The sequence below is a fragment of the Bacillus sp. Brlt_9 genome (assembly GCF_051948935.1).
In the GTDB taxonomy this organism is placed as follows: Bacteria; Bacillota; Bacilli; order Bacillales; family Bacillaceae_G; genus Bacillus_A.
The window spans coordinates 115,343-161,761 of sequence record NZ_JAYJLO010000011.1 but is presented as its reverse complement, the minus strand read 5'-3'; the positions used below and the strand labels follow the sequence as shown (position 1 = coordinate 161,761).

General features: G+C 38.2%; 49 protein-coding genes and 1 pseudogene (1 of these 50 running past the window's edge). 7 read left to right on the top strand and 43 right to left on the bottom strand.

The window, feature by feature from the left end; translation table 11 throughout:
• Positions 1 to 66: 66 nt before the first annotated feature.
• The 17 genes from atpC to VF726_RS27775 all read right to left on the bottom strand — a co-directional run bounded on the left by atpC (position 67) and on the right by VF726_RS27775 (position 12,833).
• Positions 67 to 468, bottom strand: coding sequence for a F0F1 ATP synthase subunit epsilon (atpC, locus tag VF726_RS27855; RefSeq protein WP_000847215.1), 402 nt, complete (start codon positions 466 to 468; stop codon positions 67 to 69).
• A gap of 20 nt (positions 469 to 488) precedes the next feature.
• Entirely contained in the window at positions 489 to 1,895 is a 1,407-nt protein-coding gene (gene atpD, locus VF726_RS27850; RefSeq protein WP_440173440.1) for a F0F1 ATP synthase subunit beta, read from the bottom strand.
• 239 nt (positions 1,896 to 2,134) lie between these two features.
• Complete coding sequence (gene atpG, locus VF726_RS27845) at positions 2,135 to 2,995, bottom strand: F0F1 ATP synthase subunit gamma (RefSeq protein ID WP_063222513.1); 861 nt, start codon at positions 2,993 to 2,995, stop codon at positions 2,135 to 2,137.
• 287 nt (positions 2,996 to 3,282) lie between these two features.
• Positions 3,283 to 4,791 (bottom strand): F0F1 ATP synthase subunit alpha, encoded by a 1,509-nt coding sequence (atpA, locus tag VF726_RS27840; RefSeq protein ID WP_000027521.1) that lies wholly within the window; start codon positions 4,789 to 4,791, stop codon positions 3,283 to 3,285.
• A gap of 11 nt (positions 4,792 to 4,802) precedes the next feature.
• The gene (gene atpH / locus VF726_RS27835) at positions 4,803 to 5,345 is read right to left on the bottom strand and encodes a F0F1 ATP synthase subunit delta (RefSeq protein ID WP_427229865.1); all 543 of its coding nucleotides are present in this window, start codon (positions 5,343 to 5,345) and stop codon (positions 4,803 to 4,805) included.
• Entirely contained in the window at positions 5,342 to 5,848 is a 507-nt protein-coding gene (gene atpF, locus VF726_RS27830; protein ID WP_001142621.1) for a F0F1 ATP synthase subunit B, read from the bottom strand. Before atpF ends, atpH begins: the two co-directional genes overlap by 4 nt.
• A 129-nt stretch (positions 5,849 to 5,977) precedes the next feature.
• Positions 5,978 to 6,196: a F0F1 ATP synthase subunit C gene (gene atpE / locus VF726_RS27825; protein WP_000052064.1), complete on the bottom strand. Its 219-nt coding sequence runs from the start codon at positions 6,194 to 6,196 to the stop codon at positions 5,978 to 5,980.
• A gap of 56 nt (positions 6,197 to 6,252) precedes the next feature.
• Positions 6,253 to 6,972: a F0F1 ATP synthase subunit A gene (atpB, locus tag VF726_RS27820; protein ID WP_016085476.1), complete on the bottom strand. Its 720-nt coding sequence runs from the start codon at positions 6,970 to 6,972 to the stop codon at positions 6,253 to 6,255.
• Between the two features lie 7 nt (positions 6,973 to 6,979).
• Positions 6,980 to 7,372: an ATP synthase subunit I gene (locus VF726_RS27815; protein WP_000567600.1), complete on the bottom strand. Its 393-nt coding sequence runs from the start codon at positions 7,370 to 7,372 to the stop codon at positions 6,980 to 6,982.
• Positions 7,372 to 7,596, bottom strand: a complete 225-nt coding sequence (locus tag VF726_RS27810; protein WP_001171223.1) for an AtpZ/AtpI family protein — start codon at positions 7,594 to 7,596, stop codon at positions 7,372 to 7,374. Before VF726_RS27810 ends, VF726_RS27815 begins: the two co-directional genes overlap by 1 nt.
• 26 nt (positions 7,597 to 7,622) lie before the next feature.
• Positions 7,623 to 7,736 (bottom strand): DUF4024 domain-containing protein, encoded by a 114-nt coding sequence (locus VF726_RS27805; protein ID WP_000232962.1) that lies wholly within the window; start codon positions 7,734 to 7,736, stop codon positions 7,623 to 7,625.
• Between the two features lie 373 nt (positions 7,737 to 8,109).
• Positions 8,110 to 8,739 carry a uracil phosphoribosyltransferase gene (gene upp / locus VF726_RS27800; RefSeq protein ID WP_000517539.1) on the bottom strand — a complete coding sequence of 210 codons (630 nt, stop codon included), beginning with the start codon at positions 8,737 to 8,739 and terminating at the stop codon, positions 8,110 to 8,112.
• A 272-nt stretch (positions 8,740 to 9,011) separates the two neighbouring features.
• Positions 9,012 to 10,253 carry a serine hydroxymethyltransferase gene (glyA, locus tag VF726_RS27795; protein WP_048528047.1) on the bottom strand — a complete coding sequence of 414 codons (1,242 nt, stop codon included), beginning with the start codon at positions 10,251 to 10,253 and terminating at the stop codon, positions 9,012 to 9,014.
• A gap of 216 nt (positions 10,254 to 10,469) precedes the next feature.
• The gene (locus tag VF726_RS27790) at positions 10,470 to 11,060 is read right to left on the bottom strand and encodes a TIGR01440 family protein (RefSeq protein ID WP_440173437.1); all 591 of its coding nucleotides are present in this window, start codon (positions 11,058 to 11,060) and stop codon (positions 10,470 to 10,472) included.
• Positions 11,061 to 11,108: 48 nt separating this feature from the next.
• The gene (gene rpiB, locus VF726_RS27785; RefSeq protein ID WP_440173435.1) at positions 11,109 to 11,552 is read right to left on the bottom strand and encodes a ribose 5-phosphate isomerase B; all 444 of its coding nucleotides are present in this window, start codon (positions 11,550 to 11,552) and stop codon (positions 11,109 to 11,111) included.
• A 96-nt stretch (positions 11,553 to 11,648) separates the two neighbouring features.
• Positions 11,649 to 12,089 carry a low molecular weight protein arginine phosphatase gene (locus VF726_RS27780; RefSeq protein ID WP_440173433.1) on the bottom strand — a complete coding sequence of 147 codons (441 nt, stop codon included), beginning with the start codon at positions 12,087 to 12,089 and terminating at the stop codon, positions 11,649 to 11,651.
• A gap of 246 nt (positions 12,090 to 12,335) precedes the next feature.
• A complete protein-coding gene (locus VF726_RS27775; protein WP_000473666.1) occupies positions 12,336 to 12,833 on the bottom strand; it encodes a PTS sugar transporter subunit IIA in 498 nt (165 codons plus the stop codon).
• 387 nt (positions 12,834 to 13,220) lie between these two features.
• Here VF726_RS27775 and VF726_RS27770 point away from each other — a divergent pair, with 387 nt between their 5' ends.
• The gene (locus VF726_RS27770) at positions 13,221 to 13,607 is read left to right on the top strand and encodes a DoxX family protein (protein WP_000968618.1); all 387 of its coding nucleotides are present in this window, start codon (positions 13,221 to 13,223) and stop codon (positions 13,605 to 13,607) included.
• Between the two features lie 159 nt (positions 13,608 to 13,766).
• Entirely contained in the window at positions 13,767 to 14,378 is a 612-nt protein-coding gene (locus VF726_RS27765) for a flavin reductase family protein (protein WP_144614929.1), read from the top strand.
• Between the two features lie 312 nt (positions 14,379 to 14,690).
• Here VF726_RS27765 and VF726_RS27760 read toward each other — a convergent pair whose 3' ends face one another.
• The 15 genes from VF726_RS27760 to spo0F form a co-directional block, all read right to left on the bottom strand.
• A complete protein-coding gene (locus tag VF726_RS27760; RefSeq protein ID WP_429607210.1) occupies positions 14,691 to 14,966 on the bottom strand; it encodes a DUF3935 domain-containing protein in 276 nt (91 codons plus the stop codon).
• Positions 14,967 to 15,050: 84 nt separating this feature from the next.
• Complete coding sequence (locus VF726_RS27755; RefSeq protein ID WP_342716437.1) at positions 15,051 to 15,179, bottom strand: hypothetical protein; 129 nt, start codon at positions 15,177 to 15,179, stop codon at positions 15,051 to 15,053.
• Positions 15,180 to 15,198: 19 nt separating this feature from the next.
• Entirely contained in the window at positions 15,199 to 15,747 is a 549-nt protein-coding gene (locus tag VF726_RS27750; RefSeq protein WP_440173430.1) for a manganese efflux pump MntP, read from the bottom strand.
• Positions 15,748 to 15,824: 77 nt separating this feature from the next.
• Complete coding sequence (locus VF726_RS27745; RefSeq protein WP_440173429.1) at positions 15,825 to 16,865, bottom strand: L-threonylcarbamoyladenylate synthase; 1,041 nt, start codon at positions 16,863 to 16,865, stop codon at positions 15,825 to 15,827.
• Between the two features lie 108 nt (positions 16,866 to 16,973).
• Positions 16,974 to 17,432: a mechanosensitive ion channel protein gene (locus VF726_RS27740; protein ID WP_000758435.1), complete on the bottom strand. Its 459-nt coding sequence runs from the start codon at positions 17,430 to 17,432 to the stop codon at positions 16,974 to 16,976.
• Positions 17,433 to 17,481: 49 nt separating this feature from the next.
• The gene (gene spoIIR, locus VF726_RS27735; protein WP_440173428.1) at positions 17,482 to 18,345 is read right to left on the bottom strand and encodes a stage II sporulation protein R; all 864 of its coding nucleotides are present in this window, start codon (positions 18,343 to 18,345) and stop codon (positions 17,482 to 17,484) included.
• Between the two features lie 112 nt (positions 18,346 to 18,457).
• A complete protein-coding gene (gene prmC / locus VF726_RS27730; protein WP_440173426.1) occupies positions 18,458 to 19,309 on the bottom strand; it encodes a peptide chain release factor N(5)-glutamine methyltransferase in 852 nt (283 codons plus the stop codon).
• Positions 19,309 to 20,376: a peptide chain release factor 1 gene (gene prfA, locus VF726_RS27725; RefSeq protein WP_166702851.1), complete on the bottom strand. Its 1,068-nt coding sequence runs from the start codon at positions 20,374 to 20,376 to the stop codon at positions 19,309 to 19,311. Before prfA ends, prmC begins: the two co-directional genes overlap by 1 nt.
• 391 nt (positions 20,377 to 20,767) lie before the next feature.
• Positions 20,768 to 21,355: a thymidine kinase gene (locus VF726_RS27720; protein ID WP_000280862.1), complete on the bottom strand. Its 588-nt coding sequence runs from the start codon at positions 21,353 to 21,355 to the stop codon at positions 20,768 to 20,770.
• Positions 21,356 to 21,463: 108 nt separating this feature from the next.
• Entirely contained in the window at positions 21,464 to 21,709 is a 246-nt protein-coding gene (locus tag VF726_RS27715; RefSeq protein ID WP_000643433.1) for a type B 50S ribosomal protein L31, read from the bottom strand.
• Between the two features lie 388 nt (positions 21,710 to 22,097).
• Positions 22,098 to 23,369, bottom strand: coding sequence for a transcription termination factor Rho (gene rho / locus VF726_RS27710; RefSeq protein ID WP_001053898.1), 1,272 nt, complete (start codon positions 23,367 to 23,369; stop codon positions 22,098 to 22,100).
• A 549-nt stretch (positions 23,370 to 23,918) separates the two neighbouring features.
• The gene (gene glpX, locus VF726_RS27705) at positions 23,919 to 24,884 is read right to left on the bottom strand and encodes a class II fructose-bisphosphatase (RefSeq protein ID WP_000442336.1); all 966 of its coding nucleotides are present in this window, start codon (positions 24,882 to 24,884) and stop codon (positions 23,919 to 23,921) included.
• Between the two features lie 116 nt (positions 24,885 to 25,000).
• Positions 25,001 to 26,290: a UDP-N-acetylglucosamine 1-carboxyvinyltransferase gene (gene murA / locus VF726_RS27700; RefSeq protein ID WP_440173425.1), complete on the bottom strand. Its 1,290-nt coding sequence runs from the start codon at positions 26,288 to 26,290 to the stop codon at positions 25,001 to 25,003.
• A gap of 331 nt (positions 26,291 to 26,621) precedes the next feature.
• Complete coding sequence (locus VF726_RS27695; RefSeq protein WP_001131852.1) at positions 26,622 to 27,479, bottom strand: class II fructose-bisphosphate aldolase; 858 nt, start codon at positions 27,477 to 27,479, stop codon at positions 26,622 to 26,624.
• Between the two features lie 210 nt (positions 27,480 to 27,689).
• Positions 27,690 to 28,058, bottom strand: a complete 369-nt coding sequence (spo0F, locus tag VF726_RS27690) for a sporulation initiation phosphotransferase Spo0F (RefSeq protein WP_000398594.1) — start codon at positions 28,056 to 28,058, stop codon at positions 27,690 to 27,692.
• A 200-nt stretch (positions 28,059 to 28,258) separates the two neighbouring features.
• Between spo0F and VF726_RS27685 the strand changes: the two genes are divergently transcribed.
• A complete protein-coding gene (locus VF726_RS27685; protein ID WP_440173421.1) occupies positions 28,259 to 28,783 on the top strand; it encodes a DUF2529 domain-containing protein in 525 nt (174 codons plus the stop codon).
• Between the two features lie 32 nt (positions 28,784 to 28,815).
• Here the strand turns inward: VF726_RS27685 and pyrG are convergent, their stop codons facing one another.
• From pyrG to VF726_RS27645, 8 genes are all read right to left on the bottom strand, one after another.
• Positions 28,816 to 30,423 (bottom strand): CTP synthase, encoded by a 1,608-nt coding sequence (gene pyrG, locus VF726_RS27680; RefSeq protein ID WP_429607203.1) that lies wholly within the window; start codon positions 30,421 to 30,423, stop codon positions 28,816 to 28,818.
• 257 nt (positions 30,424 to 30,680) lie between these two features.
• Positions 30,681 to 31,214: a DNA-directed RNA polymerase subunit delta gene (rpoE, locus tag VF726_RS27675; RefSeq protein ID WP_440173420.1), complete on the bottom strand. Its 534-nt coding sequence runs from the start codon at positions 31,212 to 31,214 to the stop codon at positions 30,681 to 30,683.
• A 153-nt stretch (positions 31,215 to 31,367) separates the two neighbouring features.
• Positions 31,368 to 31,997, bottom strand: coding sequence for a TetR/AcrR family transcriptional regulator (locus VF726_RS27670; RefSeq protein WP_088231957.1), 630 nt, complete (start codon positions 31,995 to 31,997; stop codon positions 31,368 to 31,370).
• Positions 31,998 to 32,063: 66 nt separating this feature from the next.
• Positions 32,064 to 33,203 carry an acyl-CoA dehydrogenase AcdA gene (gene acdA / locus VF726_RS27665; protein ID WP_440173419.1) on the bottom strand — a complete coding sequence of 380 codons (1,140 nt, stop codon included), beginning with the start codon at positions 33,201 to 33,203 and terminating at the stop codon, positions 32,064 to 32,066.
• Positions 33,204 to 33,224: 21 nt separating this feature from the next.
• A complete protein-coding gene (locus tag VF726_RS27660; RefSeq protein ID WP_048528031.1) occupies positions 33,225 to 34,355 on the bottom strand; it encodes an acyl-CoA dehydrogenase in 1,131 nt (376 codons plus the stop codon).
• A 72-nt stretch (positions 34,356 to 34,427) separates the two neighbouring features.
• The gene (locus tag VF726_RS27655; RefSeq protein ID WP_440173418.1) at positions 34,428 to 35,279 is read right to left on the bottom strand and encodes a 3-hydroxybutyryl-CoA dehydrogenase; all 852 of its coding nucleotides are present in this window, start codon (positions 35,277 to 35,279) and stop codon (positions 34,428 to 34,430) included.
• 52 nt (positions 35,280 to 35,331) lie between these two features.
• On the bottom strand, positions 35,332 to 36,615 hold the full coding sequence (locus VF726_RS27650; protein ID WP_440173417.1) for an acetyl-CoA C-acetyltransferase: 1,284 nt from the start codon (positions 36,613 to 36,615) through the stop codon (positions 35,332 to 35,334).
• A gap of 9 nt (positions 36,616 to 36,624) precedes the next feature.
• A complete protein-coding gene (locus tag VF726_RS27645; RefSeq protein WP_440173416.1) occupies positions 36,625 to 38,736 on the bottom strand; it encodes a heterodisulfide reductase-related iron-sulfur binding cluster in 2,112 nt (703 codons plus the stop codon).
• A 308-nt stretch (positions 38,737 to 39,044) separates the two neighbouring features.
• Between VF726_RS27645 and cls the strand changes: the two genes are divergently transcribed.
• The 3 genes from cls (at position 39,045) to VF726_RS27630 (ending at position 44,031) form a co-directional block, all read left to right on the top strand.
• A complete protein-coding gene (gene cls / locus VF726_RS27640) occupies positions 39,045 to 40,238 on the top strand; it encodes a cardiolipin synthase (protein WP_440173415.1) in 1,194 nt (397 codons plus the stop codon).
• A gap of 32 nt (positions 40,239 to 40,270) precedes the next feature.
• Positions 40,271 to 41,224 carry a UV DNA damage repair endonuclease UvsE gene (uvsE, locus tag VF726_RS27635; RefSeq protein ID WP_440173443.1) on the top strand — a complete coding sequence of 318 codons (954 nt, stop codon included), beginning with the start codon at positions 40,271 to 40,273 and terminating at the stop codon, positions 41,222 to 41,224.
• 128 nt (positions 41,225 to 41,352) lie between these two features.
• Positions 41,353 to 44,031, top strand: coding sequence for a DUF4084 domain-containing protein (locus VF726_RS27630; RefSeq protein WP_440173414.1), 2,679 nt, complete (start codon positions 41,353 to 41,355; stop codon positions 44,029 to 44,031).
• A gap of 17 nt (positions 44,032 to 44,048) precedes the next feature.
• Here the strand turns inward: VF726_RS27630 and papR are convergent, their stop codons facing one another.
• Positions 44,049 to 44,195 (bottom strand): quorum-sensing peptide PapR, encoded by a 147-nt coding sequence (papR, locus tag VF726_RS27625; RefSeq protein ID WP_000734740.1) that lies wholly within the window; start codon positions 44,193 to 44,195, stop codon positions 44,049 to 44,051.
• Positions 44,196 to 44,342: 147 nt separating this feature from the next.
• Positions 44,343 to 45,206, bottom strand: coding sequence for a helix-turn-helix domain-containing protein (locus tag VF726_RS27620; protein ID WP_440173413.1), 864 nt, complete (start codon positions 45,204 to 45,206; stop codon positions 44,343 to 44,345).
• A gap of 168 nt (positions 45,207 to 45,374) precedes the next feature.
• Here VF726_RS27620 and VF726_RS27615 point away from each other — a divergent pair.
• Positions 45,375 to 45,934 (top strand): annotated as a pseudogene (locus tag VF726_RS27615) (M4 family metallopeptidase); the annotation flags it as partial.
• A 15-nt stretch (positions 45,935 to 45,949) separates the two neighbouring features.
• Here the strand turns inward: VF726_RS27615 and VF726_RS27610 are convergent.
• Positions 45,950 to 46,419: the 3' portion of a response regulator gene (locus tag VF726_RS27610; RefSeq protein WP_440173411.1), read on the bottom strand. 67 nt of this gene lie beyond the right edge of the window; only the last 470 of its 537 coding nucleotides appear in the window; the start codon falls outside the window, past its right edge; it ends in the stop codon at positions 45,950 to 45,952.

Below are 46,419 nucleotides of genomic sequence, written 5' to 3'. Positions count from 1 at the left end.
AAAAAAAAAAAAAAAAAAAAAAAAAAAAAAAAAAATCCGTAAAGGCCAAAGCCTTTACGGATTTTTTTATTTCATATCAGAAACATTTAAACGGTTCACAGCACGTTGTAATGCCATTTCTGCACGTCTAAAGTCAACATGTGCTTGTTTGTCTTGCATACGTTGCTCAGCACGACGCTTCGCTTCATTTGCACGATGGATATCGATATGGTTTGCTTCTTCAGCAGATGATGATAATACAGTTACTTTATCTGGACGAACTTCGATAAAGCCACCGCTTACTGCTACATAATCAGTGTGTCCACCATTTTTCAGACGAACTGCACTAATTTTTAATGGTGCAACAGTTGGAATGTGACCTGGTAAGATCCCCATTTCCCCACTCTCTGCTTTTACACTTACCATTTCTACTTCTTTTTCGTAAACCGGTCCATCAGGAGTTACAATACTGACTGGAAATGTCTTCATACTTCGTCCCTCCTAAGGCCTTACGCCATCATTTTCTTCGCGTTCTCAATAACTTCTTCAATGCCACCAACTAAGCGGAATGCATCTTCTGGAAGGTCATCATATTTTCCTTCTAGAATTTCTTTGAAGCCACTAACTGTATTTTTTACAGGTACGTAAGAACCTTTTTGACCCGTAAACTGCTCAGCTACGTGGAAGTTTTGAGATAAGAAGAATTGAATACGACGAGCACGATGTACAACTAACTTATCTTCTTCAGATAACTCATCCATACCTAAGATAGCGATGATATCTTGAAGCTCTTTGTAACGTTGTAAAGTTTGCTGCACTTGACGTGCTACTTCATAATGCTCTTCTCCTACGATTTCTGGAGAAAGTGCACGAGATGTAGATGCTAATGGATCTACGGCTGGGTAAATACCCATTTGCGTTAAACGACGCTCTAAGTTTGTTGTTGCATCTAAGTGAGCGAACGTTGTAGCTGGTGCTGGGTCAGTATAGTCATCGGCTGGTACATATACCGCTTGGATAGACGTGATAGACCCTTTATTTGTAGATGTAATACGCTCTTGTAATTGACCCATTTCTGTTGCAAGTGTTGGTTGGTAACCTACCGCAGATGGCATACGACCAAGAAGGGCAGATACTTCAGAACCTGCTTGCGTGAAACGGAAGATGTTATCGATGAACAGAAGTACGTCTTGTCCTTGCTCATCACGGAAATGCTCAGCCATTGTTAAACCTGTTAACGCAACACGTTGACGTGCTCCAGGTGGCTCGTTCATTTGTCCGAATACCATCGCAGTTTTCTTAATTACGCCAGAATCGCTCATTTCGTGGTATAAGTCATTACCCTCACGAGTACGCTCACCTACACCAGCGAATACAGAGATACCACCGTGCTCTTGTGCGATGTTATTGATTAACTCCTGAATTAATACTGTTTTACCTACACCGGCACCACCGAATAGACCGATTTTACCACCCTTAATGTAAGGAGCAAGTAAGTCTACTACTTTAATACCAGTTTCAAGAATTTCTACTTTAGTAGATAATTCTTCAAATGCAGGTGCTTGACGGTGAATTGGATCACGACGTACATCCGCAGAAACATCACCATCTAAGTCAATTGCATCACCTAATACGTTAAATACACGACCAAGTGTTGCATCACCAACTGGTACAGAGATTGCTTTACCAGTATCTTCTACTTCTGTGCCACGAACAAGTCCATCTGTGGAAGACATCGCAACTGTACGAACTGTATCATCACCTAAATGAAGTGCAACTTCAAATGTTAGGTTCATGCTTCCGTTTTCATTGCTTTGTTTTACCGTAAGGGCGTTGTAGATTTCTGGTAGCTTTCCGCCATCAAACTTAACGTCTACAACCGGACCCATGATTTGCGTAACGCGCCCTTTATTCATCGGGTTCCCTCCTAGCTTTCTTTTAATTAGCCAGCTTTCTAAGAGAAGTCGGCTTTTAATTTTTTATTAGTTTAGCTTATGCGACTCTTTTGACAGAGCCGCTTCCACTTTTTATTGAATCTAGTTCCAGCGGCTAGAACAGTCGGTCATTTCGCGCCTTCCTACGAGGCCAAAAGCGCCTCTTCGTCAGGAGCTCCAATGCCCTCCTGTTCTGGACGAGCCGCTTCCACTTTTTATTACTATTCTAACGCTGCCGCTCCACCAACGATTTCCGTAATTTCTTGCGTAATCGCTGCTTGACGTGCACGGTTGAATGAAAGTGTAAGTGAATCGATAACTTCCATTGCGTTGTCTGTAGCACTCTTCATTGCTGTCATACGCGCCGCGTGCTCACTTGCTTTACCGTCTAGTAATGCACCGTACACTAAGCTTTCTGCGTATTGTGGCAATAGTACTTTTAAAATTTCTTCTTCAGAAGGTTCGAATTCATAAGCTGTCGTCGGTTTGTCAGACGCCACATCAGTAAGCGGTAAAATTTTATTTTCCGTTACTTCTTGTGAAATTTTACTTACGTAATGGTTGTAGTAAATGTACAGCTCATCATAAGCACCATCTGCGAACATCGCAATTGCTCGAGAAGCAAGATCTTTAATATCAGTAAATGATGGGTGGTCAGATAATCCAACTACTTCATCAATGATGTTAAAGCCGCGACGTTTTAAATAATCACGTCCTAGTCGTCCAAGCACAATAATTGAATATTGGTTTGAATCCATATTATGACGTTCACGAACTACGTTACTTACCGTACGTAATACGTTACTGTTATAACCACCTGCTAGTCCGCGATCAGATGTAATAACGATGTATCCTGTACGCTTTACAGGACGCGCATTTAGCATTGGATGATTAATTCCTTTACTTCCTTGCGCAATGCTCGCTACTACTTCTTGAATCTTTTCCATATACGGAACGAAAGATTTAGCATTTTGCTCTGCACGGTTTAACTTAGATGCAGATACCATCTCCATCGCTTTCGTAATTTGACTCGTTTTCTTTGTCGAGGTAATCTTCGCTTTTATATCGCGTAAAGATGCCACAGGTTTTCACCACCTTTTTTCCGGAAGTTGGCACGATTAGTAAGAATCCTCTTCCTAATCTACGTTGCAAGATATTCTTGCTCATGATTGAAGGAAAAGAATAGGTGCACCTACTCTTTTCCTTTACATAACCGTCAGCAATCTCAGAGCCCGAGATGCTTTTATATATTATCTAGCTCCAGCGGCTTGAATGCTCGGTGGCTTCACTTCTTCCTGCGAGGCAAAGACCGCCTCTTCGTCAGAAGCTCCATCCCCCTCACATTCAGGACGAGCCGCTTACGCTTTTATTATTCAGAAGCTACGAATACTTTTTTAAATCCGTTGATTGCTGCTGCAAATTTGTCGTCATCCGCAAGTTTCTTAGTTGTGCGGATTTCTTCTAATAAGTCAGTTGCATTTGAATCTAACCAAGCATGGAATTCTTCTTCGAAACGAGTGATATCTACTACTGGGATATCATCTAGGAATCCACGTGTTAAAGCGTAAAGAATGATAACTTGTTTCTCTACACGTAACGGTTTGTGTAATCCTTGTTTTAATACCTCAACTGTACGAGCACCACGGTTTAGTTTCGCTTGAGTTGCTTTATCAAGGTCAGAACCGAACTGAGCGAACGCTTCTAACTCACGGTAAGATGCAAGGTCAAGACGAAGTGTACCTGATACTTTACTCATTGCTTTAATCTGAGCAGATCCACCTACACGAGATACAGAAGTACCCGCATCGATCGCTGGACGTACGCCAGAGAAGAATAGGTCAGATTGTAAGAAGATTTGTCCATCCGTAATCGAGATTACGTTTGTTGGGATGTATGCTGATACGTCCCCTGCTTGTGTTTCGATGAAAGGTAGTGCAGTTAAAGAACCGCCGCCTCTTGCATCACTTAATTTTGCTGCACGCTCTAATAAGCGAGAATGTAAGTAGAATACATCCCCTGGATAAGCTTCACGACCTGGAGGACGACGTAATAGTAATGACAGCTCACGGTAAGCTGCTGCTTGTTTTGATAAGTCATCATATACTACTAATACGTGTTTACCATTGTACATGAACTCTTCACCCATTGTTACACCAGCGTAAGGAGCTAAGTATAATAATGGAGCTGGTTGAGAAGCAGATGCAGTTACAACGATTGTGTACTCTAATGCACCATGCTTACGTAGTGTTTCTACTACGTTACGTACAGTTGATTCTTTTTGTCCGATAGCTACGTAGATACAAATCATATCTTCATCTTTTTGGTTAATGATTGTATCAAGTGCAACTGCTGTTTTACCTGTTTGACGGTCACCAATGATTAACTCACGTTGACCACGACCAATTGGTACAAGAGCGTCGATCGCTTTAATACCTGTTTGAAGTGGCTCATGAACAGATTTACGATCCATTACACCTGGTGCTGGACTTTCGATTGGACGAGTGTTTGTTGTATTGATTGGGCCTAAACCATCAACTGGTTGACCTAATGGGTTTACAACACGACCGATTAGTTCTTTTCCTACTGGTACTTGCATGATGCGACCAGTACGACGAACTTCGTCACCTTCACGGATTTCTGTGTAAGGTCCTAAAATGATAATACCTACGTTGTTTTCCTCTAAGTTTTGTGCTAGTCCCATAACGCCGTTAGAGAACTCTACAAGCTCACCAGCCATAACGTTATCAAGACCATGAGCACGCGCGATACCGTCACCAACTTGGATAACTGTACCAACATCACTAACTTCGATTTCAGACTGATAGTTCTCGATTTGTTGCTTTATCAGTGCGCTAATTTCTTCAGCTCTGATGCTCATGTGCTTCACCCCTATCTATTCTTCATTAATTCACGCTGAATACGTGCTAATTTTCCTTGTAAACTTCCATCATAAATGCGATTTCCAATGCGTACTTTAATGCCGCCTAGTAAATCTTCATCTACAACATTTTTCACGCGAATAGCATCTTTTCCCGTTCGCTTTGCAAATGCTTCTGCAACGTTAAGCTTCTCTTCCTCTGATAGAAGACGAGTAGAATATACAGTTGCATCCGCTACGTTACGTTCTTCATTAGCAAGAACAACATATTCATCTGCAATTTCAGGTAAGATATCGATACGCTTGTTATCAATTAAAATATATAACGTATTTAAAATAGATTCAGAAACAGATCCGAATACGTTTGCAAGAAACGTTTTCTTCTGCTCTTTTGAAATGTTCGGTTGCGTTAAAAAGCTATGTAGTTCTCCGTTCTTTACAAAAACGTTTTGTACAAGGCGTAATTCCTCTTCAAACATTTCTAATACGTGTTTTTCTTTTGCAATTTTAAAAAGAGCGACAGCATAACGTTTTGCTACAATCCCATTGCTCATCGCGCTTCTCCTACTTCTTTAATATAATCGCGAATTAACTTCACTTGATCTTCTTCTTTTAATTCTTTTTCAATTACTTTAGAAGCAATTTGAACAGATAAAGAAGCGACTTGTTCTTGTAAAGCAGCAATCGCTTGCTCTTTTTCGCGTTGAATTTCTTGTACAGCAGATGCTTTAATTGATTCTGCTTCTTCTTTCGCAGCAGCAACAATAACATCTTTTTGATCTACAGCTTGTTTTTTCGCTCTTTCGATTAACTCTTGTGCTTCAACACGTGATTGTTTTAACATTTCACGTTGTTCTTCTACTAACTTCTTCGCTTCAGCGTTACTTCTTTCTGCGGCGTCGATTTCATTAGTAACATGCTCTTCACGTTCTTTCATAATTCCCATTAAAGGACCCCACGCAAATTTGCGTAGCATTACTAATAGAAGTAAGAAAATGAACAATGTATAAGCAATCGTTCCAAATGGAACGGCAGCCCCTAATAATAAAGTTGGCACAAGGATTCACTCCCTTCAAAATATCTAAATTGATCATATGAAAAAAAAAGACATACGTTTCGTTCATAAAGCAATGGCGAAGAAAGTTCGGAAAAACACTCTTCGCCATCTATGTAAGGGGAGTCTCCCTTATTTGTTCATTACGATGAAAGCAATAACTACACCGATGATTGGAAGTGCCTCAACTAAAGCAACCCCGATGAACATAATTGTTTGAAGTGCGCCTTTTAATTCTGGTTGACGAGCAACACCTTCGATTGTACGTGATACGATAAGACCGTTACCAATACCTGCACCTAATGCTGATAAACCAATTGCAATTGCAGCTGCGATTACACCTAAACTCATTTAATTTGTCCTCCTTTGTATTATAAAAAAATAAATTTTTTCTTACTTAAATTATATTAATGGTCATGGCTTACTTTATGAGCCATATAAACCATCGTTAACATAACGAAAATAAATGACTGGATTGATCCAACGAATACGCTGAACCCCATCCATGCTAACATTGGTACAAGCGCACCTAATGCTCCAAGGAATGATGCCCCGCCTAACTTAGCAAGTAATCCTAATAAGATCTCACCTGCATAAATGTTACCAAATAAACGAAGACCTAACGTTAATGTGTTAGCAAACTCCTCAATAACCTTTAATGGGAATAAGAATTTCATCGGTTGGAAATAACCTTTAACGTATTCTTTCGTACCCTTCATCTTAATTCCATAATAATGGGTGAGGGTAACTACCATCACGGCTAATGTTAATGTAACTGCTGGATCAGACGTTGGTGATCTCCACCATGCAATATGTTCGCCAGCCTCAACTGTTGAATACATGAATGGTAAACCAAGGAAGTTCGATACGATGATAAACATGATAAGCGTAACGCCAAGCGTTAAGAAACGTCCACCTGTTTTCCAGTCCATCGTACTATTGATAATCCCTTTCACGAAGTCAAACACCCATTCCATGAAATTTTGCATTCCTGTTGGGCGAAGAGCTAAGCTGCGAGTTCCGATAACAGCGATTAAGAAAACAATAACTGCTGCTACAGTAACCATCATAACTGATGACAAATCGAACGTTAAACCTAGAAATTCAACTAATCTACCGTGTTCCACTAGTAATTCACCTCTCTTCCCTGCTCTTATACTCTAAATAAAGAAAATCTATGATCATGACAAGGTATCCTGTCAGCAATCCCACACCTAAGCCCCACATCGCAATTAACTCTTGATATTTGGCTGCAAATAAAATTAATAACCCAATCGTGGCGAATCTCGAATATGTACTTACCGCTGTTGCCTTAAACTTCACGTTTTCTCCATTTGTTACGCGATCCAACAGCTTGTCTGTTCTACGTGCAATGATGCGCAAACTAAGAAAACTGAAAATCGTTCCGATAATCAGCCCAAGAAACACATCCTTGTAAGAGGTGAATCCCCATCCTAGTACTAGAAGCGCAAGCAAGTAGTACATATATTTCTTTTGTCTTTGGACAAGTCCATGTACGTCTATCATCATTGCTCTCCCGAATAGTAATGTCGAATGAGTCGAATCATTGCGTATACCCCTGTTCCTAATCCGAGTAATAACCCTATAATAAGAAACAATGGAAACGTTCCAACCTTATTATCAATCCACTGCCCACCAAAGATTCCAACAAGAATAGAACCGACTAATTGAGCAAGAATACCTGACATTAAAGCATAAGCTTTTATATGGCTGCGATCGTTTTTTTGCAAGGATTCATCCCTCCAATATGTAACCCTCATTCACGATGTGTTAATAATAACTCATTTTTTTGCATAAATCCTATACAAAATAAAAAGTTTACATTTTCGTCACGGAATAGATGTAATTTTGTCACTGAAAGCCCTACCATCTATCCCCGTTGTTAGCATACAATAGGGTATTAACAGTGTCAACGAGAAATCGTAAAAAATCAAAAAATTTGAGTATTAGTCATTTCCTCCCAAAAATGAAAACGTTCCCCTTCTAAATACTGGTTAGAGATATGCAATTTCTAACAGTTTTCTCATTATAATAGAAGGAAATGTTCACAAGTTTGTCACCATTATATTTTTACGATATAACGCTTTCCTTCCATAATATAGTGCTCTTTAGACGTAAGACTTCTATATTATATGTGATGTGTATGCAACTTATGTTGTATATACTATGTATATTTATCCCCCCCTCCCCTACCTCATCAAGTTACAAAAAAACGAGAGGGGAATCCCCTCTCGTCAGTTGTCTTACTTCGTTCCGAATAAACGGTCACCAGCATCACCAAGACCTGGTACTACATATCCGTGGTCATTTAATTTCTCATCTAATGCTGCTACATAAATATCAACATCAGGATGTTCTTCTTGTACTACTTTTACTCCTTCTGGAGCTGCAACGATACACATTAATTTAATTTGTTTTGCACCGCGCTTTTTCAGAGAGTTAATTGCTTCAGCTGCAGAACCACCTGTTGCTAGCATCGGATCTAGTACGATAAAGTCACGCTCTTCTACATCCGTTGGAAGTTTCACATAGTATTCTACCGGTTGCAATGTTTTAGGATCGCGGTATAAACCAACGTGTCCTACTTTTGCTGCTGGAATTAATTTCAGAATTCCATCAACCATTCCTAAACCTGCACGTAAAATCGGAATTAAACCAAGTTTTTTACCAGCGATCACTTTTGTTGTCGCTTTGCTTACAGGCGTTTCAATTTCAATATCTTTAAGTGGAAGGTCACGAGTAATTTCAAAAGCCATTAAGCTTGCTACTTCGTCCACTAATTCACGAAAATCTTTCGTACCTGTATTCTTATCGCGAATATATGTAATCTTATGTTGAATTAACGGGTGATCAAATACATACAGTTTTCCCATGTGAATCTCTCCTTTAGATGATATTCATGCGTTTGCACGCTTTTTTACACTATTTACGATTGTAAAGAAAACGCTACTAATATTCAAGGGCAAATTTGGCAAAATCATGATTTTACGATGAATCTATCTAGTATCTTTACCAATTATGGGAGCTGTATCCTTCATTATATCGCCAAAATTTATTCATCATTTGTATACATACTTAAAGAACAATATATGTCCAAAAAAAAGACTGCTAAAACAATTACGTTTCAGCAGTCTTCTTCAATCTATTATAGATCTGTGTACATTGGGAATTTGCTCGTTAACGCTTCTACACGCTTACGTGCTTCTTCTAATGCAGCTTCATTTTCATGATTTTTTAATGTGTAAGCAATAAGTGACGCAATTTCATCCATATCTTCTAAACCGAAACCACGAGATGTTACAGCTGCCGTACCGATACGTACACCGCTCGTTACAAATGGGCTTGCTGTTTCAAATGGAATTGTATTTTTGTTCACTGTAATACCAACTTCATCTAATACGTGCTCTGCTACTTTACCTGTGATTTCTAAGTTGCGAACGTCAATCAGGATTAAGTGATTGTCTGTTCCGCCAGAAACAAGTGTCAGTCCTTCTTTTTGAAGACCTTCAGCTAAGCGATTTGCATTATTAATGATATTTTGTGCATATGTTTTAAACTCATCTTGTAGTGTCTCACCAAATGCAACAGCTTTTGCAGCGATTACGTGCATAAGTGGACCACCTTGAATACCAGGGAAGATTGATTTATCAATTTGTTTTGCAAATTTCTCTTCACATAAAATCATACCACCACGTGGGCCACGTAATGTTTTATGTGTTGTCGTCGTAACGAAATGTGCATGTGGCACTGGGTTTGGATGTAAACCAGCAGCTACTAAACCAGCGATATGTGCCATATCAACCATAAAGTATGCACCCACTTCATCTGCAATCTCACGGAATCGTTTGAAATCGATAACACGAGGGTATGCACTTGCACCCGCAACGATTAATTTTGGTTTATGTTCTTTCGCTTTTGCTAATACATCATCGTAATTAATACGGTGAGATTCAGCATCCACGCCATATTCTACGAAATTATATTGTACTCCACTAAAGTTAACAGGGCTTCCGTGTGTTAAGTGACCACCATGAGATAAATTCATACCAAGTACTGTATCGCCTTGCTCTAAAATCGTGAAGTATACTGCCATGTTCGCTTGTGCACCAGAATGCGGTTGAACATTTACGTGCTCTGCGCCGAAAATTTCTTTCGCGCGATCACGTGCGATATCTTCTACTACGTCTACGTGTTCACAACCACCATAGTAACGTTTTCCAGGATATCCTTCAGCATACTTATTCGTTAAAACAGAACCTTGCGCCTCCATTACTGCTTCACTTACGAAGTTTTCCGAAGCAATTAGCTCAATCTTTGAACGCTGTCTTCCTAGTTCTGCCTCAATTGCAGCAAATACCTTTTCATCTTGACGTTTTAAATGATCCACCAAAATCCCCCTTTTCTGAACGAATTACATCGATTCCCAATAGTTTTTTCTCATTTATTCAGAAAAAACGAAAATTCAGGTTGTAATTCTTTCGAACCTTCATGTTTTCAACTACATTCTAACATGACTTTCTTTATCATAAAAGAAAAAAAAGACCGAAAATCAGTCTTTTCTTTCTTCTATGATAAAGTCAGACAACATACCTTATTCGTAACTTTAACGGCAAGTGATAGTCTCTTCCTTCGCCGCATAAACAGCACGTGCTCCACCAATTAGTTTTCCACGTGTTTTCGCCATCGTTACATGCGCACTTCCAATTTCCTTTACACTTGTACGAACTGGAACGGCTACATGCTTTAAATGCATACCGATAAATGTATCGCCAATATCCATTCCGGCATCTGCTTTAATAAATTCAACTACTACCGGATCTTTCAAATTGTGATACGCGTATGTTGCTAATGCACCACCTGCTGATCTAACAGGCGTAACTGTTACAATTTCAAATTGATATTTCATCGCCACATCTCTCTCAACTACTAAAGCACGATTTAAATGCTCACAACATTGAAAAGCCAATTCGATACCTGTTTGTTCTTGAAATTGTTTTAACTCAGAAAAAATCGCTTCTGCCACTTCCATCGTTCCTGATGTTCCAATTCTTTCTCCTAGCACTTCGCTCGTGCTACACCCCACTACAAAAATTTGACCACTTTGTAATGAAGCTTGCTCTTGGAAATCAGAAAGCGACATTTGTAGCTGTTCTCTTACCTTTACGATTTCTGTCATTACGCCTCTTCCTTTCACAGGTTGGTTCACCAAATTATATTTCATACTGCTTCTAGTTAGAATCTATTACTTTGTTTCGTATGTTTTAATTTTTCCTACGCGGTTTTCGTGACGGCCACCTTCAAATTCAGTTGTTAACCAAATTTTTGCGATGTCACGTGCTAAACCAGCACCAATTACACGCTCGCCCATTGCTAACATGTTTGTATCATTATGCTCTCTCGTTGCTTTCGCACTGAAAGTATCATGAACTAACGCACAACGGATACCGTTTACTTTGTTTGCTGCAATTGACATACCGATGCCTGTCCCACAAACTAAAATACCACGATCTACTTCATCATTCGCTACCATTTCTGCTGCAGGAAATGCAAAATCAGGGTAATCAACAGAACCAGCTTCACATTCACAACCTAAATCAATATATTCAATATTTAATTCTTCTAATAAACTTACAAGTTCTTTACGGATATTCATACCGCCGTGATCAGATGCTACTACTACTTTCATTTTTACCCCTCCAAAATTCCAATCAATTATCTTCATTTCTCACTCCAACCTTTAATGGGACGAAGTGATCTCCAATATCGTATTATACACGAAACATCAACCTTCTGAATGTTTTTTCAGTAAAGTTTGTACAAGTTTTTCCATCTCATCTAGCGTTTCTTTATAAATAGAGAGAGATCCGCCAAATGGATCTGAAATATCCTTACTCATCCCCTCAGTTACTCCGTATAATGTATCTATTTTCTCTTCAACACTCGGATAATGCCCAAGAACAATTTGCTTATGGTTTTCCGTCATTGTTACTATAATATCTGCCCAATCAATCAAAGTTTCGTTCACCTGCTGCGCGGCATGATCGATTGCAATTCCCTTTTCAGCTAAGGCTTCCTTTGCATGTACCGACGCATCACTTCCAGGATAGGCGAAAACACCAGCAGATTGCACTTCAAACTTACCTTCTCCATAATGACGAAGTAACGCCTCAGCCATCGGACTACGGCATGTATTTCCAGTGCAAACAAATAATACTCGTTTCATCCAAACCCACCCCTTTTCTCTGTTTCTTATCCTTTATCATAGCGTACATTAGAATAGAACAAAAGAAATGTGAATATACGAAAGGCGCATTTCTCTTATATTTTTTCTAAGAAAAATGCGCCTTATCCACATATATGTGAAACCCTATTTCCAAGTGCCTAAAGTATTTTAACATACATAACGCACGCACAACAAAACAAAATAAGGAATCCATTTCATACGAAACGGATTCCTCTTATACAATCATTATTTCATTGTAACTTTCATTACTTCTGTTGAACCTTTTGTAGCAGTTACACCTACAGTTGTCTTAATAGACTCAGCTGCATCTGTGTTTGTAATAACGATTGGAGTAATTGTGCTTTTCGCTTTTTCACGAATTAATTCTAAGTCGAATGAGATTAATTTATCTCCAGCTTTGACAGCTTGTCCTTCAGAAACGTGAGCTTCGAAACCTTCGCCTTCCATTTTTACAGTTTCTAATCCAACGTGGATTAAAATTTCTGTACCGTTTTTCGCTTTAATTCCAATCGCATGTTTCGTGTGGAATAATTGTACGATTTCACCATCAACTGGAGATACAACTACACCTTCAGTAGGATCGATTGCAACACCGTCACCCATCATACGACCAGCGAATACTGGATCTGGTACTTCTTCAATATTTTTCACTGCTCCAGTTAATGGAGCTACGATTGTTTCTTCATTTGTTTTTGAACCAAGACCGAATAATTTTTTAAACATAGGATAGTCCTCCTTATAATTTACCTAAAAGTTTATAGGGCAATCTCTATTAAAGATCTGAATAAACGTAAGACCTCATACTTCGAATATTATACTGTAAAAACGCTTTCGAAATAAATTACGTCATTACTATTAGACTCTTATTGTAGCGTCTCACAAAATTCCAGTCAATTCTGATTGTCTGAATAACAATAAGAAGTTAACTTCTACTTATATTTTCTCTTTTTTTACCCAACTTGTCTAGAGGTCTTTACTACATTTTATTTTTTGTTGCTAATTTGTAAAATTTAATTCAAACTTTTTTCAAAATCAACTTGACTAAAGTAAGTAACTATTTTATTATTACTTACGTAAGGTAAGTTAATAACTTTTAGGAGGTTTTTAAAAATGATGGATTTCGGTCTTCTTATTATTCGTCTTATTATAGGTATTACATTCATGGGTCATGGTGCTCAAAAATTATTTGGTTGGTTCGGCGGTTACGGTTTAAAAGGAACAGGTGGCTGGATGGAATCAATTGGTTTACGCCCTGGTGTATTTATGGCATTTATGGCTGGCGCAACTGAATTATTAGGTGGCTTCTTATTCGCATCGGGTATTTTCACTGCAATCGGTTCATTATTTATCGTTGGAACAATGTTAATGGCAATCTTCACTGTTCATGGAAAAAACGGTTACTGGGTTACCCAAAATGGATATGAATATAACTTAATGTTAATCGCTGTTGCTATCGGTGTAGCTTTAATCGGGCCTGGCGCATACGTTTTACTATAATTTTTATCTTGAATTCGAGATTATTTAGACGGAACTTACTTCATTGTGGTTGAAGTAAGTTCTTTTTATGTAATAAAAATATTATTTTCAGCAGGAGTTTTCCACTATCATCTTGTAAACAAACAATAAGTCGTCATATTTAGAAAGGGGATTTCAAGTATGTTATCCATTAATCCAAACGAACAAACGGAAAAAGAGAATTACAAATTATTAACAGGAAGTATTATTCCACGTCCTGTCGCATTCGTTACTTCTGTAACAAAAGACGGCATATTAAACGGCGCACCATACAGTTATTTCAACATCGTTGCTGCAAATCCACCACTTATTTCAGTTTCTGTGCAACGGAAAGCAGGAGAAAGAAAGGACACTTCTCGAAATGCAATTGAAAAAGGTGAGTTTGTCGTACATATTTCTGATGAATCTTACGTAGAAGCAATTAACGAAACAGCAGCTAACCTCCCGCCAAATGAAAGTGAAATTGAACTAGCAAAATTAACACCAATTGAAAGTGATGTCATCTCCGTTCCAGGGGTAAAAGAAGCAAACATTCGAATGGAATGCGTACTAGAACGCGCAATCCCTCTAGGTGGAACAGAAGACTCACCAGCCTGCGATCTACTAATCGGACGAGTCGTTCGTTTCCACGTCGCAGAACACCTATACGAAAAAGGTCGCATTCACGCAGAAGGACTAAAACCAGTAAGCCGCCTAGCAGGACACAACTACGCAAAACTTGGAGAACAATTTGAATTGGTGAGGCCTGTTTAAAAGCGAAGGCGGCTCGTTCAAAATCGTAGGGCATTGGAACTCTCGACCTTGAAGCGCTCTTTGCTTCGAGTGAGAGAGTGAAATGACCGGAGATTTTAGCCGCTGGAGCTGGATATGTTTAAAAGTGGAAGTGGCCCGTTTAGCTCTGACCAGCTAAGGTTCTCTCGCACAAAAGGTGCTTTTTTACCTTTAGTGCGAGAGGTTCTTAGATGCGAAGAGCTGGCCACTGGAACTGGATATATTTAAAGGCGGAAGCCGCTCGCTCTACTACATCATCCAAAAAATCCCCCGCTAAAAGCGGGGGATTTTTTTTTATAATTCTTCCTTTTTTTCCTCTAAAGTAGGTACTTTCTCTTTTTTCGGTTTCCCAAGCTTAATTACGAAGAAGTAAAGGGAAAGCAATGTAATTAGAAAAACAATTAAAAACGGGTATGGAGAATAAAAAGCACGCGCTGCCTCCGTTTTTCCCGCAACAAACTTCAATGACTCAATATCTAAAAACTCAGCAAACATTTGTACACCGAGCATACTAAACCAAAATACAAAAAAACTAATAATAATACCAAAAACTTGCTTCAATCTCGTCATTCATCTCATCCTTTCTATATGTGTAATTTTTTAGCGTAATCAGTATAGTATAAATAAAACTATGCACAGAAAGGAGCTATCTTACTATTCGCGAACCAACTTAATCCAACCTAAAATTGAAATTTGCAAAATAATACCCCAAATAACAAGCAGTCGTAACCACCTCGGAAAGAAAGTTACAAAGCGAATATACCATTCCAATAACTTGTTCATAACGCCCTCCTCCTTAAAATTATATAGGAAAAAGGAGATATAATCCAAATCCAACCAAAATGATACCGCCTACTATCTCGCCGTATGTGCCGAGCATACCTTTCGCATGCCTACCAATTAATAAACCAAGCCATGCTAATAACATACTAACAAACCCAAAAAGTAATATCGTAATAAGTGTCTGCGCTCCGTAAATACCAAGACTAAGGCCTACTGAAAAACTATCTATACTAACACCAAATGCAAATACGAATAAACTAATTCCAATAGGGGCCGTTCTAGTCTCTTCATTCTCCAAAATAGAGGAATATACAATATAGAACCCTAGTCCAATTAATAAAATAGCACCTGCAAAATGTGCAATATCCCCATACTGCTCTGATAAAAAACGACCTAATACCATCCCTATAAATGGCATGATAATATGAAATATCCCTATCGTCATACCGATATACAGGATTTGTCTTCCCTTTAAGGTCATCATTCCCATACCAAGACTCACCGAGAATGCATCCATCCCTAAGGCGAATGCCATAATTGTTAAAGGTATTAGCTGTTCAAACGTCATTCATGCCCCTCCTCGGACGTGCTACTTCAAAATATGCTTATCCGAGGAGAAATATTCTGTTTGCTAATCGTACCTTATCATTCAGTAATAATTTGATGCCCTGCTGCTTTCGTTAAGCGATTCATAATGGCATTCCCTATTCCTTCATTCGGGAATGATTCACTAAAAATAACATCTACTTCACTTGCATCAAACGTTCTAAGTACATCATATAATTTAGTCGCAACGCTAGCTAAATCGCTTCTTATACCACAAGACAATACAACATCCGCGCTATATACGTGCTGATACTCTTCTGTCGTTAATACACCTACTTTGAATCCTTCTTCCTTCTTCTCATCCACAAGGCGTTGAATAAATTCACGTGAACCTTCAACAATACTCAGTGGCGCTTTCGGTGCATAATGCGTATATTTCATTCCAGGTGATTTCGGTTTTTCCTTCTCATCCTTTAAAGCCGGATCTAAAGAAACCGTGCCGATTACCGCTTCCAATTGTTCTTTCGTAATCCCACCTGGGCGTAATATCGTCGGGACATCGCTCGTACAATCAATTACAGTCGATTCAACACCTACGCCTGTTGCACCACCATCTACAATACCTGCGATTTTCTCATTCAAATCTTCATATACGTGAGATGCTAACGTCGGACTTGGACGACCTGAACGATTCGCACTCGGTGCTGCAACAGGTACATTTGCCTCTTCAATAAGAGCAAGTGCTACTGGATGATCAGGCATTCTTACTCCAACCGTATTAAGTCCTGCCGTCACCTTTTCTGAAATTCCTTCTTTTCTAGGTAAAATAATTGTTAACGGTCCTGGCCAAAAATGTTCCATTAACTTCTCAGCAACTGGCGGAATTTCTGTCACAATCCCATCTAACTGCGATTTTGCACCGATGTGGACAATCAGTGGATTATCACTCGGTCTTCCTTTTGCTTCAAAAATTTTCGCGATCGCTTCATCATTCATTGCGTTTGCGCCTAGTCCATATACCGTTTCGGTAGGGAAGGCAATCGCCTCATTTTCCCTTAATAATTTTGCTGCTTCTTGTAACTGTGGATAATATTTTTTTCTTTCCACAACATTATCCACAACCCACATATTTGTATGCATTTTTTCCCACGTCCTTTTCTACCCTGAAATACTTGTCTATTTTTAGTTTACTATGAGATTTATCCAAAAGACAAACAAGGTTTATCCACAAAATGTGGATAAACCTAATTAATCCGTGGATAACTTTGTGAATAGCTGACAATTTAGTATTATTGCATTTGGTTCTTTTATATTTTTACAAAAGTGTTCTAACTGTCGAATTCCCTCTGGTACGTTTTCTTTCTCTATAGTAACAAAGTCAAAAAACTGAAAGATCGTTATAGATTGTGGATGATTTGTTAATAAGTACAATTGTCGAATATTTTTTTCTTTCATATACTGCAAAAACATTTCAAAAAAATATAAGAAAGTCTGCTTATCCACATTAGGTGTGAATAAACAAGAACGAATCAGTGCGTTTTCTTCACTTTGTTCATATCCGATGACAGCTCGTATTTCTTCCGCCTCTTCCAAAATCATAAATTGCGCGTACAACTCATTTATTTTATCATCTTTTTTATTAGCTTGTCCGAAAAAAGAATGCAATCTTTCCACATCTGCTTTCGTCGCAAAATATACCTTCTTCATAGTAAATCCCTCCTCTTTTTTATATATGAGAAGGGATTTACGAATAGTACTATTTAGAGAATAAAGATGTAAAAGCTTCTACAATAAATAACTTAACTTCTGGCTTTTCCTCTTCCTCCTCAACTTTTACATACTCATTTTGTTTTTCTTGTTTTTGTTCCACAGCTTCCTCCACTTTTTCTACTGTTTTTGTTTCTTCTTTATTTACAGGCGGTTCTTCTACTTTCGTTTCATTTTTTACTACTTTCGTTTCAGAAGTTGTTACTTTTTTTAAGACTTCCTGCTTTACTACTTTCTTTTCTTTCACCTCATCCTCTTTTTTCTCTTCTGGACTTACTACTTCTTCATCTAATGGTTTTACCTGCTCCTCTTCGGGAGATTCAGCCTTCACAACATGTTCTTCTTTCTTTACAGCTGTACCACTTGAAAAATCCAAGAAACACATCGGCGGAAATAATACACACCACCAGTTTGCCCCTTCACCTTCACCAATTGTAATCAATACCGCCTCATACTCCCCTGCTGGGTAAATAAAATTCCCATATACCTTTGTCGGAAACTTTACATTCTTACTGAATTTCACTTGAAACGAATCTTTACTACCTTCTTTTTTCAACGTATTTGCCACTGTTTTTTCGATTTCTGGAATATGGCTTTGAATGACTTTACGCGCCTCTTCAAATGAAGTCAAATCCGCTACCCATCCATCAATTTGTGCTTTTACTTCATCACGCACTTTGCGCTTTAACTCCTGATCTTTATCTGAATCACTATTTGCTAAAATCCGTAATCGAACGGCCTCTTTAGGAATAACTGAAGGCCCTTTCGCATCAGCTTTCATATATCCAAACTGCACAAGCAACTGTGCACCAATTAATAATAGAAGAAGATAAGCAATAACTTGTTTTTTCATTTCCTCCACCGTCCCTTCTACAAACAGTGTGGACAGACTTTCATCTTTCTAAACTATTAAATTCGAAATCTATATGAATTTTTCCACAAAAAAATAGAGTAAGGTGTGAACCTTACTCTATTTCTGCAAATACCATACGGTCTTTTCCATTAATATCAAAAACAACCTCAACCTGAGCATGTGGAAAAACTTGTTGTAACAGCCCTTTCACGTCCTTACCTTGCCCTACTCCAATTTCAAATGCCACAATTGCTTTCTTCTGCAATACATTCGGCAACTCTTCCATAAAGCGGCGATAGAAATCTAATCCGTCTTCACCGCCAACAAGTGCTCTCTTTGGCTCATGCTCTTTCACCACAGGAGAAAGGCCACGCCAATCTTCTTCCGGTATATATGGAGGATTTGAAACCACAACATCTAACTTTTGACCCGTTTTATAAAATGGCGATAATAAATCACCGTGATAGAACGTTACTTCTGCGCCCAAAGCTTTTGCATTTTCTTTTGCAACCTCAATCGACTCCTGCGCAATATCTACCGTATACACATGAAGATTTTTATTTTCTAAAGCAAGTGTAATCGAAATCGCTCCGCTACCTGTACCGATATCTGCTACATGTAGTTTCTCATCACCAAAATGGCGCTCGATTCTTTCTAATACTCCCACTATAAGCTCTTCTGTTTCCGGTCTTGGTATTAATACTTCTTCATTCACAAAGAATGATCGGCCATAAAACATTTCATAACCCATCATATATTGAATAGGAATACCTTCTACATGCTTGTGGATAAACTCTGTAAAACTTGTTTCTTGTTCCGCAGTTATTTCCTCACGCATATTCATCAACAATCCAGTTCTATTCACCTTTAATACATGACAAAGGACAATTTCTCCCGCATTTTCATCTCGTCCATTTTCCTGTAAAAAAGAAGAAGCCCATTTCAGGGCTTCATAGACACGCATTACTCAGCTGCCTCCATCTTTTGAGCCTGATCTTCCATCACTAAGGCATTGATGAAATCATCTAACTTACCTTGTAAGATTTGATCTAGCTTTTGAATCGTTAAGCCGATTCGATGGTCTGTAACACGGTTTTGCGGGAAGTTATACGTACGAATACGCTCTGAACGATCACCCGTACCAACAGCTTGTTTACGGTTTTGATCATACTCAGCTTGTGCTTCTTGTCTAAACTTATCATAAACACGTGCGCGTAATACTTTCATCGCTTTTTCTTTATTCTTAATTTGTGATTTCTCATCCTGACACGATACAACTACACCAGTCGGTAAATGCGTTAAACGTACCGCTGACATCGTTGTATTAACGCTCTGTCCACCAGGTCCACTAGAAGCGAATGTATCAACACGAACATCTTTCTCATGAATGTCAATTTCTACTTCTTCTGCCTCTGGTAATACAGCTACAGTTGCTGTAGATGTATGAATACGTCCACCAGATTCCGTTTCAGGAACACGTTGTACACGGTGAGCACCATTCTCGAATTTCAGCTTCGCGAAAGCACCTTTACCGTTAATCATAAAGATAATCTCTTTATATCCACCTAATTCTGTGTAGCTTGCCTCGATAATCTCCGTTTTCCAACCTTGCACCTCAGCGTAACGGCTATACATACGGTATAAATCACCAGCAAATAACGCAGCCTCATCGCCACCAGCAGCTCCACGAACCTCAACGATAACGTTCTTATCATCGTTAGGGTCTTTTGGTACAAGTAAGATTTTCAGACGCTCTGATAATTCTTTATCTTGTCCTTCTAATTCAGAAACCTCTTCTTTTACCATTTCACGCATTTCTGCGTCTAACTTATCTTCTAACATTGCTTTCGCATCTTTTAATTGCTCACGAACATCCTTATACTCACGATACACCTCTACCGTTTCCTGTATATCAGACTGTTCCTTTGAATATTCACGAAGCTTATTTGTATCGCTAATAACCTCTGGGTCGCTTAGCAATTCATTTAACTTCTCATAACGATTCTCTACAGCTTGCAAACGATCTAACACATCATTCACCTCTACATCCTAGTATCTAATACAAATAGTATATGGTACTTACTCAAAAAAACGCAAATTATATTTAAAAGTGGTGGTGGCTCATTCAGCTCTGACCAGCTAAGGTTCTTTCGCCCTAAAGGTGCTTTTTACCTTTCGGGCGGAAGGTTCTTAGATGCGAAGAGCTAGCCACCAGAACTAGATATATTTAAAAGCGCAAGCGGCTTGCTCAGAATCGCAGACCATTGGAGCTCTCGACCTTGAAGCGTCCTTTGCTTCGAGCGAGAGAGTGAAATGGCCGGAGATTCTAGCCGCTGGAGCTAGATAATATATTTAAAAGTGGAGACGGCTTATAACGCTCACACTCTCTATTCTGAAAAAAACCCGCCTTGCGCAGCGAGTTTTACTTATCTTTGTTTGTAGGAACTGCATGACAATGACGACAGCGTGGTTCATACGATTCTGAAGCCCCAACTAAAATAATTGGATCATCAAATGCCGCTGGTTCTCCATCAATTAATCGTTGTGTACGACTTGCCGGAGACCCACATGCAGAACATACTGCTTGTAGTTTTGTTACATGTTCAGCAATCGCCATCAGCTGAGGAACTTGTCCAAATGGTAGACCACGGAAATCTTGGTCTAAACCAGCTACAATGACACGATAGCCACGATTTGCCAATACTTGCACCACTTCCACAATGTCCCCATCAAAGAATTGCACCTCATCGATTGCAATTACATCCATTTCTTCAGTGATATGTTCAAATATATCTTTTGAAGCTGAAACAGGAACTGCTTTTACCTTTAATCCGTTATGTGATACAACGTCTTCTTCACTATAGCGATTATCAATACATGGTTTAAATACAATTGCATGTTGTTTCGCAAATTGCGTACGACGCACACGGCGGATAAGCTCTTCTGATTTACCAGAAAACATACTACCGCAAATCACTTCAATCCAACCGTTCTGATTTATTAAGTACATGAAGCTCTCCTTTCATCTACTTTTTAATTAAAAGTAGGGTAAAGGTATAATATTTTCGCAAAAAAAACAGACAAGCGAATACATACACTTGCCTGTTTTATGTTTTTATTACTTAAGACCGTATTTCTTATTGAAGCGGTCAACGCGTCCGTCTGCAGTAGCAAACTTCTGACGTCCAGTGTAGAATGGGTGAGAATCAGAACTGATCTCAACTTTTAATAATGGATAAGTGTTACCATCTTCCCACTCAACAGTTTCGTTAGATCCTTTAGTAGATCCGCTTAAGAATTTGAAGCCTGTGTTTGTGTCCATGAATACAACTTTCTTGTAATCTGGGTGAATTCCTGCTTTCATTCTTTTCATCTCCTTCCGCCCTGAATCATTTTCGAAACAGAGTTTTTCATCTTCAGCTGCATACACAACTATATTGATGAAACACATATGATGAAATTATAACAAGGCTAACTTCATTTTGCAACTACCTGTTTTTGTCTTTTTGATTTTAAAAGCGCAAGCGGCTCGTTTAGAATCCAGGACACTTCAAACTCTCGACCTTGAAGCGCTTTTTGCTTCATGCGAGAGAGCGAAATGACCGGAGATTCTAGCCGCTATCAACTTAAATCAGAGCCACCTCATCCAACTAGAATCAACTAATATTCTTCCACGCATCGCTCTTTAACATTACCTAAAAAACATAAAAAACTCGCTTACCACAAAATAAGCGAGTCCCAATCTTTTCCCTTTACTTCGTTGTTACATATCTTTTCGAATCTGCAACAATGTTTTGTAAAAATTCTTCATTTGTCTTTGTTTGACGAAGTTTACGTAAGAAACCTTCGACAAAGTCCGGTGTATCGCGCATTGTTTTACGAATACCCCATAACTTGTCTAAATGTTCTTTCGGAATCAATAGATCTTCTTTACGTGTACCAGAACGGCGAATATCAATTGCCGGGAAGATACGACGCTCAGCTAATGAACGATCTAAGTGAAGTTCCATATTTCCAGTTCCTTTAAATTCCTCGTAAATTACATCGTCCATACGAGATCCTGTATCAACAAGCGCTGTTGCTAAAATCGTTAAGCTACCGCCTTCTTCAATATTACGAGCAGCTCCAAAGAAACGCTTCGGTCTATGGAAGGCAGCCGGGTCGATACCACCCGATAATGTTCTACCACTTGGCGGAATAACAAGGTTGTAAGCTCGCGCTAAACGGGTAATACTATCCATTAAAATGATAACATCTTTCTTGTGCTCTACAAGACGCATTGCACGTTCTAACACAAGTTCCGCTACTTTAATATGATTTTCTGGTACTTCATCAAAAGTAGAACTTACAACATCTCCTTTAACAGAACGTTCAATGTCTGTTACTTCCTCTGGACGCTCATCAATTAAAAGTACAATTAATTCAGCTTCCGGATGATTTGTTGTAACACTATGTGCGATTTCTTTTAATAGACTAGTTTTACCAGCCTTTGGAGGCGCGACAATTAAACCACGTTGTCCAAATCCAACTGGTGCGATTAAATCCATGATGCGTGTCGGTAACTTTTTCGGTTCCGTTTCCAATTTCATTTGGCGATCTGGGTATAATGGTGTTAATGCAGGGAAATGCACACGCTCTTTTGCTGACTCTGGATCATCTCCGTTTACAGCTTCAACTTGTAATAATCCAAAATAGCGTTCATTTTCTTTCGGAGGTCGTACTTTACCAGAAACCTTGTCTCCATTACGTAAATCGAAACGACGAATTTGCGAAGCTGAGATATAAATATCTTCTGAGCTTGGAGAGTAGTTGATAGGACGTAGGAATCCAAATCCTTCTGATTGAATAATTTCTAATACGCCTTCCATGAAGAAGAAGCCTTCTTTTTCTGCTCGAGCTTTTAAAATGGCGAAGATTAACTCTTTTTTCGTTAATTTGCTATAATACGAAATCTTAAATTCCTTCGCAAGCTCGTATAACTCTTTTAATTTCATGTTTTCTAATGCTGCAATTGACAAATTCATTCAGACACCACACTTTAACATTATTCTCTTTTCACATGGGTAAAGGGAAAAAATACGGAAGGCAAATAATTAATAATGAAAGGCAATAAGTTCAAGTAGGGTAATATTCACTATTGTAACCCTTTTATCTAGTTTTAATCAATACGTTGGAACACAAATACAAGAAGCGAAGACAAGAAAATTTGTCTTCGCTTTTTATATTTCTTTCTTTTTTCTACTCACCTGATTTTAAGGGAGAATAGATAAGGCATTTCACTCTCTCGTTTGAAGTGCCCTGCGATTCTGAACGAGCCGCTTCCACCTTTTATTTAATCCAGCTCCGGTGGCTAGAAGGGTCAGTCATTTCACCCCTTCCTACGAGGCACAAAACGCCTCTTCGTCAGGAGCTCCAATGCCTTCCCCTTCTGAGCAAGCCACCTCCGCTTTTTACTTAAATCCAGTTCCAGCGGCTAGAATCTCCGGTCATTTCACTCTCTCACTCGAAGCAAAGAGCGCTTCAAGGTCGAGAGTTCCAATGCCCTGCGATTCTGAGCAAGCCGCTTCCACCTTTTATTTAATAACCAAGTTCGGTTTTTTATTCAAGCTGTGACGTCCGTCTACGAAGCGTACTGTGCCTGATTTTGCACGCATAACTAGAGATTGTGTTGTTCCTACGCTTCCTTTAAATTGAACGCCGCGTAATAGTTCTCCGTCTGTTACGCCTGTTGCTGCGAAGATTGCATCGTCACCTTTTACTAAGTCCTCCATGCGAAGGATGCGGTTGATGTCTTCTATGCCCATCTTTTTGCAACGCGCCAATTCAGCTTCGTTTTGCGGTAATAGTTTTCCGTGAATCTCCCCGCCTAGACATTTTAATGCAACTGCTGCTAATACACCCTCAGGCGCACCACCAGAGCCGAATAAAATATCTACACCTGTACGATCAAATGCAGTGTTAATTGCGCCAGCTACGTCTCCATCATTAATTAATTTAATGCGAGCACCAGCTTTACGAATTTCTTCAATAATCGCTTGATGACGTGGACGGTTTAAAACTGTCGCTACAACATCTTCAATATCTTTATTTTTCGCTTTCGCAACTGCACGTAAGTTATCGATAATAGGCGCATCAATATCGACCGCCCCAACCGCTTCTGGGCCAACCGCGATTTTATCCATGTACATGTCAGGAGCATGTAACAAATTGCCGTGATCTGCAATTGCAATAACAGCAAGGGCATTCCATCCACCAGCTGCCACGATGTTTGTCCCTTCTAAAGGATCAACTGCAACGTCTACACGTGGACCATATCCTGTACCTAATTTTTCTCCGATATATAGCATTGGTGCTTCATCCATTTCACCCTCACCAATTACAACTGTCCCTTTCATCGGAATTGTATCAAATACATCACGCATAGCTGATGTTGCTGCACCGTCTGCCTCATCCTTTTTCCCGCGTCCCATCCAACGCGCTGATGATAAAGCTGCAGCCTCTGTTACACGTACTAACTCCATAGATAAACTTCTTTCCACGATAATCCCTCTCCTTTAAGTCTTTATATTTCTGCCGTATTGTGTGAACCGTGTTTTTCTATAAAGTGTACTTCCGCAAGTAGTGATGCTTCGCTTCCCCCTTACGGAAGTATCACTTATGCGTTCTTCATCTCTTCAATTTCTTCGTGTGTCATTTGTTCTCGCCAAATGTTTGCGCCAAGCCCTTTAAGCTTGTCTACTATATTTTCATAACCTCGATCGATATGCTCAAGTCCAGTTACTTCTGTAATTCCATCCGCCATTAACCCGGCAATAACAAGGGCCGCTCCAGCTCGTAAGTCACTCGCTTTCACTTTTGCACCTTGCAATAAAACAGGGCCAGTTACAATTGCCGAACGACCTTCTACTTTAATTTGTGCATTCATACGACGTAATTCATCAATGTGTTTAAAACGTGCGCCGTAAATCGTATCCGTTACAACACCCGTTCCATGGGCTTTTGTTAAAAGTGTTGTAAACGGCTGTTGTAAGTCTGTTGGGAAACCTGGATATACAAGCGTTTTTATATCAACTACTTTTAACCTTCTATTACCATTCACTGTAATTTGGTCATCGTTCGTTTCAACTTGAACACCAGCTTCTCTTAACTTCGCCGTAACTGACTCTAAATGCTGAGGAATAACATTATCAACTGTTACTTCTCCTCCTGATGCAGCTCCTAAAATCATATACGTACCCGCTTCAATGCGGTCCGGAATGATCGTATGGTGACAACCATGCAGTGAATCCACACCATCAATTCGGATTACATCTGTACCAGCACCTTTAATACGTGCCCCCATGCTTGTTAACAATGTAGCAACATCAATAATCTCTGGTTCTTTCGCTGCGTTTTCAATAACAGTTCTACCTTTCGCTCGTACAGCTGCTAGCATAATATTAATCGTGGCTCCTACACTAACAACATCTAAATAAATACGTGCCCCGCGTAGTTCATCTGCTCTTAAATAGATAGCACCTTGTTCATTCGTAACATGTGCACCTAACGCTTCAAACCCTTTAATGTGTTGATCAATCGGCCTCGGTCCTAAATGACATCCACCTGGAAGCCCAATAACAGCTTTTTTAAAACGGCCAAGCATCGCACCCATTAAATAATAAGAAGCACGCAATTTTTTCACTTTTCCATTTGGTAAAGGCATTGCAACCATGTTAGAAGGATCGACTACCATCTCTTCCTCCTGTCCATAAGTTACTCTTCCTCCAATTTCCTCTAGTAAGTCTCCTAACATTTTCACGTCCGAAATATTAGGGACACCACCAATAGTTACTGGAGTATCTGCTAAAATTGTCGCTGGAATTAGTGCAACGGCGCTGTTCTTTGCACCACTCACGCGAATTGTTCCATTTAAAGCTCTTCCGCCTTCAATTAGCAATTTTTCCATATTGAGCTCCCTTCTTGTGAATGTATTTACTTTCTATATTTTTATAGAAAGCTCCCCTTAAGAATCTCAATCACTCTTTCCACCCTAACACTCAATAAATAGGAAACCATTATCTTCATTTCTCCTGTAGTACGAATAGATAAAGATTAACTATTCATCGAATTCACTTTATCAATCTAGATACGTTATCACATTTATTAATAGGACTATGCACATTATTTTCTATTTCAAAAACAAAATGATAAAATCTTTAGACTTGTTCACGCTTTCATTATACAACGAAAGGAAACCGTCTAAAAGACTAGACGGTTTCCAAAACGGAATTTTATTCTTACGCTTTACCGTTAGAACCGAATTCACGCATTTTACCAGCAACAGTTGCTTTAATAGCGTCGCGGCCAGGTCCGATAAATTTACGAGGATCGTAAACTTCTTGGTCCTTGTTTAATACTTCACGAACAGCTTTTGTAAACTCGATTTGGTTCTCAGTGTTTACGTTGATTTTTGAAGTACCTAAAGAGATAGCTTTTACGATATCAGCAGTTGGGATACCAGTACCACCGTGTAATACTAAAGGTACACCAGTGAAGTCACGAACTTGTTCCATTTCAGCGAATCCTAAGTTAGGCTCACCTTTGTAAGGACCGTGTACAGAACCTAAAGCTGGAGCTAGGCAATCGATACCTGTTGCTTCAACAAGGTGCTTACACTCTGCTGGGTCAGCGTAAATTACACCTTCAGCGATTACGTCGTCTTCTTGTCCGCCAACTGTTCCAAGCTCAGCTTCAACAGATACGTTACGAGCGTGTGCATATTCTACTACTTTTTTAGTAGTTTCAACGTTTTCTTCGAATGGGTGGTGAGAAGCGTCGATCATTACAGATGTGAAACCTGCATCGATTGCTTCTTTACATTTTTCGAAGCTTGAACCATGGTCAAGGTGAATCGCTACAGGAACAGTGATGTTCATTTCTTCGATTAAAGCTTTAACCATAGCTACAACTGTTTTGAAACCAGTCATATGACGAGCTGCACCCTCAGATACACCTAGGATTACAGGAGATTTTTCTTCTTCCGCAGCAGCTAAGATAGCTTGAGTCCACTCTAAGTTGTTCATGTTGAATTGACCAACTGCGTATTTTCCTTCTAGTGCTTTGTTTAGCATTTCTTTCATAGAAACTAAAGGCATGGTGAATCCTCCTAAAAAACGTTTTTTGTATCCGATAAGTTCTTATCGCTGGTAGTATGACCAGAATAAGGTAAAATATGTATATCTACATACCGGACTTTTTTCTACACTCAATAGGATAACAACTTGTACTCAAAAACTCAACCGTATTCACCTGCACAATAGTCCATGTAAACGCTTTTTTCCATATTTTTTATAAAAAATTCATTTTTACGCCTCTACAGCGAGCTCATTTCTCACCGCTTGACGAATTTCATCAATATCAAATGGTTTAGCAAAGTGCATTAAAGCTCCTAAATCTTTTGCTTCTTGGATCATATCAAGCTCTCCATAAGCAGTCATTAAAATTACTTTAATACTCTCATCAATTTCCTTTACATGCTTTAAAATCTCTATACCATCCATACCTGGAATTTTCATATCTAACACAACTAAATCTGGATTATCTTTTTTCACGATATCTAAAGCTTGAAATCCATTTGCTGCTTGGAATGTCTGATAACCTTCTTTTTGGAACACTTCATGTAATAACACACGAATGCCATATTGATCATCAACGATTAAAATTTTCCCTTCCATAACTCCCAACCTTTCTGTGTAAGTACAAGATTTAAAGCTTCTTATATCTTAACGATTAATTTTCGCTATTCTTTGGCAAATTCCTTCCTATTCTTTCTTATTTTACCGTTTCCTATTTGGTTATGCCACCTACGATTTCACCTTTCTAAAAAAATACACTATAATGAAAGCCGGTAAACACGTACGAAGGGAGTAACATTATGTTAAAAATTTTTTCAACTCAATTAAGTGGTTATTTCTCCAGGGTTTCTCAAAAAGAGGAAATGAATATAGAAGATAGCGCCCGTCTACTTGCTCAAGCATTAATTGGCGAAGGTTTCATTTATTTACATGGTACAAATGAAATGGAGGGCGTCGTTGCTGAAGCACTATTCGGTGCTGAACCAATGAAGCAAGCAAAACGATTATTTGAAAATGGTAAAGAAGTAGAAGTAACTTCTGCAGATCGTGTACTTCTTATTAGCCGTTTTTCAACAGATGAAGAAGTTGTAGCAATAGCAAAAAAACTGCAAGCAGATGGACACTCTATTGTCGGCATCTCCGCTATTCAAGAAGGTACTGAATCACTAGAACAATACACAGATGTACATATTGATACCAAGCTGTTAAAAGGTCTTATTCCAGACGATGAAGGTAATCGTTACGGATTCCCAAGCTTAATGATAGCTTTATTTGCATATCATGGGATCAAATTTACAATCGATGAAATGTTAAATGAATATTAAAAAAAGCGCCCTATTTCAGGCGCTTTTTTTTATTACTTGCTCTCTTTATTCGTAATAGAAGCTCTTACGAAGTCATGGAACAATGGTTGTGGACGGTTTGGACGAGAAACTAGTTCTGGGTGGAACTGTGCTGCCACGAACCAAGGGTGATCTTTTAATTCAATGATTTCAACTAGACGGCCGTCTGGGCTTGTACCAGAGAATACAAATCCTTCTTTTTCCATATCCGGACGGAATTGATTGTTGAACTCATAACGATGACGATGACGCTCATATACAACCGGCTCATTGTAAGCATTGTATGCATTTGTTTCTTCAGCAAGCTTACATGGGTATAGACCAAGACGAAGTGTACCACCTAAGTCTTCTACATCTTTTTGTTCTGGTAATAAGTCGATGATTGCATAAGGTGTGTCAGGATTAATTTCAGAAGAGTTAGCTCCTTCTAATCCTAATACGTTACGTGCGAATTCGATTGATGCAAGTTGCATACCTAAGCAAATTCCTAGGAATGGAACTTTGTTTTCACGAGCATATTGAATTGCAACGATTTTACCTTCTACACCACGATCGCCGAAGCCACCTGGTACAAGGATACCATCTGTATCTCCTACTAATTCTTGTACGTTCTCTGCTGTTACGTGCTCAGCATTTACCCATTTCACTTCTACATCTGTGTCGAATGAGTAACCTGCATGACGAAGTGCTTCTACAACAGAAATATATGCATCTTGAAGCTCTACGTATTTACCAACAAGAGCGATTTTTGTTTTCTTAGAAAGGTTACGCACTTTTTCAACTAGCGCAGTCCACTCTGTCATATCTGCAGCTGGATTGTCTAATTTTAAGTGATCGCAAACGATTTGGTCCATATTTTGCTCTTGAAGAGATAATGGAACCGCATATAAAGTATCTGCATCGCGCGCTTCGATAACTGCTTTTGTATCGATGTCACAGAATAATGCAAGCTTGTCTTTCATATCTTGAGAAACAGGCAATTCTGTACGAACAACGATAATATTTGGTTGAATACCTAAGCTGCGAAGCTCTTTAACGCTATGTTGCGTTGGTTTTGTTTTCATTTCACCCGCTGCTTTTAAGTACGGGATTAGCGTACAGTGAATGTACATTACATTGTCACGACCGATGTCGCTCTTAATTTGACGGATTGCTTCTAAGAATGGTAGAGACTCGATGTCACCAACAGTTCCACCAATTTCTGTAATAACAACGTCCGCGTTTGTTTCGCGACCAGAACGGTATACGCGCTCTTTAATTTCGTTAGTAATGTGAGGAATAACTTGAACTGTTCCTCCTAGGTATTCACCACGACGCTCTTTTTGAAGAACTGAAGAGTAAATTTTACCTGTTGTTACGTTGCTGTATTTGTTTAAGTTGATGTCAATGAAACGCTCATAGTGACCAAGGTCTAAGTCAGTTTCTGCACCATCATCTGTTACGAATACCTCACCGTGTTGGTATGGGCTCATAGTCCCTGGGTCTACGTTAATGTATGGATCAAACTTTTGAATCGTTACGTTTAAACCACGATTTTTTAAAAGTCTTCCAAGAGATGCTGCTGTAATACCTTTTCCTAAAGACGATACTACACCGCCTGTTACAAAAATATACTTAGTCATGAAAAAGCTCCCTTCTACTTTGCTGTTATATAATCACCGTTGCAAAGCGCAACGTATGTAGATAACACTGTATCCATCTTATTGTTAGACTCTTTTTATTTTCTAAACAAAAAACAAAAAAGAAAATTGCTCCCCTCATCACATAAAGTAATAAGTAGGGAGCAATTTTCTTTTATATTTACACTTTAAAAGTATTATCGTCCTTTTTTAAAGAGCCCAAAAATGATTCTACATGGACGATAATGAAAAGTCAAGAACTACAGTTCTTCCTCTTCCTCTTCTTCAGTTTCATCATACTCAAGTTCTTCTTCAGCGAAGTCATCTTCATCATCTTCATCTAAATCATCAAGATCATCGTCATCTCCGTCTTCTTCTTCAAGAACCTTGTCCAAATCTTCTACATCATCTTCTTCGTCTTCATTTCCGTCTGCATCTTCGAAGTCTTCATCTTCTTCAATGTAGTCGTCAAAACCGTCTTCTTCAACTTTACGTTTTTTCTTCGGTTTTGGCTGCGGTAAGATTTCTTCATCAATTTGCTCATATGGGTACCAGCTACGTAGCCCCCAACGATTTTCTCCTAAATTAATGAAACGTCCATCGATGTTTAAGTCTGTATAAAATTGTGCGAGTTTCGCATTAACTTGCTCTTGAGATAGTCCCAGCACTTGAGCGATTTCTTGAACCAACTCGTTGAATGTCGTTGCTTGTCTTTTATCCCCTAAAACGCTATGTACAACTTCAATCATTGAACATTCTTTTAGCTCTTCTGGTGAATATTGCTTAAAATTCACTTATGCGGCACTTCCTTTCATCAAATATAACCTTATATATAACGGTCTGCTTAAAAAAATCCATACTATTCATTATAAACAAAAGTCGCACAAATATGCTACAAAAAAAACGGGAAACTTTATATAGGAATAAAATTATAATTTGTCCATTCCTTATTTCGGAAGCATATGGGCTCCTTGTAGCACATATCGAATTTGCATTTCTGTATATTCTTCAAGCGTATATAGCTTTTGCAGCGCCCATCGTCTAAATCCCCACATCTGTCCTTGTATAAAAATATTATGTGCAAGAAGCTGTATTTCTTTTTTATTTAATATAAATGTCCCATTTTCCGTACACTGTTCTAAAATATTCTCGAACATTCCTACCATCTGAAACTCCTTTTCTAATACGTACGGGAGTGATTCTTTCGGTAAAAAGCGTACCTCTTGATACATTATTAATACTTCTTCCTGCAATTCGTCCATTACTTTAAAGTAATTCGTTATTGCTATCTTTAAACTTTCTATACTTCCTTTTTCTGTACAAACTACTTCCTCTAATCTTTCTTTTACATGTTCATAAATACTATCACAAACTAAATACAAAACATCATCTTTTGTACGAATATATTCATAAAGCGTCCCAATACTAAATCCAGCAGCCTTTGCAATCTCTCTCGTTGTCGTACGCGGAAAGCCTTTTTGCTTAAACAACTGCACCGCACCTTTAATCATTTGTTCACGTCTTAACGCGACTAATTTTTCATCTTTCACGGACGCATGTACATTATGTTTAACCATCCCCTTCACCTCTCTCTATTATTTTTTGGAAGGAAAAAGCGTAGGAAAATACCTACGCCTTTCATCCTACTTCGTTAACATACGAGAAATTACTAGCCTTTGAATCTCCTGTGTTCCTTCATAAATCTGTGTAATCTTTGCATCTCGCATATAACGCTCTACTGGATAATCTTTCGTATAACCGTAACCACCAAATACTTGTACCGCTTCAGTCGTTACCTTCATCGCTGCATCGCCTGCAAATACTTTTGACATCGCTGACTCTTTCCCGTACGGAAGCCCTTCCGATTCAAGCCAAGCCGCTTGGTATGTTAGAAGACGCGCCGCCTCCACATCCGTTGCCATATCTGCAAGTTTAAAGCCTATTCCTTGCTGCGCCGCAATCGGCTTCCCAAACTGATGACGCTCTCTTGCATATTCTACGGAAGCATCTAAAGCCCCTTGTGCAATACCAACCGCTTGCGCCGCAATACCGTTACGGCCACCATCTAATGTTTGCATCGCTATCTTAAATCCTTGCCCTTCTTCCCCTAGTAAATTCTCTACAGGAATGCGGCAATCTTCGAACATAATTTCAGTTGTTGGTGAAGAGCGGATCCCTAACTTACTTTCCTTCTTCCCAACTGAAAATCCTGGTGTATCACTTTCCACAATAAATGCGCTCGTGCCGCGCTGCTTCGATTCAGGATCAGTTAACGCAAAAACAACATAAATATCAGCAATACCGCCATTTGTAATAAATATTTTCGATCCATTTAAAATGTAATGGTCTCCATCTCGTTTCGCAGTTGTCCTCATTCCGCCAGCATCTGAACCAGAACTTGGCTCTGTTAAACCGTACGCGCCAATTTTCGTTCCTTCTGCCATCGGTCGTAAAAACTTTTGTTTTTGTTCTTCCGTTCCAAATTTAAAAATTGGCCAACCAGCAAGTGAAGTATGTGCAGACAATGTTACACCTGTAGAAGCACAGACGCGGGATAATTCTTCAATGGCAATTACATACGCTAAGTAATCGCTCCCAATTCCACCGTATTCTTCAGGCCACGGAATGCCTGTTAAACCAAGCTCTGCCATTTGATCAAATATTGCACGATCAAATCTCTCTTCTTCATCACGCTCAGCTACCGTCGGTGCTACTTCGTTCTTAGCAAAATCTCGAACCATTTTTCTTATCATTTCATGTTCTTCTGATAGTTTAAAATGCATGCCCGTCTCCCCCTTGTGCTTTTATAAAGCTCGGCTAATAACAAGTTTCTGTATCTCACTCGTTCCTTCATATATTTGCGTGATTTTCGCATCACGGAAAAATCTTTCTACTGGATAGTCTTTCGTATAACCGTAACCACCAAATACTTGCACCGCTTCAATCGCAACTTCAACAGCCGTCTTAGAAGCGAATAGTTTCGCAATAGATGCTTCTTTACCGCATGGTAATCCTTGTGCTCTTAGCGATGCCGCTCTATATACGAGTAATCGCGCCGCTTCTACACTAGTAGCCATATCCGCAAGTTTGAAGCCAATCCCTTGCTGCGCCGCAATTGGCTTTCCGAATTGCTCACGTTCTTTCGCATAATCAATCGCACATGCAAGCGCCGCTTCTGCAATTCCTAATGCTTGCGCTCCAATTCCAATTCGTCCAACATCTAAATTCGCCATTGCTACCTTAAATCCTTGTCCTTCTTCACCAAGTAAATTCTCAGCTGGCACTTTCATATCCTCGAACGTAAGTTGTACTGTACGAGAACCGAGAAGCCCCATTTTATGCTCGTCTTTACCGATAATTAAGCCTGGTGTATCTTTCTCTACTATAAATGCAGAAATCCCGCTCTTTCCTGCCTCTGGATTTGTAGATGCGAATACAATGTATGTATTTGCTTCACCACCATTTGTAATAAATACTTTCGATCCATTAATAATGTAGTGATCGCCTTTCTTTACAGCTCTTGATTTCAAACTCCCTGCATCTGATCCTGCATTTGGTTCTGTTAATGCAAATGCTCCTAAATATTCACCAGTCGCAAGTTTAGAAACATATTTCTCTTTCTGTTCTTCTGTTCCGAAATATAAAATTGGGTTCATCCCGACTGACGTATGTACAGCTAAAATTACACCAACTGTCGCGCTTACCTTTGAAATTTCTTCAATCGCTAAAATGTAAGAAATAAAATCCATTTCTGCACCGCCGTATTTTGCAGGCGCTGGAATTCCCATTAATCCAAGCTCACCCATCTTCTGCAAAATCTCTTTTGGGAACACCCCTTGTTCCATACTCGGAACAAAGGGAGCTATTTCCTTCTGCGCAAAATCTCGAACCATTTTCCTCATCATTTGCTGCTCTTCATTAAAACGAAAGTTCATATACTCCGCCTCCATTTGCTATATATCCTTTTAACAATTTGGTAAGACCACTATTTTGTAACAAAGGGGGATTTATTCGTAAACGTAGAAACCACGACCTGTTTTACGTCCTAACCATCCTGCATTTACATACTTACGTAGTAATGGACATGGGCGATATTTACTATCACCTAAACCTTCATGCAACACTTCCATAATGTATAAACATGTATCTAAACCGATAAAATCAGCAAGCGTTAAAGGGCCCATCGGATGATTCATCCCAAGTTTCATCACTTCATCAATCGCTTCTTTCGTCGCCACACCTTCATATAACGTATAGATTGCTTCGTTAATCATCGGTAATAAAATACGGTTCGATACAAACCCTGGGAAATCATTTACTTCAACTGGTACTTTCCCAATTTTCTTCGTAATATCTTCAATCGTTTCATAGACCGCATCATCTGTAGCCAATCCACGAATAATTTCAACAAGCTTCATAACCGGAACTGGATTCATAAAGTGCATACCAATTACTTTCTCTGGACGTTTCGTTACCGCTGCAATTTCTGTAATTGGTAGCGATGACGTATTCGTCGCTAAAATTGCGTGTTCTGGAGCGATTTCATCTAGATTCGCAAAGATTTTCTTTTTAATATCCATTTTCTCAACAGCTGCTTCAATAATAAGGTCTGCTTCCTTCACACAATCTAAATCAAGCGTTACTGTAAGACGACTTAGCGTAGCTTCCTTCTCTTCTTCCTTCATGCGCCCTTTTTCTACTTGGCGTGCTAAGTTTTTCGTAATAATAGCCAACCCTCTATCTAATTGCTCTTGTTTTAAATCTTGTACCTTCACATCATATCCTGCCATTGCACATACTTGCGCAATTCCTGAACCCATTTGTCCCGCACCAATTACAACAATTTTTTGTACACTCATTTCTTCTTCCCCCTTAATATAAGTCTGTAATAAATCATTTTCTCACCTTAAATTAATGAACCTCAATCATCACTGCATCGCCTTGACCACCACCGCTACAAATCGAAGCAATTCCAATTCCGCCGCCGCGTTGCTTAAGTGCATGGATTAATGTAACGATAATGCGCGCTCCACTTGCTCCAATTGGGTGTCCCATCGCTACTGCTCCGCCATTTACATTCAATTTTTCTGGGTCAATTCCCGCAATCTCTGTACTTGCAATTGCTACCGCTGCAAATGCTTCATTAATCTCAAATAAATCAATGTCTTCAATTGTCTTTCCTGTTTTTTCTAACAATGCATTAATTGCATAACCTGGCGTTCTCGGGAAATCTTTAGATTCCACTGCAATTGCTGTATGCGCCAAAATTGTCGCTAATGGCTTTCTTCCTTCTTGCTTCGCTCTGTCTTCGCTCATTAATACAAGTGCAGCACCACCGTCGTTTAGGCCTGGCGCATTACCAGCTGTCACTGCCGCTGTTTTATCAAATACCGGTTTTAATTTTGCTAACTTTTCAACCGTTGTATCCGCGCGTGGCGCCTCATCCTTTGCAACGACAATCGGATCACCTTTTCTTTGTGGAATCGTTACTGGTACGATTTCCTCTTCAAAACGTCCTTCTTTATGTGCTGAAACTGCACGTTGATGACTACGATATGCCCATTCATCTTGCGCTTCGCGAGAGATTCCGTCTTCCTTTGCAACTTCTCCGCCATAAACACCCATGTGTATGCCTGAAAATGCGCATGTTAAACCGTCAGCAACATTTAAATCAATAACTTCGTTGTTACCCATTCTGTATCCCCATCTTGCTCCGCGTAAAATGTAAGGACTGTTACTCATCGACTCCATACCGCCAGCTACAATCAATGATTGATCGCCAGTACGAATAATTTGATCCGCTAACGTAACCGCACGAAGCCCTGATGCACAAACTTTATTCACTGTTTCCGTCTGCACTTCCCAAGGGATTCCAGCAGCTCTCGCAGCTTGGCGCGATGGAATTTGTCCCTGTCCACCTTGAATAACCGTTCCAAATATAACTTCCTCAACATCACTAGCCGCAACATTTGCTCTTTCAAGCGCTGCTTTAATTGCAATTCCTCCAAGTTCTGTTGCTTTTACATCTTTTAAAGATCCTCCAAATTTTCCAACCGGTGTTCTTGCAGCACTTAAAATAACTGTTTTACTCATGTTTCTTTCCCCCATTTCTTTTTTTAACACCGAGCGCCCGCTCGGCATTGTTACGTTGAGAAGAGGTGCAATGATTGCACCTCTCTCTAAAGTTGTATTCATGCTTGCAGATTACATCGCTTCTTTCTTCTGTCCGATAACAGAGCGTTCTAAAATCTCTGTTACATCAAGCGTTTGAACGTTCTCTTCTACTTCTTTCGCCTTCGTCCCATCGCTAATCATCGTTAAGCAATATGGACAACCTGTACCGATAATGGATGGCTGCACAGCTAGTGCTTGTTCTGTACGAGCAACGTTAATACGCGAACCTGCTGTCTCTTCCATCCACATTAAGCCACCACCTGCGCCACAGCACATTCCCGTTTCACGGTTACGTGCCATTTCTACAAGATTCACACCAGGAATCGCTTTCAAAATGTCACGCGGGGCTTCGTATACTTCGTTGTATCTTCCTAAATAACAGGAATCATGGTACGTAACTGTTTCCTCAATAGCGTGAACAGGTTTTAAGCGTCCTTCTTTCACCCATTGAGCTAACAATTCTGTATGATGATAGACTTCTGCTTGCAAGCCAAAGTCTGGATACTCATTTTTAAATGTGTTATAAGCATGAGGGTCAATCGTAACGATTTTCTTCACTCCTGCTTTTTCAAATTCTTCGATATTCTTTGTCGCCATCTCTTGGAAAACAAATTCATTTCCAAGTCGGCGCGGTGTATCTCCAGAGTTCTTCTCTTTATTACCAAGTATCGCAAATGAAATGCCTGCTTCGTTCATCAACTTCGCAAATGAGATCGCAATCTTCTGACTACGATTATCATATGATCCCATTGAACCAACCCAGAATAAATATTCGAACTCCTCGCCAGCTTTCGATTTTTCTTTCACTGTTGGAACTGTTACTTCATCATCACCTTGGCGCCATGTTTCACGCTCTTTACGGTTCAGACCCCACGGATTCCCTTGACGCTCGATGTTTGTCATCGCACGCTGCGCTTCCGCGTCCATCTTTCCTTCTGTTAAAACGAGATAGCGGCGTAAATCAATAATTTTGTCAACATGCTCATTCATAACCGGACACTGATCTTCACAGTTACGACACGTTGTACAAGCCCAAATCTCTTCTTCTGTAATGACATCTCCAATTAAACTCGGATCGTAAGCGAGTGCTGTAGCCGCTGATTCCTGTTGTCCTTTCCCAGATGCCATCATCGCTAACTGATTTCCTTGTGTATTATTAAAGGCAACTACGGGAACCCACGGTGCTTTCGATGTCACTGCTGCTCCTTTATCAGTTAAATGATCGCGAAGTTTTAAAATTAAATCCATCGGCGATAACATTTTCCCTGTTCCTGTTGCCGGACACATATTTGTACAACGACCACACTCTACGCAAGCGTATAAATCGATAAGCTGATTTTGTCTAAAGTCTTCGATTTTACCAACGCCAAATGTTTCTTGTGTTTCATCTTCAAAGTCAATCTTTTCAAGTTTCCCTGGGTTTGAAAGACGGCCAAAGAATACGTTGGCTGGTCCCGCAATTAAATGCGCGTGTTTTGATTGAGGAACATATACTAAAAATGTTAATAAAATTAGTAAATGCACCCACCAAGAGAAATAGAACACAGAAATGGCTGCGGTTTCATTTATCCCCGAGAAAACGTAAGCGATCGCAGAAGCAATTGGTTCACTCCATGAAAGCTCCTCGCCGTGCCATATAATTCCCATTCCATTACCTAGTAGCACAGAAATCATTAAGCCACCAATAAAGATAAGGACAAGGCCTGATTTGAAATTACGTTTTAAACGAACTAGCTTCTCAACATAACGTCTATGAAAAGCCCAAAAGACTGCAATTAAAATAACAAGTGTGACAATTTCCTGGAAGAATGTAAATGCAGGGTATAGTGGTCCAAGTGGAAGATGTGATCCTGGTGCGAGTCCTTTCCAAACGAAGTCAATTGCTCCAAATTGGACAAGAATAAATCCGTAAAAGAACATAACGTGAATAATGCCGCTCTTCTTATCTTTCAGCAGCTTTTTCTGACCGAAAACATTGACCTTAAGAAGATCCCAACGCTCTTTAAAACGACGGTCAAATTCAATCTTTTTTCCTAACTGTATGTAGGCCATCCTCGTTCGTATAAGATACACAAACAAATATCCCGCATAAGCAATAACAGCAATGGCAGCCAGCCAATTCATGATCAGTAAGCTATTCATTTTTATGCTACCCCTCTCTTTGTAAGCCCTCTTTCTTTTTTTAGAATCTTCGAAAACATATAATTTTCTGAATTTTTTCCCCTATCTTCATTATATAATGAGTGAGCATTCAGTCAACAGTTTTTTGTTATACAACACCATATTTTTTAATAAAGCTGTTTATTTCGGTGAAACTATAAAGTGAAACTTTAATGAGTAGAGAACGATTTATTCCCTACTTATTATTAGCCCGTAAATAACGGGATAAGGTGAAAGTTTGATTGATAAAAAGCTGATGGTGAAAAGACCGTGAAGGAGTGGATTTACTCATGTTCTTCTTATCTCTCTTGTTAATAGGCAGCGCTCTCTGGATTGTAATCGATCTTTTTTATGGGAGAATTGTTCATTTAAAGCGTGTACGTTCTCGTTCTTTCCCTTTACGTCAAAGTAATTTTCACCTTTATACATATGGAAAAGACTTGTATGATGCCCTATTTACTGATATAAAACAGGCGAAACACCATGTACACGTTTTGTTCTTCATTGTAAAAAACGATAAAATCAGTCGTGAATTTTTAAAATTACTTATCGATAAGGCAAAGGAAGGAATTGAAGTAAGACTTTTACTCGATCGATTAGGAAGTCACCATTTATCAAACGAGGTCATTCATTCCTTGCAAAGACATGGTGTCTCTTTTTCATTTTGTCACAAAGTCAAGTTTCCTTTTCTTTTCTTTTCTGCAAATCAAAGAAACCATAGAAAAATTACAGTTATTGACGGGAAAATTGGTTATATTGGTGGATTTAATATTGGAGAAGAGTATTTAGGGCATAATCAAAAATTAGGATTATGGCGGGATTATCACTTACGCCTTACAGGGGAAGGAATACAAGATTTACAAAAGCAATTTTTACATGATTGGCTCGACGATACAGACCAAAATTTATTAGATTCATCTCTTTATTTTCCTAAGCAACAACCAGGAATCATTCTACACCGTTTTATCCCTACTGATGGTGCCTATTTGCAAAATACATTTTTGTATTTAATCGAAAGCGCGGAAAAAGAACTCTTTATCGGTACACCCTATTTCATTCCTGGGAAAAAAATTATGAACGCATTATTAAAAGCACGAAAACGTGGAGTTCAAATCACGATTCTCGTTCCGGAAAAAGCGGATCACGCCCTTGTGCGCGAAGCGAAATTCCCATATTGCCGAAAGTTAATACAAGCCGGGTGTACTATTTATGCATTTCAACAAGGTTTTTTTCACGCTAAAGTTATTATAGCTGATGATTATATTTGTGATATCGGAACTGCAAACTTTGATATGAGAAGCTTATATATTAACCATGAAATCAACTGTCTTTTATACGATAAACATTTTATACAAACAGTGAAAAACAAATTCCATGAAGATCTAGAAAATGCGTCATTACTTTCCTTTAAAGATGTTAGTCCTCTTTCTCTTATTGATAGAGGAAAAGAATGGGTAGGAACGATACTTGCTTTCTTCCTATAGGAGAGATAATGAATAAAGGAGATGTATTCATTATGATTATGCGTTTCGGATATGTCTCACATGCAATGGCACTCTGGGACTGTTCTCCGGCTAAAACGATGACATTTACAAGCTTTCAAAAGCTCAGTAAACAAGAACGAGAAGATAAATTATACGATGTTACACGGCAGAATCTTGAGCATACAATACGTATTCTTCATTACAATATAGCGCATGAAATTCCGTTATACCGCTTGTCTTCTTCCATCGTCCCACTTGCAACACACCCCGAAGTCGAGTTTGATTATATCGGGGCATTTACACCGCTTTGGCGTAAAATTGGGGCATTAATTAAAGAACATAATTTACGAGTAAGTTTTCACCCAAATCAATTTACGCTATTTACAAGTGACAAGCCGCATATTACAACGAATGCGATTACAGATATGACCTATCATTATAAAGTATTAGATGCAATAGGAATTGCAGATTCTTCTTATATTAATATCCATGTAGGTGGTGCCTATGGAAATAAAGAAGAAGCAGTTGCACGTTTCCATGAAAACATAAAACAACTTCCTGCACATATAAAAAAGCAAATGACGCTTGAAAACGATGATAAAACATATACAACTGCTGAAACCTTATCTATTTGCCAAAAGGAAAAGATCCCATTTGTATTTGATTATCATCATCACATGGCCAACCTTTGCGAGGAACCGCTAGAAGTGTTACTTCCTGCAATTTTTGAAACTTGGTCACATACAAATATTCCTCCTAAAGTTCATATTTCTTCCCCTAAATCAGAAAAAGAATTTAGGGCTCATGCTGAATATATTGATTTAGAGTTTATTAAACCTTTCTTACACATCGCAAAAAAAACCAATCATAATTTCGATATTATGATTGAAAGTAAACAGAAAGATTTAGCAATGCTGCAACTCATACATGAATTATCCTCTATAAGAGGGATAAAAAGAATAAATAGCTCAACATTACAATGGTAAATTGTAATGTTGAGCTATTTTTTTCAAAAAAAGTAATTTTTTCAGTAAAAAACACCCTATTTTATATGCTATGATTGGAGTTAGCATTTTCCATCTGTGATTCAACTTTATTGAAACGGAGTCATACTATGATTAATCAAAAAAAATATGTACACTTTGTCATGATGTATATAACTATATTTTCCCTTTGGATATTTCTTATCCCTAAGGACTTAAATATAAAAGAAACTGGAATTCTCTTCTTATTTTGTTTCGCTACACTCTTTTCTTGCTATTGCCTATATAAAGCTATTAAGAAAATGAAGCGCGGTGACAAACTATTTTGGATTTTAGTACTATGCACTTGCCTATGTGGATTGACAATGGAGATAACTTTATTTCTTCATTCACTTTCTATATATGACCAAGTCATATTCTCATATAAGGCATTACCCTTTTTTATCGTACAATATATTTTGCTCTTTTCTGGCTTTGCTATTAAGTTCATAAAACATTACTCTATTAGAGGCTTAGCTCAATTTTCATTCGATAGCATCTTTATCGTTATTATGAATATTTATTTTACCTTAACTTTTATTTTGGACGTTTCAAGCTTTCGTATGTTAACAACAGATACTTGGGTTTTAATTGGATACTTCATTGCACAATCATTAGTAATTTACGCCGTTATTAGTCTATATAGAAGAGAACAATATTCTTCTAGTAGAATTTCATTAATTATCGGCTTTACTATTATACTCGTGTACGGATATATACACCTGTTTCAATTAAACGCAGGGATAAAGCCCTCTTCTGAAGTCTCTTACTTAATACATACTGCTTCAATTTTATTAATCGGTTTATCGTCCATACTATATATTTGGGATAAACCAATGCAGCACGAAACGAAAACAAAATATTATCGGTTTGATTATGTACGCTTTATATTACCCTATTTCAGTATAATCATTACCTTTTCTTTTATTCTTATTCAACCTTGGGATGATAAGTTCATGTTAATCGGTCTCGTATTATCACTTATTTTATTATTCTTACGACAACTTTACATGTGGAAAGATAATAAAGTATTAATCGATACATATGAACAGCTGACTACACAACTAGAAGATGAAGTTGAAGAAGGTGCATCTGCGTTATCCAAAAGTGAGCAGCGCTATAAATCTTTATTCGAAGATCATCCTGATGCGGTTTTCTCCTTAAATATGGATGGGATTTTTCAACAGTCTAATAAGGCCTGCGAAAGTTTATTTACTGCCTACTATTGTGAAGTAACAAGCTATTCTCTTTTACATTTCATCGACCCAAAAGACCATGATTTATTAAAGAGATCGTTACAAATAACAAAAGAAGGTAGACCTCAAACTTTAGAGGTTCGTACAAAAGAAAACGAAGGTTACTACTATTACCTTCACATCACCCTCATCCCTACTTTCATAAATAAAGAAGTTGTTGGGATGTTCGGCATAGCACGTGATATTACAACTTTATATGAAAAACAAAAACAAGTAGAACATTTAGCCTTTCATGATGCACTTACTGGATTACCAAATCGCCGAAAGTTTGAAAAAGATTTAAAAAACATTTTAAATACAGCTCAAACTAGTGCAAATGATGTTGCCGTCATGTTCCTTGATCTAGATCGATTCAAAAAAATTAACGATAGGCTTGGTCATGACGTCGGAGATTTATTATTAATTGAAGTAGCAAAAAGATTACGCGGTTGCTTACGTTCAAAGGATGTCGTTGCTCGCCAAGGCGGAGATGAGTTTACAATTCTATTACCAGATATGTACTCAGAAAAAAGTGCGGCTTTTATAGCTGAGCAGATTTTAACTATTTTAAACAAACCATTCTTTATTAAAGATGAAGAACTATCTATTACACCGAGTATCGGAATTGCCATGTATCCTGATTATGGAACAGATGTAACAGAATTAATGAAAAATGCGGATATGGCTATGTATCGTGCGAAAGCGAATGGAAAAAATAGATTCGTTTTCTTCTCAAAAGAAATGAGTATCGCACAAAATGAGATTGAATTTTTAGAAGGTGAACTTTCTAAGGCATTACAACAAAATGAATTTTTCCTTGAATATCAGCCACAAGTAAGCACAAAAACAAAACAAATTATCGGTTTTGAAGCATTAATTCGTTGGAAGCATCCAAAACTCGGCATCGTATCTCCTGCCCAATTCATTCCTCTAGCGGAGGAAACCGGATTTATTATTGAACTTGGACATTGGATTTTACGTACCGCTTGCTTAGAGGCAAAAAGGTGGCATAATCAAGGTTTTTCTCACTTGAAAGTTGGTGTAAATTTATCTGTTGTTCAATTTAACCATGCAAATTTAATCCCTACTATTTCAAAAGTATTAGAAGAAACAGAACTAAAACCAGAAGCACTAGATATTGAAATTACAGAAAGTATTGCAATTAATCAAAATCAATCTGTAGTTGCAAAACTAGAACAGCTTCAAAATCTCGGTATTCAAATTTCAATTGATGACTTTGGAACTGGTTATAGTTCTTTAGCTTATTTAACAAAATACCCAATTAACACATTAAAAATCGCTCGTGAGTTTATTTGTGGAATTACAAATAGCCCTTTAGAAGAAGCGATTATCGCTTCCATTATTAAGCTATCGAAAGAATTAAATTTAGAAGTTATTGCAGAAGGTGTAGAAACAGAAGAACAATGGAAGTTTTTATATGAACAAAACTGTGACCACATTCAAGGATTCTTTATTAGCAAGCCTGTTTCTAGTAAAGACGTTTGGAGGTTACTCCACAAAAAAACAACCGTCTAAGTAAGACGGTTGTTTTTTTAATGTTCAAATGGTAAATCTGAAGCTAATTGTACCTCTTGATCATTATGAGAAATTACTTGGCTTTTCTCTAAAGCTGTATCTGTTAATGAAATACCCCATGCCATTGCTAACGTTAATAGACTACCAATAAGTAATTTTTTCATATTCCATCACCCACATCGTTTTCTTTTAATATATCATGAAAATTTATCCACAACTTATGCAATTATGCATACCCATTTTTTGGATATTCCATTACTTTTTATGGATGTAACTTACGAAATATACCACTATACATATTCCAAATCATTTTAATTTAAATACTTCTTTTTTTTTAATAACGTCTCTTTGTAAGAATGTAAATCTAATAAATCAAAGAAGAAAGACGCCTTTTCATACACTTCTTTAATATCATCTGATGAACAATCTAATTTCTCAAGGCACTCGCCCTTTTGATAATACAATTGACCGATTAATTCCATACTTCCCATATACCGAGAAGCTTCAATCGCTTCATTTACTTGATATAATGCCTCTTCAAACTGATCACTCAAATATAAAGCTTTTGCATAATTGTATCGAACTTTAACTGTGAATGCCTCATTATTATGTAGCGATTCTAACTGTTCTAAAATAGCTCGAAATGAATTTATTGCCCTATCTAATTGATTATTTTCTGCACAAATACTTGCAATGGAATTTTCAATATATAAATTTTGAAATACATCTATTCCTCCGTATGATTGATGTACAATTTTTTTCAACTCTAAAATGCAATATTCAAAATTAATTTTCTGTAAAACATATGCAGATAAGTAATAGTACCAAAGAAGAAACTGATTAAATTCTGGATGAAACTTTTCTTTTTTTAATTCATTTGAAACAATGCTATAAATTTCAGCATATTGTTTCTTCTTACTCAACATTTGAATTCTATCTTTAAATAACTTTTTTCTTTCAATATCAGAATAAATAAGTACCTCATAAAAGTGAATAATAGGAACTTGTAATTTCGCTGCGATACCTTGCAATATATCCATACTTGGGTATACCGCACCCGATTCAATTCGGCTCACTTCCGATTGATGACATATGTTCTCGGATAACTGTTTTTGTGTTAATCCCCTCATTACCCTAATCTTCTTAATTTCACTTCCTAATTTTTCTGCGTCCATACGTACTCACCATCCCATTATAACAATCTAATTTGTTAAGTTGTCATACCACTACAATAATGTGAATTCGACAATTTTTGATATGAAATAATGCATAATATATATAAAATTCGGCAAATTTTTCATACAATCCATCTCACATACAATAATAGATTAGTAGTTTTATAGATAAATTATAGAAAACTCGCCCGTGCTTTCATTACATTCGGTCTTCTTTATCCTTTATCAACAGAAGCTATTCACACCCAAGAACTAGATAAAAATGAAATAAAAGTTGAAATTTCTCAGCCTAGTTTAATGATTTAAAAATTAACACAACTTCAAAATGATACAAAAAAATATGCTAAAAAATATTTAAAGGATGATATAAACGAGGCGAAAACTCAACAAGATTGAGTGACAACTGAAATGAATGTAGATTCCCAACCTACCAATAAAGCTACAAAAGAAAATCAAAACAAAGTTCGTCTTGCACAAACTTACAAAAACTATAAAATATATAGTCAAGATCTCATTGTAAAAGTAGATAAAAATGGAGTAATTACAACTATTAGTGGCAAAGTAGTCAAAATTTAGACCAACAACTTAATCTAACTATAACAAATTTTTTGTCGAAAAATGAAGTAAATTCTTCATTACGTACTACACTTCAACTTCCAAGCAATTCAACTGAGACGGAATTCTCTAGTGAAACCATTGTTTATAAGAAAAAAGAAGTTTACCACTCATAGGTAAACTTCTTTTCATATCCATCCCTTTTCTTCCGCAATTGTAATGGCCTCAATTCTATTTTTCGCATCAAGCTTCGTTAATACTTCAGAAATATAATTACGTACTGTACCCGGTGAAAGATAAAGTGCCTTCGCAATTTCATTTGCCGTCTTTCCTTCTTTCGCAAGTAACAACACTTCTTTTTCTCGATCTGATAGTGGATTTTGCTCCTGCCATAAGCCGAACATTAAATCTTGTGATATCTCTCGCTTTCCTTTCATTACATTACGAATCGATGCAGCTAAATCTTCACTTGGGCTATCTTTTAATAAATATCCGTGCACGCCAGCTTTCATGGCTCTCTCAAAATATCCAGGGCGCGCAAATGTTGTTAAAATCATTACCTTACATGCTGATTTCTCTTTCTTTAACGTTTCCGCAACATCTAATCCGCTTTGAATCGGCATTTCAATATCCATAATACTGACATCAGGTTGTAGCG

Bases quoted from the DNA above. Each gene is read 5' to 3' on its own strand.
- atpC (WP_000847215.1), bottom strand. From the start codon at position 468: ATGAAGACATTTCCAGTCAGTATTGTAACTCCTGATGGACCGGTTTAC.
- atpD (WP_440173440.1), bottom strand. From the start codon at position 1,895: ATGAATAAAGGGCGCGTTACGCAAATCATGGGTCCGGTTGTAGACGTT.
- atpA (WP_000027521.1), bottom strand. From the start codon at position 4,791: ATGAGCATCAGAGCTGAAGAAATTAGCGCACTGATAAAGCAACAAATC.
- atpH (WP_427229865.1), bottom strand. From the start codon at position 5,345: ATGAGCAATGGGATTGTAGCAAAACGTTATGCTGTCGCTCTTTTTAAA.
- atpE (WP_000052064.1), bottom strand. From the start codon at position 6,196: ATGAGTTTAGGTGTAATCGCAGCTGCAATTGCAATTGGTTTATCAGCA.
- VF726_RS27815 (WP_000567600.1), bottom strand. From the start codon at position 7,372: ATGATAGACGTACATGGACTTGTCCAAAGACAAAAGAAATATATGTAC.
- VF726_RS27805 (WP_000232962.1), bottom strand. From the start codon at position 7,736: ATGGTAGGGCTTTCAGTGACAAAATTACATCTATTCCGTGACGAAAAT.
- upp (WP_000517539.1), bottom strand. From the start codon at position 8,739: ATGGGAAAACTGTATGTATTTGATCACCCGTTAATTCAACATAAGATT.
- rpiB (WP_440173435.1), bottom strand. From the start codon at position 11,552: ATGAAAGTAGTAGTAGCATCTGATCACGGCGGTATGAATATCCGTAAA.
- VF726_RS27780 (WP_440173433.1), bottom strand. From the start codon at position 12,089: ATGAAACGAGTATTATTTGTTTGCACTGGAAATACATGCCGTAGTCCG.
- VF726_RS27775 (WP_000473666.1), bottom strand. From the start codon at position 12,833: ATGTTTAAAAAATTATTCGGTCTTGGTTCAAAAACAAATGAAGAAACA.
- VF726_RS27770 (WP_000968618.1), top strand. From the start codon at position 13,221: ATGATGGATTTCGGTCTTCTTATTATTCGTCTTATTATAGGTATTACA.
- VF726_RS27765 (WP_144614929.1), top strand. From the start codon at position 13,767: ATGTTATCCATTAATCCAAACGAACAAACGGAAAAAGAGAATTACAAA.
- VF726_RS27760 (WP_429607210.1), bottom strand. From the start codon at position 14,966: ATGACGAGATTGAAGCAAGTTTTTGGTATTATTATTAGTTTTTTTGTA.
- VF726_RS27755 (WP_342716437.1), bottom strand. From the start codon at position 15,179: ATGAACAAGTTATTGGAATGGTATATTCGCTTTGTAACTTTCTTTCCG.
- VF726_RS27750 (WP_440173430.1), bottom strand. From the start codon at position 15,747: ATGACGTTTGAACAGCTAATACCTTTAACAATTATGGCATTCGCCTTA.
- VF726_RS27745 (WP_440173429.1), bottom strand. From the start codon at position 16,865: ATGCATACAAATATGTGGGTTGTGGATAATGTTGTGGAAAGAAAAAAA.
- VF726_RS27740 (WP_000758435.1), bottom strand. From the start codon at position 17,432: ATGAAGAAGGTATATTTTGCGACGAAAGCAGATGTGGAAAGATTGCAT.
- spoIIR (WP_440173428.1), bottom strand. From the start codon at position 18,345: ATGAAAAAACAAGTTATTGCTTATCTTCTTCTATTATTAATTGGTGCA.
- prmC (WP_440173426.1), bottom strand. From the start codon at position 19,309: ATGCGTGTCTATGAAGCCCTGAAATGGGCTTCTTCTTTTTTACAGGAA.
- VF726_RS27720 (WP_000280862.1), bottom strand. From the start codon at position 21,355: ATGTACTTAATAAATCAGAACGGTTGGATTGAAGTGATTTGCGGTAGT.
- VF726_RS27715 (WP_000643433.1), bottom strand. From the start codon at position 21,709: ATGAAAGCAGGAATTCACCCAGATTACAAGAAAGTTGTATTCATGGAC.
- rho (WP_001053898.1), bottom strand. From the start codon at position 23,369: ATGAATTTGTCAATTGCAGCATTAGAAAACATGAAATTAAAAGAGTTA.
- murA (WP_440173425.1), bottom strand. From the start codon at position 26,290: ATGGAAAAATTGCTAATTGAAGGCGGAAGAGCTTTAAATGGAACAATT.
- VF726_RS27695 (WP_001131852.1), bottom strand. From the start codon at position 27,479: ATGCCTTTAGTTTCTATGAAAGAAATGCTAAACAAAGCACTAGAAGGA.
- spo0F (WP_000398594.1), bottom strand. From the start codon at position 28,058: ATGGAAGGGAAAATTTTAATCGTTGATGATCAATATGGCATTCGTGTG.
- VF726_RS27685 (WP_440173421.1), top strand. From the start codon at position 28,259: ATGTTAAAAATTTTTTCAACTCAATTAAGTGGTTATTTCTCCAGGGTT.
- pyrG (WP_429607203.1), bottom strand. From the start codon at position 30,423: ATGACTAAGTATATTTTTGTAACAGGCGGTGTAGTATCGTCTTTAGGA.
- VF726_RS27670 (WP_088231957.1), bottom strand. From the start codon at position 31,997: ATGGTTAAACATAATGTACATGCGTCCGTGAAAGATGAAAAATTAGTC.
- acdA (WP_440173419.1), bottom strand. From the start codon at position 33,203: ATGCATTTTAAACTATCAGAAGAACATGAAATGATAAGAAAAATGGTT.
- VF726_RS27660 (WP_048528031.1), bottom strand. From the start codon at position 34,355: ATGAACTTTCGTTTTAATGAAGAGCAGCAAATGATGAGGAAAATGGTT.
- VF726_RS27655 (WP_440173418.1), bottom strand. From the start codon at position 35,279: ATGAGTGTACAAAAAATTGTTGTAATTGGTGCGGGACAAATGGGTTCA.
- VF726_RS27650 (WP_440173417.1), bottom strand. From the start codon at position 36,615: ATGAATACAACTTTAGAGAGAGGTGCAATCATTGCACCTCTTCTCAAC.
- VF726_RS27645 (WP_440173416.1), bottom strand. From the start codon at position 38,736: ATGAATAGCTTACTGATCATGAATTGGCTGGCTGCCATTGCTGTTATT.
- cls (WP_440173415.1), top strand. From the start codon at position 39,045: ATGTTCTTCTTATCTCTCTTGTTAATAGGCAGCGCTCTCTGGATTGTA.
- uvsE (WP_440173443.1), top strand. From the start codon at position 40,271: ATGATTATGCGTTTCGGATATGTCTCACATGCAATGGCACTCTGGGAC.
- VF726_RS27630 (WP_440173414.1), top strand. From the start codon at position 41,353: ATGATTAATCAAAAAAAATATGTACACTTTGTCATGATGTATATAACT.
- papR (WP_000734740.1), bottom strand. From the start codon at position 44,195: ATGAAAAAATTACTTATTGGTAGTCTATTAACGTTAGCAATGGCATGG.
- VF726_RS27620 (WP_440173413.1), bottom strand. From the start codon at position 45,206: ATGGACGCAGAAAAATTAGGAAGTGAAATTAAGAAGATTAGGGTAATG.